This is a genomic window from Salipiger aestuarii (assembly GCF_003259905.1).
GTDB lineage: Bacteria > Pseudomonadota > Alphaproteobacteria > Rhodobacterales > Rhodobacteraceae > Salipiger > Salipiger aestuarii.
On the sequence record NZ_QLMG01000007.1, the window covers coordinates 57,672 to 115,060 of the forward strand.

A 57,389-nucleotide genomic window follows, 5' to 3' on the forward strand; every position below is an offset into this window, starting at 1 on the left:
TGCGCAGTTCCCTGTCGAATCCCAGGACGGCGCCCGCGATCAACGCGAACGCCAATCGCAGAAACCAATCTGTTTGCGTGATACCAAAATTGAAATTGTCAAACCACTCGGCCATGAATTTACAGTCCCTGCGTGGGTCGGGTATGGCCCAGCCGGACCAGACTCGTTGGTGAATGCGGCTTGTCATTCACCGTCTCGGCGCGCCGGAAATCACGACGCCGCAATCCCGCGCCCCACTTGGAATTTTTCCACATTCGTTTCACGATTGCCACGACAATCGGGCCCGCGCACCGATGCGATCTGCCCGAACCGGGCGATCGGTTCGCCTGAAACCCTGTTTCCGCCTTGCGTTTGACATCCCTGCCGGACCCCGCGACTGACACCTGAGGTGCGATGTCGGACAGGTTGGGCACAGGAAAGAAACCCTGGCCCGATCAACGTGCCTACCTGTCTGACGGATGCGAGATGCGCGGAAAACGGAAAATACCAAAGACCCGTTCTGGGTCGTTCTTGAGTGTTGACGGTCTCTTTGCCGCGCCGGTGGCGCCAGAAACCCGCATTGCGACCCGGTCCCGATCCGGAGGCGCGACATTGCCGACAGCGATGTTTATGCGCTGCATGGCCCGATGGGCGACGACTGCCGGGGAAGCCGGGGTCGCCGGCGACCCAAACGACAGTGGGCGATGTCGAAGATATCGTCCGTGAACTCGACGAGGACGTGACAAGACCTATGTGACCGTAACCCGCAAGACCGAAGAGCAATTCGAAGAAATGGAAATCGGCCGCTGAGGATTGGTGAAACTGATAGGCTCGCATCGTGACATATTCGGCGGAGGGACCTGCGCGAGCCCTTCTGACAGTTCCGCGCAGGCCGCACGCGTTTGCAGTCATCAGTGGCGAGAAAACAGGTAGCAATCCGACATGAACCAGGAAACCACCCCCGCAAAGCTGCAAAGCCAGCCAAAGCTCATGATAGGTCTGGGGTGGTATTCCATCATCGCCTGCGTGGTTTCCGCAGTGACGGTCCTGATTGCCGATTTTGTCGTGCCCGACCACGACTGGATCGCCGACACGATCAGCGATCTTGCGGCAGGCGACTACGAATTCATCGTGGATATAGGGATTTACGCGCTTTCATCGGCGCTCATTGCGACTGCTCTGCTGGCCGCGCATGTTCACATGGATGGCTGGCGCTGGAGCATCGCTATCGTCGGGCTGGCGATACTTGGCCTTATTGTCTTCCTTATCGGCGCGCGCAATGAATATGGCGACAACGACAGCGAGGGTGTCGTGATCCATGTCTATCTTGTCTATGTGCTCGGTTTCCTCATGGCGGCCGTTCCGGCCCTGATGGCCCAGGGCGCGGGCCGTGCCGGGCGCGGGTATCAACGCATGCTCATCGCGATAGCTGTCGTATGGGTATTTTCCGCGCCGGTTTTCTTTTTTCTGCCAACGGGCTTTGACGGCATCTATGAGCGCTATCTCGCGCTCATTACCTTTGCCATGATCCTCACGCTCGCCCGGTTGTTCATCAAGCGGGGGCAAGCGCTTGACGGTCGTTAGGGTCGGCCCGGTTGGGCGGGTCCGTCGGGAAACTTTCCCCCCGCGGCCGCGGCGCATGCCGCCGCAACGACCGACGGACCGGCAGCATTCACACACACTGCCCGCGCAAGGTAAGTCATGACCCCCGCGACCGAGACTGACCCGCCCCCCGAGGCGATGTCACGGCTTGACGGCATTCAGGATCAGTTGCGCAAATCAGCGCCCCGCTGGGCGGTGAACGGGTTGTTCATCCTGGCTTTCATTTTCACGCTGAGCTATGCGCGCACCTTCCTGGTTCCCGTCGTGCTGGGCCTGCTGCTGGCGCTGGTTTTCGGTCCGATCCGGCGTTTCTTCGACCGGCGTGGCGTACCGGAGGGGCTGACCGCGCTGGCGATTGTCCTGTCGCTGCTGTTCGGCCTCATCGCGCTTACCGGCGCGCTGGCGATGCCTGTCGCCGGTTGGATCGAGCGCGCACCGCAGATCACCGCCGACGTGCGTACGCAACTGAGTGAGCTTTCGGCGCCGCTGAGCGGCATCTTCGAGGCGGAGGCCCGTCTGAACGAGTTGACCGGCTCCGACGCGCCGGGCGTTCAAAAGGTCGAGCTTCAGGGATCAAGCTACGCCGCCAGTATCGCGGCAGCTGCGCCCGGCATCGTCACGCAGCTTGTTTTCACATTGGTGCTGCTGTTCTTTCTGCTCGCCTCGGGCGACATGTTCTATGAAAAAATCGTCCATGTCATGCCGACGTTCAAAGACAAGCGGCGCGCAATCCAGGCCGCCCACGACATCGAGCGGCGGCTGTCGCGCTATCTGCTGACCATCAGCGTCATCAACGCCGGCCTTGGCGTGATCGTGGGCGCGGCCATGTGGGCCTTTGGCATGCCAAGCCCGGCAATTTTCGGGCTCATCGCCTTCATCTTCAATTTCGTCCCGTTTCTGGGTGCGATCGTCGGCGTGGTCATCGCCGCCGCCGTGGCGCTGGTGACGTTTGACTGGCTCTGGTGGGCGCCGATCGTCGGGCTCACATATTTTGCCTGCACCTCGCTGGAGGGGCAGTTCGTAACGCCGCACATCGTCGGGCGCAGCCTGCGGCTCAACACCGTGGTGGTGTTCCTTGCCGTGTCGTTCTGGGCCTGGCTCTGGTCGGCCGTGGGTATGATCGTCGCCGTTCCCCTTCTCGTGGCGATCCGCACGATCTGCGAATATGTCGACGGACTCGACGGGTTTGGCGACTTCCTCGGTGAACGCGGATCCGAGGCGGAGGCGGAGACTGGTAAAAGCAGGGCCGAGGATTGAGGAACCTTTCGGGTCTGCCGTCGGTTCTCTGTCGGATAGGTCATGTTTTTCGAAGCGTAAGATAGATCGGTACCCATTAGGCTCGCCCTGATCGGCGTTGCAAAACTTGAGGGGTTGGGAGAGACGATGTTTCTGGAACAAGAAGCTGTCGATGTTGTTCTGCGGGGCGTGCTCCTGTCGTCGGTTGCGTTGTGCTGGGTCATCCTGATGGTGCGTCTGGTGGGGCTGCGCGCGTTTTCGAAAATGACCGCATTCGATTTCGTCGTCACGCTCGCGATAGGATCGCTGTTGGCGGGCGCCAGCCAGGCCGACGCCTGGCCCCCGTTCTTTCAGACGATCATCGCGATGGGGGCATTGCTGGGCGTTCAATACACCATCGCGCGTCTGCGCAACGGATCCGACCGGTTCGAGGCGGTGGTTCAGAATTCCCCTGTGCTGCTGATGCATGACGGGCGCATCATTACCGAAGCTCTGAACGCGACCCGTGTGGCCGAAGACGATCTGATTGCAAAATTGCGCGAAGCCAACGCGCTGGATTTTTCCAAGGTCCGTGCGGTCGTGCTGGAAACCACCGGCGACATTTCGGTTCTGCACGGCGACAGCGTGCAGGATCGGCTTTTGGAGGGCGTCCGCCGCGTTGACAACAGCGCGTGAATGGCCGGCGGACCGGCGTTCGGCACCATGACGAAACCACCTGCGGAGCATGACGTGACATCAAATCGCACCGACACCAGATCAGGGTCATCGGCGGCAGAAACCCCGAAGTCAAACAGCAGCGGCACGCTGTTTCAGCCCGAAGACACCTGCTGGCGTGTGGCGCGCGCCGACAGGGTATCGCTGATCGTCGATGCCGCGGATTACTTTCGCGTCCTGCGCAAAGTGTTCATCGCCGCGCAGAAGGAACTGCTGCTCATCGGCTGGGATTTCGATTTCGAGCTAGAGATGCTGCCCGGCGAAAGCGACGAAGACGGGCGCGCCCCGGATGGATTTCCCAACAAGATGGGCGCCTTCATCGAAGCCGTTCTGGAAAACGCCCCCGATCTGCACGCCTATCTGCTGAAATGGAACGGCGCGGTCCTGGCAGCGCCAGGGCGCATCCTGCCGTCGCTTGCGCTGGATATGTTCGGCAACGACCGCATTCATTTCGCACTCGACGGGCACCATCCGTTCGGCGCGTGCCACCACCAGAAAATCGTCGTGGCCGATGACAGCATCGCGTTTTGCGGCGGTATCGACGTGACCGAGGACCGCTGGGACACATCGGACCACCTGCCGGACGATCCGCGCCGTGAGCGTAAGGACGGAACCCTGGCCGGCCCGTGGCACGACGCGACCTCGGCCATGACCGGCCCGGCGGCCAAAGCGCTGGCCGAATTGTCGCGCATACGCTGGCATCGCGCCACCGAAGAGACGTTGGAGCGGCCGCGTGACTGCGATGCGCTTCAATGGCCCGAAACGCTTGATACAAACGCCAGGAACGTCGACGTCGCCATCGCGCGCACGGAACCGCCCTATGACGGCGAGCCGCTGATAAACGAGATCGAAAAACTGTATCTGCGCAGCATCGAGGCGGCGACAAAAAGCATCTACATCGAATCCCAGTATTTCGCGGCCGAGAAAATCTGCGCGGCGCTGGAAACGCGGCTGAGGGAACCCGACGGCCCCGAAATCGTCGTGATCAACCCCCTTGAGGCCGAGTCGCAGCTTGAGGACGAGGCGATGCACGTTTTGCGCGGGCGGATGATCGACCGGCTGACGGCCGCCGACGCGCACCAGGGCCGTTTCCGCATTTACCATCCCGCCAACAGCGCTGGCGAGGCGATCTATGTTCACGCGAAGATCATGATCGTCGATGACCGTATCCTGCGGCTCGGGTCCAGCAATCTCAACGATCGTTCCATGGGTTTCGACACCGAATGCGACGTCGCGGTTGAGGGACCGGCGGAACTGGTCACCGGATTTCGCACGCGTCTGCTGTCCGAGCATCTGGATGTCACCCCCGATGTTTTTGCCGAGACGCTGCAAGAGCAGGGGACGCTGATCGCCGCCATCGAGCGGCTGAATTCGGCAGAGGGGCGCGGCCTTCGCCGGATCGTGCCCGATGACGAGACTTCGCTGGGCAATTTCCTTGCCGATTCCCGCCTGCTTGATCCGCGCTATCTGCCGGGGCAGACGACCTCGGCGGGTGAGGGGTTGCGTCCGCGGCATCTGGCCATATTCGCCGGGGTCGCCTTGGTGGGGTATCTCGGCTGGAAAGCATGGAGCAAGCGCAGGCACCATCGCTAGACGCGCTTGTCTGTCCACCCGAAGGAACAGTCCGCCGCGATCCCGATCCCGACCGTCAGACCGCCCGCCGGGGACGACAGCGCCCCGGATATCGCTCCGATCAATACTCGGCCCGACCCGTCAAAACCTGTCATAAATTAGGAGAACGGGCGGAACGTGAATGGCTTCGGCGGGTTAGGTCAGCACTGCTTCAAGGGTTGATGTTCCTGTCGACCCGGGCACCCGGCAACGCTTCCTGAATTGCGCCTGCAACGCATGGAACAGGGCGGTCGGACTGACAATCGAGACGGAAGAACACCACTGACCTGCGCTTGTTCCAAAGGCGCGGGGCGTGTTCGGTTCGCCAAAAACAAAGGGAAGCCACCATGCCGACACCTATGAAAACGCTTTTGAACACCGCAGCAATCAGCGCGTTCGCTGCATCCGGCGCGTTTGCTCAAACGGCCACCACGGAAACCGATATTCAGGGCGGCCAGGTGGTTGTCGAACAGGAAGACGCAACCGTAAACGTGTCCGTTCCCGACCCCGATATTGATGTGACGCAAGGCCAGCCCGTCGTCACCGTTGAGCAGCCGCAGCCGGAAATCACCGTTGTCGTGCCCGAGCCCACGGTAAAGGTCCGTCAGCAGGCCCCGATCATCACCGTCGAGCAAGCGCAGCCCCAGATCACCGTCGTTATCCCCGAACCTGTCGTGACCGTCATGGTGCCGAAGCCGAAGGTCGACGTTGAAACCGGCGAACCGATCATCGATCTCGATCAGCCCGAACCCGTCGTGCGCTTTGTCCGGCCCGAGCCGAAAATCACGATTCAGGAAGCACAGCCGCGCGTCCAGTTCGAGCAAGGCGAAGCTCAGGTCGACGTTGCCGAAGCGCAAGAGGCGGATGTCAACGTGACTCAGAAAGACGCTCAGGTGAATGTGGAGCAAGGCGAGGGCGCCAACGTTTCGGTTTCGAGTGAAGAGCCCGAGGTCAATGTCGTAGACGGGGCTGAAGCTGACGTCGAAATCGAACAGATGCAGGCCCGCGTTGTCATGGAAGATTTCAACGCCGATGAACAGGGGAACATGGCCGACGAAGACCGCGCCCGCTACCAGGACACGGTCAAGGCGCTTCCGATCTTTGACCGCAATGTCGAAGACCTTATGGGTCACAGCGTGGCAACCGAGTCCGGCGAAGATGTCGGCGAGGTCGATTTCATCGGTGTTCGCGGTCAGACAATCGTCGCGATCGTGGGTGTCGGCGGTTTCCTCGGCATGGGGGAAAACGAAGTCGCCGTGCCGGTTGAAAAGCTGATCCTTCGCGGGGACGAGTTGATCCTGCCCGAGTATACGCAGTCGCAACTGGAAAATATGCCGGAATACAATGAAAGCGAAGTCCGCATTCTGGAACCCGGCGTTCGTCTTGCCGAAGAGCTTGGCCTCGACTGACAAGCAAGCAGTTCAAAAAACCGGAAAAGGGAGGGCCATTCTTCCTTTTCCAAAGCAATACAAAGCCACGCTGCCGCCGTTCACCCGGGAGCAGCGTGGTTTATTCGTCCATTTATCTGCCAGAGCGTCGCTGACCTGCTGTTTGCGGGTCAATTCAATTCGGGTTGTAACGCGCAATTGCCCAGGCGTCTGACGCTGAAATCCTGGATCAGGCCGCACGGGCGATGCACATGGGCGGCAGAGGAAACGACCACCGCATTGCCGCAGCCCATTTCGACCGGCGACCAGGAGCTTTTGCCGAGATGAACGCGCAGACGCTGCACCGGCGGCGGCGTGACGACCGCCAGCCCGAACAGAACCAGGGCCGAAACCGACCTGTCCGCATATTCGATCGGGCGCTGCCCGGACAGATCCACGGGGCGGATGCAATCGCGATTGATCGGCGGATCATCCGGCGGTGGCAGGCGATAACAGGGAAAACCGTCACGCCAGATCGGGCGCGCCCCGATCGTTGATTGACGCGTCGGCACCAAGCCCGGCGCGCAGGAGTCGCCCCGCACCCGCGGAATGATGTGATTGCTGCGGGCGGATTGTCATGCGGCCGTGGTCTTGGGTAATTCGCCGGTCGGCGCGGCCCGAACAGCATCGTATCGAGATAGATGTCCCGCGAACCCGGCCCGGCATGACATTTCCAGATAGCGACCTGCGTATATGATAATTGACTTAGGCTCAGCGCAATGCGTTCCTTGGGTCACAGGGCATCTGAAACCATCTGAATATCCGCCCGACCAAAACGACCAATGGTCGCCCACAGCGCACCCCTGCCGGACATCGCGCCAACAAAAGACAAACGACAAATGCCCAACAGACAACCCGGAGGTTGAATCAATGACACGCACACGCATGGCAACGCTGACTCTCTCGACGGTGCTGGGAATGGCGATGGCTCTGCCATCCTTTGCCGGCGGGGTTTTGCGATACGGAATGGCCGCGCAGGATCTGGGCACGATGGATCCGCACCGCGCCACGACAACGCCCGACAAGCCGATCACCGGCTGGCTGTTCAACGGCCTTGTGCGGTTCAAGCCCGGATCGGACGACATCGGCGCGTTGGAACCGGACCTTGCCGAAAGCTGGGAACGCAACAAGGACGGCACGGTCTGGACCTTCAGACTGCGCGAAGGCGTAAAGTTCCATGGCGACTACGGCGAGGTCACCGCCGAGGACGTGGTCTATTCGCTCAACCGCAGCGCGGACCCGGAGACGTCGGCCTTTGCGTCGGACTATCGCGCCATCGACACGATCGAGGCGGTCGATCCCGCGACCGTGCGCATCACCCTCAAGCACCCGGTTCCCTCGTTGTTGGGACTGGTCGCAAACTATCACGGCGGCAACATCGTATCGAAAAAAGCGGCCGAGGAACGCGGGGCGGATTTCGGGACGCAACCCATCGGAACCGGCCCCTTCATGATCAAGGATTACATCCCGCAGGAACGTGTCGTCTTTGACGCCAACCCCGACTATTTTCGCGGCGTCCCCAAGCTGGACGGAATCGAATACCGCTATATCCCGTCGGATTCATCGCGCGATCTGGCGTTGAAGGCGGGCGAACTTGACGTCTCGTACGGGCGCCAGGATCAGGAATGGATCGACAAGACCGAATCCACCGAAGGCCTCGTCGTCGACATCATGCGCCCTGCGGAATTGCAGCAATTCCACCTGAACACATCCTCGCCGCCGCTGGACAACATCGAGGTGCGCCGCGCCGTCGCCACCGCTTTGAACCGCGGCGAATTCATCCAGTTCATTGGCAGCAGCCTGGCCCAGCCCGCCGGTTCGGTTGTCCCGAACGGCAACCTTGGGTGGGACGGATCGACCCCGATCCATGGCGAGGGCGACGCCGAGGCCGCGCGCGGGATGCTGACCGAAGCGGGGTTCCCGGACGGGATTGAACTGTCCATGGTGCAGACCTCGCTGCCCACCATGCTGGGCGTGGCGCAGGTGGCACAAGCACAGCTGGCGCTGGCCGGGATCGACCTGCAGCTGAATGTCGTGGATCACCAGACATTCCACTCGCAAATCCGCGACGACCGCAGCCAGGTCATCTATTATTCGGCGGCGCGTTTCCCGGTGGCGGATGTCTTTCTCAGTCAGTTCTTCCATTCGGATTCGATTGTCGCGACGCCCACTGCCGCCACCAACTTTTCGCATTGCGACGCGGCAGACGAGGAAATCGTCAACGCGCGGATCGAACCGGATTCAGACAAGCAGAACGCGCTGTGGGCCACGGCCCAGAAGAAGATCATCGAAAACATCTGTGCGGTGCCGCTTTATGAACAGCTGATCGCCTATGGGCGGCGCGAAAATGTCGATTGGGGATATGATCTTGAGGCGGAGATGCACCTTGGCCCCGTAGTCACCGAACAGACCGACATCGACTGACGCTTCGGGAAGGCGGGACCATGCTGCGCTATTTCGGACGACGCGTGCTGACATTGATACCGACGCTGTTCGCGGTGCTGACGCTGGCCTTCGTATTGGTGCGTATCGTGCCGGGCGATCCGGCGCTGATCATCCTGGGTGATCAGGCCACCCCCGAGGCGATTGCGCGGTTCCACAGCGAAACCGGTCTGGATCTGCCGATCTGGCAGCAATACCTCGGCTTCCTCTCTGAACTGCTGCGGGGCGATCTGGGCGTGTCGATGATATCGAACCGGCCCGTACTTACCTCGATCATGGAGGTTTTGCCCTATACTCTGGAACTGTCGCTGGCCGGGGTCGCCGTCGGTGTGTCCTTCGGCGTGCCGCTGGGTGTGATCGCGGCGCGTTCGAACGGCGGCTGGGCCGATTGGGCGGTGCGCATCTTAACGCTGGGCGGGCTGTCTTTTCCGGCCTTTGTGTCGGCGGTGATGCTGCTGTTGGTGTTTTCCGTCTGGCTGGGCTGGTTTCCGGTGATCTCGACCGGGAAACCGATCACCGATCCCGTGGGAAGGCTGATGTCGCTGGCGCTGCCTGCTTTCAGTCTGGGACTGGTGATGATGGCCTATGTGGCACGGGTCACGCGGGGCGGCATGATGAACGTCATGCGCTCGGATTTCATCCGCACGGCACGGGCCAAGGGGGTCCCGGCACGACGCATCGTCTGGAAACACGCGCTGCGCAACGTGCTTTTGGGGGTGGTGACCTTTACCGGCCTCTATTTCAGCGTGCTGATCGGCAATTCGGTCCTGACCGAGATCGTCTTCAACCGGCCCGGTCTGGGCAAGCTGGTGGTCGGTGCGCTGGAGCGGCGGGACTATACCCTGCTGCAAGGCCTGGTCGTGGCCTATGCGATCCTTGTGGTGCTGGTCAACGCGCTGACGGATCTGTGTTACGGGGCCGTTGATCCAAGGGTGAAAACAGAATGAACGATGCACCCGAAACCGGCCCGCCCCCGCGCAAGGTCCGCAGCCCCGGCTGGCATGCCATTGTCATCGGCGCCTCGATCATGGTGGTCGTCATCCTCGCGGCCCTGTTCGCGCCGTTGATCGCTCCGCATGACCCCTACGCGCAATCCATGCTGGCGCGGTTTCGCCCGCCTTCGGCCGAATACTGGCTGGGCTCGGACCGGTTCGGGCGGGACACCTTCTCGCGCATCCTCTACGGGTTGCGGATCACGCTGTGGACCGCCTTGGCCTCGACGGTGATGGCCATGGTCACGGGAACGGCAGCGGGAATCCTGTCGGGTTACCACGGCGGGCGGGTGGATCGCTGGATCTCCGCGGCCAACGACGTGCTGATGAGCTTTCCGCAGATGGTGGCGGGGATCATCATCGTCGCGCTGCTGGGTCCGGGTGTCACCAACCTGATCATCGCCATCGCGATCACCACCTTTCCCGCCTTTTACCGCATGGCACGCTCCGCGGCACTGGCCTTGCGCGAACGTGACTACATCGACGCCTGCCGGGTGCTTGGCTATTCGGACCTGCGTATCGTGTCGCGACACATCCTGCCGGAAACGATGGACGACATGATCGTCATCGCGACACTCTGGCTGGCCACCGCTGTCAGAACCGAAAGCTCGCTGGCCTTTATCGGTCTGGGCGCGCCACCGCCGGCGGCCACGCTGGGCGGGCTGGTGCGCGAGGGGTTCGACAACCTGCTGGATTTTCCCGGCCTTGCCATCTGGCCGTCGCTGGCGATCCTGGTGGTAATGATCGGCCTCAACCTGATGGGCGACGGGTTGCGCGACGCCAATGATCCAAGGACCTCGGCATGAGCGTTCTGGATGTGGACAACCTGCGCACCACGCTGAACCTGAACGGGCGCGCCTGCCACGTCCTGCGCGATGTGTCCTTCCGCGTGGCCGAGGGCGAAACCCTGGCCATCGTCGGCGAAAGCGGCTGCGGCAAAAGTATGCTGGCCATGTCCATCATGGGTTTGCTGCCGTCTGTCGCCAGGATCACCCAAGGGCACGTCGTTCTGGACGGGCACGCCCTGGAGAAAGAACCCGAGCGCGCCATGGAAAAGATCCGCGGCGCCAGGATCGGCATGGTCTTTCAGGAGCCGATGACCGCATTGAACCCGGTGTTCACCGTCGGTGCCCAGATATCCGAACCGCTGCGCGATCATCTGGGGCTGTCCCGGCGCGACGCCCGCGAGGCCGCCATCGAGTTGATGGAAAAGGTCCGCATCCCCTCTGCCGCAAGCCGCTATACGTCATACCCGCACGAATTTTCCGGCGGCATGCGGCAGCGTGTGGTGATCGCCCTTGCGATCGCCTGTGGACCGCGCCTGTTGATCGCGGACGAGCCGACCACGGCGCTGGACGTGACCGTGCAGCGCCAGTTGCTGGATCTGCTGGACCACCTGCAGGACGAGGGGCGGATGGGGATGCTGCTGATCACCCACAACCTGGCCATTGTGGCGGGGCACGCCGACCGTGTTGTCGTCATGTATGGCGGTGATGTGGTGGAATCCGCCACCGTCCGCGATCTGTTCCGCAATCCCGCACATCCTTATGCACGCGCCCTGCTGGCCAGCCTGCCACGGGTTGACCGCGACCTGTCCGAACTGGCCTCCATTCCCGGGCGCGTGCCACCGCTGGCCGGGCTGCCCGATGGCTGTCGCTTCAAGGATCGCTGCCCGCATGCGATGGACATATGCGAGCAGATGCCGCCCCCCACCGAAATGCCGGGCGAGGCCGGCCATAACGTGCGTTGCTGGCTGCACGTCGAAGGAGGCGAACATGCTGCTGACGGTTGACGCGCTCAGGGTGATCTATCCGATCAAACGTGGCTGGCCGGTGCCCGGAACCCACCGGTTGACGGCTGTGGACGGGGTCGGCTTTTCGGTCGATACAGGCGAGGCATTGGGCATCGTCGGCGAAAGCGGCTGCGGAAAATCCACCGTCGCCCGCGCGATCCTGCGTCTGGTCGAGCCGAGCGCAGGCAAGGTTGTGTTCGCGGGAGTCGACATCGCCCGCCTGCCGCTGCGCCGGATGCGGCACCTGCGCCCGAAGCTGCAAATGATCTTTCAGGATCCTGCCGCGTCGTTGTCGCCCCGGATGCGCATTGGCGCGGCGCTGGCAGAGGCGATCCGCGTGCATGACATCGCCAAAGGCAATGCCATCAACGATCTGGTGCGCAACGCTCTTGACGAGGTCGGCCTGCCGCCGAACTCTGTCGACAGGTACCCGCATGAATTCTCGGGCGGGCAGAAACAGCGTATCGGCATCGCGCGCGCCCTGGTCCTGTCACCCGATCTGATCATCGCGGACGAGCCCGTCTCGGCGCTGGACGTGTCGGTGCAGGCGCAAATCCTGAACCTGATGGCGCGGCTCAAGGCGGAACGCGGGATCGCCTTTGTCTTTATCTCGCATGATCTGGGCGTGGTGCGCCATTTCTGTGAACGCACCTCGGTGATGTATCTGGGGCAGGTGATCGAAAGCGGGGCCACCCGCGCCATTTTCGACGCCCCCGCCCATCCCTATACCCGCCTGCTGCGCAGCGTGTCGCCCGTGCCCGACCCCGAACGCACCGCCGCGCCGCTGGTCTTCGAGGGTGAGCCGCCTTCGCCGCTGGACCCGCCCGGCGGTTGCCGGTTTCATCCCCGTTGTCCCTTTGTCACCGGGGTGTGCCGCACCACCATGCCGGATCTGCGCCCGGTCGCTGCGCGTCAGGTGGCCTGCCATCACGCCGAATCCCTGCCTGCGAACGAGGACGCGCCATGACACGCAAGGTCATCCATTCCAGCCACTGGGGCGCCTATTACGCGCGCCAGGGCAAGGACGGGCTGGACATCACCCCGCATGAAGGGGATCGCGCGCCCAGCGAGATCCTGCAAAACATGCGCGGTGCGCTGGACCATCCCGCGCGCGTGTTGCGCCCCGCCGTGCGCCAAAGCTGGCTGCGTCGCGGTCCCGGACCGCGCGACCGCGCGATCGGAGATCCCTTCGTCGAGGTCAGCTGGGACACCGCCGCATCCCTGTTGGCGGATGAGGTGCGCCGCGTGCGCAGCGCGCACGGGCCCGAAGCGGTCTATGGCGGCTCCTACGGATGGGCCAGCGCGGGGCGGTTTCATCATGCGCAAAGCCAGGTCCACCGCTTTCTCAACACGGCTTTCGGCGGCTATGTCTCCGGCGTTGCCAGCTACAGCGCCGGGGCCTCGGCGCCGCTTTTGCCACGGCTGATCGGCAATTATACCGAAATCTCGCGCAACACGGTATCGTGGAAACACATCGAGGCCGAGACCGAATTATTCCTCAGTTTCGGTGGGTTGCCACCGCGTAATTCCGCGATCGGCAATGGCGGCGTCAGCGATCACATCGAACATGACATGATGCGCCGGATCGCCGCGAGGGGCGGGGTCTTTCATCTGGTATCGCCCATCCGCGACGACATTCCCGACGACATCGGCGCCACCTGGCACGCGATCCGCCCCGGAACGGACACCGCGCTTATGCTGGCGATGGCCTATGTCCTGCAGGATGAAGGGCTGGCCGATACCGCGTTCCTCAAGGACTACTGTGTCGGATACGAGCGGTTCCGCAGTTCGCTTCTGGGCAACGCCGACGGTGGCCCCAGGACGCCCGTCTGGGCCGAGACCATCACCGGCATCCCCGCCGATACCATCGCCACGCTGGCGCGCGATCTGGTGCGCAAACGCACGCTGATTTCGGTGGCTCATGCGTTGCAGCGCGCGGAGTTCGGCGAACAGCCCGTCTGGGCGGCCCTGGCGCTGGCCGCGATGGTGGGCCAGATCGGTCTCAAGGGGCGCGGGTTCACCTATGCGCTTGGATCTCTGGCGCATACCGGACGCCAAAGGGTATCCGTGCCCATCCCCGTACTGTCGCAGGGCATCAACCGATGCGCCGCCTTTATTCCGGTGGCGGCGATATCCGAGATGCTGCTGAACCCCGGCGCGCCGTTCCGGTTCATGGGACAGAAACAGACCTATCCCGACATCCGTCTGCTGTGGTGGGCGGGTGGCAATCCCTTTCACCATCATCAGGAACTGCATCGCCTGTCGCGGGCGATCGGGCGGGTCGATACCTTCGTGGTGCAGGAGCAGGTCTGGACCGCTACGGCGAAATCGGCCGACATCGTCCTGCCGATTTCCTTTTCGCTGGAACGGGACGATTTCGGCGCGACGCGCAACGATCCCCGCCTGTTCGCCATGCAGCGACTCTGCGCACCAAGCGGTGAGGCGCGATCGGACTATGACGCCCTGTCGGCTGTGGCGGCGGCGCTGGGGCCGGACGAACATGCCGCTTTTACAGAAGGGCGCAGCGCCGCGGACTGGCTGCGTCACCTTTACGAGCCGACGCGCGTTGCGCTGGAAGCCATGGGGCTGGACGCGCCCGATTTCGACAGATTCTGGCAGGACGGATGGATCGACCTGCCCTGCCACCCCGACAGCGGCGGATTTCTGGAGGCGTTTCGCAATGACCCGCAGGAACATCCCCTTGGCACGCCGTCCGGCAAGATCGAGATCCATTCCCGTGAAATCGCCGGCTATGGCCTTGACGATGTTCCGGGGCTGCCGGTGTGGCGTCCACACCGGCGCCCGCCCAACGCCGACTATCCGCTGTTTCTGATCGCCAACGCGCCGGAATCAAAGCTGCACAGCCAGCTGGATTTCGGGCCGACCTCGACCGCGGCCAAGGTGGCGGGACGCGAGCGGTTGCGGCTGAACTCGGTCGATGCCGCCCGCTTGGGCCTGCGTGATGGTGACATGGCGAGGGTGGAGAACGAGTGCGGCGCCTGTCTGGCGGGGGTGCAGATCACCGATCTTGTGCGCGACGGCGTCGTGCATCTGCAAACCGGAGCCTGGTTCGATCCGCAGCCCGACCCCGAGGGCGCCGCGCGCGTGTTCTGTGCCCATGGCAATGCCAACGTCCTGACCCACGACAAGGGCACGTCTCAACTGACCCACGGCTGTTCGGGGCAGATCGGGCGGGTCAATGTCCGCAAATGGACCGGCCCGATACCGCGCCTGCGCGCATTCGATCCGCCACCTTTCGTTTCGGATTCCCCCGAAGGGTCAGCGTCATGATGGCGGACTCGACGCGCTATCAGGAAGCCGCTGCCGTGTGCCGGCCAGCGCCGGATGCAGGATGACTTGGACATGACCACGGCACTGTCTGTTGCGCCCTTTGGTGGCGATGACACCGCCCCCACCGGCTCCGATGTCGTGATCGTCGGCGGCGGCATCGTCGGCGTGCTGAGCGCGCTGGAACTGGCCGAGGCCGGGATATCGGTGACCCTGTGTGAAAAGGGCGTGATCGCGGGCGAGCAATCGTCGCGCAACTGGGGCTGGGTGCGTCAGATGGGGCGCGCCGAAGCGGAATTGCCACTTGCCGCGATCGCGCTGAACCTGTGGCGCGGAATGGATGCGCGGATCAACGGCGCAACCGGATTTCGCCAGACCGGCATCGCCTATGCCGCCTTCACCGAACGTGATTCAGACCACTGGCATCGCTGGCACGAGATCGGAACCCGCCACGGGATCGAGACAAGGTTGCTGAGCGGCGATCAGGTCAGGGCGATGGCGCCCGCCATTCAGGGGCAGGTGCGCATGGCGCTGTGGTCGCCCGGCGACGGTTGCGCGGAACCCTGGCAAAGCGTTCCGGCCATGGCGCGGGCCGCCCGCAGTGCAGGGGCGCGGATTCTGACGCACTGCGCGGTGCGTGCGCTGGACGTCGAGGGTGGGCGCGTTGCGGGCGTCATCACCGAACGGGGCCGCATCCGTGCCCGGCGCGTGATCGTTGCCGGCGGCGTCTGGAGCCGCGCACTGATGGGCAATCACGATATCGACTTTCCCCAACTGCGCGTCGTCGGAACCGTGGCGCGGGTGACCGGCGCGCAAGGCTTGCCCGATCATCCCTTCGGCACCGAGAATTTTTCCTTTCGCCCGCGTCTGGACGGCGGGCACACGCTGACCCTGCGCAACGCCAATGTCGCGCCGATCCTGCCTGACAGCTTTCGCCTGTTTCGCCAATATGCGCCCCGGCTGCGGGAAAACTGGCGCGAGTTTCACCTGAGGGTCGGCGCGGATTTTTTCAGGGATCTGACGGCACCACGCCATTGGAGTCCGGACGAGGAAACCGTTTTCGAGGCCTGCCGCGTCATGGATCCCAAGCCCTCGGCTGTGTTCCTGAAACGCGCTCTGCGCAACGCGATCGAATGCTTTCCGGCATTTGCCAACGTGCAAACCACCCACGCCTGGGCCGGGATGATCGACGTGACGCCGGACGCCATTCCCGTCATCGATTGGGTTCCCGGACTTGAAGGCGTCTTCATGGCGTCGGGCTGTTCGGGCCACGGGTTCGGATTGGGCCCGGCCGTTGCGCGGCTGACCGCCGACTTGCTGCTGGACCGCGGCCCGGTTTCGGATCCGGCGCCCTACCGGTGGAACCGCTTTCGTCCCGCCTGACCCGGCCGGTCTCTTCGAGGGCGCGTCGCTGGCGCCGAAATCGAAAGATGCGCCATGACCGTCCCCAGATCCCCGCGTTGAAACAGCGTTCCATCGTCGACGACCTGGTCCGGCTGCAACGCTGCGCTCAGGAAGCGCGGGTCGCCGTTGATCTGGCCGGACAACAAGACGACCTGGATCGCGCCGCATGAAGGCCACACCGGGCGCCAGAATACCCAAAAACCAACCTGCGGCCTCTGGGGGTGAATGAGGCGCCGGCAGGCGGCAGGTTGTAGCGCAGCCCCTTTCCGGGGGGGTGCGATAAACCTTCGCGCGATGCTGTAGAGCGGTTGTCGCGACGATGAAATTCTGCGAATAATGTGGTCGAATGGTTTTGACAGTTCCGCTTGGTACGCACGGATAGACTACCCCCCGGAGAAAGGATTTCGGGGGCCCCGGGACGACGGAGAGTTAAGGGATCAGCGAGCAGACAGCTTTTTGCAAACTCTGCTCCGCCTCGCATGACGTTGAAAACAGGCCCCGTGGCCCAACTGAATTGAGCAATCCCCCCTTAGCCAAGGTTCTGGGGCAGAAGAAGACAGAGAGACAATAGGTCAACGGCCAGAAGCCGTGTACCGTTACGGCCCCGTAGCTCAGCTGGATAGAGCGGCGGTTTCCTAAACCGTAGGCCGCGTGTTCGAATCACGCCGGGGTCACCAATTTACTTGGCGTTTGTCACCGAAGGTGCGTTGTTGCACAACGCGGCCTGCCCAGGATTCACATCGTGAAACCAATCGGTTAGACGGGCGCATGAGCAAACCGATACCGGCCCGCTCGCGCACGACGAACTGGCCCAGCGACGCAGCGTCGCTGCGCAAGCGCGGGTCAGCACCGGCATCAAGTTTTTGGGCGATCGAGAATGGCAGGCGCGCAAACACGCAATCCAATGCCGACGCCCAATGGCGCAAGGCCCATCTGGCCATGCACACCGCCACGTCTGACATCCGGGCGGTAAAATTCACAGCCAGCAGCCAGGGTGACCGCCCGGTGCGACCGGAACTGCCCGACCAGATCCCCGATGACGAGGAGGTCGCCCCCTCTCGGCAGATTGCTTCGCGATCGCCTGCCGGGCAGCGGACGGAGCCTGTGACACGCGCCGCTGCCACACCGCCACCGTCGAACGCAAGGCTACGGCGATCATTCCGATCCGGAAGAACGATCGGCCTTGGAAAGACGACTGCCCGGCAGCAATCGCCCGCAATGAAACCCTGCGCGCTACACCGCACTATCGCCGGGCGGTCCGGAAACGATGGACAGGATACCATGTCCGAAGCCGGATCGAGGCGAAACCTCTCGTGACACGCTACGCAATGCACTGCCGGTCAGTGGATGCGGTGCCTCAAGGCTTTCGGTGAACGCATCGCTGCAAGAGACCGGGCCGTCAGACCGCCGAAATCCACATCCGCATCGCCCTCACGAACCGCTGCTCGGCCCTCGGTACCGCCGAGATCATTCGCCTGGCCTGACGCCAGCGGGGAAAGGGGCTCTCTCGCCCTCAGGCCGCAATGCTGCAACAATGCCCTTCAGATGACGCTTTGCGTTTCGAAAGGACTTCTTCTCGCGCTCGTAGGCGTCGAGCATTTGCTGGGTTACAAAATTCATTGGTACGATACCGCCACACGCGTCACGCGTTGCGAGACCTCGGTAAATCAGATCCTCCGCATTGCGCTTGGCGAACCCCTTCAGCGAAACCAACTTCTGTGGGTTAGAAGAAGCCGTTCCCTCCGATGGCACGCCCAGCACCAGCACCCCCTTTTCTGATGGAAAAATTGTCGAAGACGTGCCGCCGCACAGCGTCACGCAAGGGCTCGAATTCATCGCCGAGGCTCCGGCTCTTCAGCCACGCCATCCAGGGGCCAAAGAGTCGCTGCCGTCCGCGCCGCCCTCATGAGCCATGGCGGCAAGACAGTCGGTAAGGGCTGCAGGACCATCTTTCAGTATATCGTAGCCCAACGCACCATAGTTCATCCAGTCTTGCTCACTGTGCCCCGCAAGCGCAGCATCTGGCCCCTTTGCAATACGCAGGCCCAGCACTTCACATGCCCGTGACGCCACGTTGAGCTCGAGACGATCCATCCATCGGTCGCCTCGCCCGCTCAGGATGCGGTGCGTGAGATATGCCTCGAAGGGCCTGGAATTTGCCTGGACCAGCGGCTGATCCAAAACCCAATCGTGGTGTTTTTGCAGCTGCGCCGCGAAGTCTCTGGCATCTTTGTGAAATCTCTCAGCTGGAAGGCATACGAGCAAGCACCCATGCTCCGCGCAGCTCCTGATCGACGAGAACTCCCACTGGAGGCGACGCGGTACACGCCACGACTCTGCTGCCGACGGCATCTCGGACCTTATGCATTCCGGACAGACACGGATGCGGCTGCGCTGAAAGCTCTGAAGGGAGGCGAATTCATCCCGCAGTCGGAAATGGCCCTTGCCGAGATGGCGGATAGAAACCCGCTCCACCGCGCACACATCACACCCTGCAAGCTGGGCCAATTGTTCTATGGCCACCTTCTCACCCCGAAAGAGCGGGTCGATCGGAAAGGCAATGTCGCCGCAGAACCTCTGCATCGATATTGCGCCGTTCCTGGCCGCAGGCCGCGACAGCAAGGAAGGGGCCGGCTCGCACGCGGCATGTGCCACCGTCAGCGGCAACTGCGGGAGGTTCGTTCCGGGAGTGGCAGGTAGGCTTTTAACCAAGCGAGGCTTCTGAGATCAGACAAAAGCTGGATTGGCCGGAACTTACGATCACCAGCTCAACTGAGCAACGCTGCTATGATTTCCAGTAGTACCGCCGCCTGGGTCAGTTACCTGTAACAAAAGTCAGTTTTGGTTGGCAACTGACAAGAGGTAAGTGGCGGACCGAGGAGGATTCGAACCCCCGACCCCTTGATTCGTAGTCAAGTACTCTATCCAGCTGAGCTATCGGTCCGTGAGGGCGGTGTGTAACGGCGGTTCCGCAGATCCGCAAGTAGCTTTTTCGAGAAATTTGCATGACGTGAACGTCACTCCGATTTGCGCCGGGCGTCAGGGTTGACCGCGTTGCTGATGTTTTGCTCTGCGGCGTTGCGATCACCGCTGTGGGTGATCTTGTCGTGTGAAAAGCAGGCGTCGGTGCCCGCGCGCCAGTCTTTCGGTTCAGCGTTGAACGTGCCAGCGCGTGTCGCAGGTCCATGCGTCCCTGCGGATGGCGTCATGACGACCCGTTGGACACTGCGACACGGTCAGGCGATGGACGTCATCGGGCGCAAGCAGCCTGCGCCTGCTGCTGTTTCCGACTGCAACGCCCCCGTGCGCGCCGGGCGGGGGCCTTAGCCCCGATCGTGAAAGAACGCGTAGATCCGTTCGGCGAGCGCCGCGCTGACCCCGTCCACCGCCTTGAGATCGGCGAGGTTGGCGCGAGAGACGGCCTTGGCCGAGCCGAAATGGGCCAGCAGGGCGCGTTTGCGGGATGCCCCCACGCCGGGCACCTCGTCCAGCGGATTGGCCATCTGCGATTTGGCCCGCTTGGCGCGGTGGGTGCCGATGGCAAAGCGGTGCGCCTCATCGCGCAGGCGCTGGATGAAATACAGCACCGGATCGTTGTGGCGCAGGGCAAAGGGGCGCTGTCCGATGCGGTGGAATTCTTCCTTGCCCGCGTCGCGGTCGACCCCCTTGGCCACGCCGACCATGGGCACGTCCTCGACGTTATATTCGCGCATGATTTCCGCCACGGCCGAAACCTGGCCCGCGCCGCCGTCGATCAGCAGAAGGTCGGGCCATAGACCCTTGGTCCGGTCGGGATCGTCCCTGAGCAGGCGGGTAAAACGGCGGGTCAGCACCTCTTTCATCATGCCGAAGTCATCGCCGGGCACCAGATCTTCGCCCTTGATATTGTACTTGCGGTACTGGTTTTTCATGAACCCTTCGGGGCCCGCGACGATCATGCCGCCCACCGCGTTGGTGCCCATGATGTGACTGTTGTCATAGACTTCGATCCGCCGTGGCGGGCTGTCCAGCCCGAAGGCTTCGGCCACGCCGCGCAGCAACTTGGCTTGCGTCGCGGTTTCCGACATGCGCCGGGCCAGGCTTTCACGCGCGTTGCGCGCCGCGCCTTCGACCAGCTCGGCCTTTTCGCCACGCAGCGGCACGGCGATTTCAACCTTGCGGCCGGCCTTGCCGGACAGGGCGTCGATCATCAGGTCTTCGTTGTCGATGGCATTGCTCAGCAGCAGCAGGCGGGGCGGTTCCTTGGTGTCGTAGAACTGGCCGATGAACGCTTCGAGCACTTCGGCCGCGTCCACGTCTTCGCCGACGCGGGGGTAGAAATCCTTGTTGCCCCAATTCTGGTTGGCGCGGATGAAAAACACCTGCACACAGGCCTGCCCGTGATCCATGTGCAGCGCGATGACGTCGGCCTCGGCCACCCCCTGGGGGTTGATGCCCTGCACCGTCTGTACCTGCGTCAGCGCCCGGATGCGGTCGCGCAGGGCGGCGGCGCGCTCGAACTCCATCGCTTCGGAGGCTTGTGCCATTTGCGCCGCGAGCGTTTCCTGCACACTGGTCGATTTGCCGGACAGGAACCGCTGCGCATCGGACACGCTGGCGCGGTAATCGTCTTCGGCGATCAGCCCCACGCATGGCCCGGAACATCGCTTGATCTGGTACAGCAGGCAGGGCCGCGTGCGCCCGGTGAACTGCGAATCCGAGCAGTTGCGCAGCAGAAACGCCTTTTGCAGCTGATTCAGCGTGCGGTTCACCGCCCCGGCGCTGGCAAAGGGGCCGTAATAGGCGGCCTTTTCGGTCTTGGCGCCGCGATGTTTGCGGATCTGGGGAAAGGCATGCTCGGTCGTCACCTGGATCTGCGGAAAGCTCTTGTCATCGCGCAGCAGCACGTTGAACTTGGGCTTGAGCTGCTTGATCAGGTTCTGTTCCAGCAGCAGCGCCTCGGTTTCGGTGCGCGTGGTCAGAAACATCATCGACGCGGTGTCCGCAATCATCCGCGTGATGCGACGCGAATGGCCGGTGGGGCGCGCATAGCTGGACACGCGCGCGCGCAGGTTGCGCGCCTTGCCGACGTACAGCACCCGGCTCTGGTCATCGAGCATGCGATAGACGCCCGGACTGGTTTCAAGTGTCCTGAGGTAGGACTGGATCACCTCATGCCCGCGGGGGGCGGCATTTTCGGGCTCGGTCATTCCTTGTTCCGTCATCCTGGCGGCGGCTCGATTCGCCCCGCTTTGCTGCAACCCGGAGCACCCGAGTTCAAGTGGATTTCAATCCACCACTTCTGTGGAAAACTCTGAGGGCAAAACCGCGTCAGCGCCGAGTTTCCCTTGGATTCAAGGCTGTTCGTCAGGGTGCCTGAAAAAGCGGCAAAATCGCAAGACGTTGTTATCGCGGAGAATATTTTTTCATACCCCCTTAACACCTTGAGTCCGCTTTGTTTTTGTAAACGTTTTTTAACACCGGGATGGCCGGTGCAAAACTTTCCCAAGGGTCACATCATTCCACGCCCAGCACGTCCGGCGTGCGCCACGCCAGATGCTGGCCACCATCCATGCACAGGAGCTGTCCGGTAAAGCCCGGCGCGTCCAGGATAAGCCCCAGCGCGGCAAGGATGTCGGCGGGGTTCGATCCGCGTTGCAGGATGGTGGCCGCGCGCTGCCCGGCGAAATGCGCATCGCTCTGGCGCGCCCCTCTCAGGGTCGGACCGGGGCCGATGGCGTTGACCCGCACGCGCGGTGCAAGCGCCATCGCCGCTGTCTGCGTCAGGGTCCACAGCGCCGATTTCGCCAGGGTATAGGTCATGAACTCGGGCGTAAGCTTGCGCACCCGCTGGTCGATCATGTTGACGATCACGCCCTGCGCGACCGGCTCACCGGCGGCGTCGGGCGCCGGGTCGGGCACCTGCGCCGCCAGCGCCTGCGTCAGGATGAACGGCGCGCGCAGGTTCGACCCGATGTGCCGGGTCCAGCTGTCCAGCGTGGCCGAACCGATGCTGTCGTATTCAAAGATCGACGCGTTGTTGACCAGTACCGTGATCGGCCCGCCCAGGGCTTGCGCCGCGCGCGGCAGCAACGCCTGCGTCGCTGTCTCGTCCAGCAGGTCGGCTTGCAGGGCGACGGCGTTGCGGCCGGCGTCGCGGATCAGCGCGACGACCTCTTTGGCGGCGTCGGCCGAACTTGCATAATGCACCGCAACGTCATGGCCGCGCCGCGCCAGATCCAGCGCGATCGCCCGCCCCAGCCGTTGTGCGCCCCCCGTGACCAAGGCCCGTCTATGCATGTGTCAAACCTTTGCTGTCAGATCAGGACCGCGACGATATACCCGACATAAAGCGCGGTCAGGATCGCGCCCCAGACCCTCCCCAGGTCCTGTTTCAGGAACACGAACGGGATCAGCAGCAGCGACGACGCCAGCATCACCCACAGATCGAAGGACAGGAATTCGGGCGCCACCGGCATCGGCTTGATCAGCGATGCCACCCCGATGATCGCCAGAAGGTTGAACATGTTCGACCCGATCACATTGCCCAGCGCCACGTCCGCCTGGCGGCGGATCGCGGCCATCACCGTGGTCGCGAGCTCTGGCAGCGAGGTGCCGAGTGCGACCAGAGTAAGGCCGATCACCGTGTCCGACACGCCGAACATCCCGGCGATTTCGGTGGCGCTTTCGACCAGAAGATTGGCACCCAGGGGCAGGCCGATCAGGCCAAGCACCAGGAACAGCACGATCTTCCACCAAGGCATGTCCGGATCGGCGCCTTCGGGGTCTTCGGCGTCGCAGACCGCGGTGCGGGCGCCACGCCGGTGGTACAGCGCCTCGCGAACGGAATCGCCCAGCGCCAGCGCCAGTGCCGCCAGCAGCGCCAGCCCGGCCCAGAGATCGAAAATCCCGCGAAAGGCCAAGGCGATGAAGAACAGCGTCGCGGCGATCATGATGACATAGCTTTTGCGGGTATCGTGACCCGAGGTGTGCATCACCGCGATCAGCGCCGGAATCCCCATGACCAGCAGCGCGTTTGCCGTGTTCGACCCGACCACATTGCCCAGTGCGATTCCCGGCACGCCCCGCATCGCCGCCTGGATCGAGATCAGCAACTCGGGGGCCGAGGTGCCGAAGGCCACGATGGTCAGGCTGACCATCAGCGCCGGAATGCCCACCCGCAGCGACAGGTTCACCGCGCCCTTGACAAGGGCATCCCCGGCCAGAAGCAGGATCACCAGCCCGACAGCCGCGTAGACGAAAACCATGGTCAGCCTTTCCCGTTCCCACAGCCGCAGGGGCCGCTACCGATCCTGTAGCGGCCGCAACGTGGGCATTTCCTGTTCGCAATCCGCGCGGCACCCGGCATCCGGAGTTTTCCGAACATGCCAAGCACGGCAATCACCACGAGGAATATCGCGACGATCTTTGCCAGCATTCAGAGACCAAAGCGCGCCCAGGCGGCGCGCTCCTCGATGGCGCCAAGCGCGTCCTGCGTCAGAGCGATGCCAAGACGCGGGATCAGCCGCCGCCTTTGCTCGACCCGGCGAAACCGCACCTTGTCGCCGAATTTCCGTTTCATGACGGGAACAAGGTGGCCCACCCCGTCGGCCAGGCCAACATCGACCGCCGCCTTGCCGATCCACACCTCGCCGGTGAACAGCGACGGATCGTCGGCCAGCCTGTCGCCGCGTCGCCTGCGCACCTGGTCGATAAAGGTCCCGTGCAACTGGGTCAGCAGGCGGTCCAGCCGCGCCACGTCTTCGTCGCTCTCGGGGCGGAACGGGTCCAGCATCGACTTTGAGTCCCCGGCCGTGTGCACCCGGCGTTCGATCCCCTGGCGGTGCAGGAACACATGCGCGCCGAAGCTCGCCGAAATCACCCCGATCGAGCCGAGAATGGAACTGGGGTCGGCGTGGATTTCATCGGCGGCGCAGGCGATCCAGTACCCGCCCGAGGCGGCGACATCTTCGGTAAAGGCATAGACCGGCACGCCGGTTTCTTCCGACAGGCGCCGGATGCGGGCCCCGATCAGCGAGCTTTGCACTGGCGAGCCGCCGGGCGAGTTGATCTCAAGCGCGACGGCCACGGGCTTGCCCTTGCGAAAGGCGCGTTCCAGCGTGGTGCGCAATCCCGTGTCGGAAAGGCTGCGCCCCGACGTCCCGATCGACCCTTGCAGGCGCAGGACGCAGACGAGGGGCTTCTTGTTTCGAAACGGGTTCCAGCGTGTCATGCGGGATGATGTAGAGACGCCGCCACAGACAAACAAGGCACCCGCGCAAAGATGGGCGCGTCATGTGTCTTTCCCTGGTTTCGGCCCTTGAGAGAGGTGCGAAAATAGCGCATTCTGCCCGCCGGGCAGGCGATGGCGTCGCCGGCACCTGTTCAGGTGCTCCCCCCACCCATCCTGAACGCCGGGATCTTGCTTTGCCACCGCGGCGGGGTCGGGTCCGACCCTCCGCGACGCTGAAGGAGGGCCAGCGATGGACCGACCCGCATTTTACCGTTTTCATCAGGGCGACCGTGCGTTGCCGTTTTCCGCCTCTGAATATGAGGCCCGTCTTGCCGGGCTGCGTGCCGCGATGGCCGAAGCCGGGCTGGAGGCCTGCGTGCTCAGCTCGATGCACAACATCGCCTATTACTCGGGTTTCCTGTATTGCAGCTTTGGGCGCCCCTATGCGCTGGTGGTGACCGCGACCGACAGCGTGACGGTTTCGGCGGGGATCGACGCGGCGCAGCCCTGGCGGCGCTGCCACGGCGACAACATCACCTACACCGACTGGGCGCGGAACAATTACTGGCGCGCGATCGGCTCGGTCACCGGCACGGGCCGCGTCATCGGGTATGAAGCCGACCACATGACGCTGACACAAAAGGCGCTGCTGGATCACATGCTGGCGCCGTCGCGCTCGGCGGACATCGCGCCCGCCACCATGCGCCAGCGGATGCGCAAGTCGGATGCCGAGATCGCATTGATCCGCCATGGTGCGCAGGTCGCTGACATCGGCGGCTATGCCATCCGTGACGCCATCCGGCCCGGCGCGCGGGAAATCGACATCGCCATGGCGGGGCGCGACGCGATGGAGGTGGAAATCGCGAAACGCTTTCCCGATGCCGAATACCGCGACACCTGGGTCTGGTTCCAGTCGGGCATCAACACCGATGGGGCGCATAACCCGGTTACGGCGCGCGTGCTGCAACGCGGGGACATCCTGTCGCTGAACTGCTTCCCGATGATCTCGGGCTATTATACCGCGCTGGAACGCACGCTGTTCGTGGGCGAGGTGGATGACGCCTCGCTGAAAATCTGGGAGGCGAACGTGGCCACCCATGAATACGGCATGTCGCTGCTGAGGCCGGGCGCGCATTGCGCTGCGGTGACCGAGCAGATCAATGCGTTCCTTGCCGAACGCGACCTGCTGCAATACCGCACCTTTGGCTACGGCCACAGCTTTGGCATACTGTCGCATTATTATGGGCGCGAAGCCGGGCTGGAGCTGCGCGAAGACATCGACACCGTGCTGGACCCCGGCATGGTGATTTCGATGGAGCCGATGCTGACCCTGCCCGACGGCGCCCCCGGCGCGGGGGGCTACCGCGAGCACGATATTCTGGTGATGACCGATGAGGGCCACGAGAATATCACCGGCTATCCCTTTGGGCCGGCGTTCAACGTGGTCGGATAGCGCGGAGGGGCGCTGCCCCCGCCCTTCGGGCCCCCCGGAGTTTGCCTGGCAAGATGAAGCAGAAGCGTCGCGCCCCGGCTTCGTCTTGCCGGAAAGGCCGCTGCCGGAGGCCTCTTGCGGTCAGGGGCGGGGCGCTGTGCCCGAGGACTGGACCTTGGGCGGCGTCGCGCCTACCGTGGCGCCGCAAACATCGGAGGATGCATCATGGCCGCAGGTTCGAGGATCCGTACCTATTTCGAGGGCACCTGGCACGAGGGTGACGTGGCCGTCATGAAGGCGGCCGATCATGGCATGTGGCAGGGCAGCAGCATCTTTGACGGGGCGCGTTTCGTTAACGGCCTGGCGCCGGATCTCTATGCCCATTGCGCCCGTGCGAACCGGTCGGCAGAAGCGCTGATGTTGCACCCGACCGTCACGCCTTTGGATATGGTTCAGATCGTCTGGGAAGGTCTGTCGGCCTTTGCCAGGGATGCCGCGGTTTACATCCGTCCGATGTATTGGGCGATAAACGGGGATGAGACGGTGCTGGTGCCATCGAAAGGGGCCACCGGATTTGCGATCTCGCTTGAGGAGATTCCGATGGCCGCGCCCGATGCCGCGCAAACGCTGGGCAAGACCAGTTTTCGCCGCCCTGTGCTCGCGGATTCGGTGTGCAACGCCAAGGCGGGCTGCCTTTACCCCAACAACGGTCGGATGCTGGTGGAAACCCGCGCGCGCGGGTTTTCCAACGCTTTGGTGACCGACGCGACGGGCAATGTGGCCGAAAGCGCCACGGCCAACGTGTTTATCGCCAGGGATGGCGAGTTGTTCACCCCGATTGCCAACGGCACGTTTCTGGCGGGGATCACCCGTGCGCGCCATATTGCGAATTTCCGCGCCGATGGTGTGACGGTGCATGAGACCGTGCTGACCTATGCCGATTTCGAGGCGGCGGACGAGGTGTTCCTGTCGGGCAATCTCAACAAGGTGACACCGGTCACCGGGTTCGAGGATAAGAGCTATGCCATCGGCCCGCTGACCCGGCGGGCGCGCGCGCTGTACTGGGACTGGGCGCACAGCGCGGGTTGAGCGCCCATTGCGCCCGCGTGCCCGCTGCGACATGATCCCACGGGAAGGGAGACCCAGATGCGCAAGTTCCTTGTGATCCTCGATGACAGCCGGGAATGCCTCAATGCCATGCGGTTCGCCGCGATGCGGGCGCAGCACACCAGCGGCGGCGTCACTATCCTGTCGATCATCCCCCCCGACGAATTCAATCACTGGATCGGGGTGAGCGACATCATGCGCGAGGAAGCGCGCGAGCGGATTCAGGCCCACTACCAGGTTTTCGCCAAGTGGATGCGCGACCGCCACGGCATCGACCCCGAGCTGGTCATCCGTGAGGGCGATACAGTGGCCGAGATTCTGGCGCAGGTGAAGGCGGATGAAGCTATTGGCGTGCTCGTCCTTGGGGCGGCATCGGGCAAAAAGGGGCCGGGGCCGCTGGTCAGTCAGATGAGCCGCAGTTCCGGCAGTCTTCCGATCCCGGTGACCATCGTGCCGGGGGACATGTCGAAGGAACGGCTTGAATCGGTCACCTGAGGCGCGGGGCAATTTTTAGAATCGTTCCAAACCTTGACCCGCGCGGCCCTGGGGCGCATATAAGAGGCGCCCCTGCGAAAGGTATCGCCCAGATGTTTATTCAGACCGAATCGACCCCGAATCCCGCGACCCTGAAATTTTTGCCCGGCCAGGCTGTGCTTGGCGCAGGCACTGCGGATTTCCCCAGCGCCGATGGTGCCGAGGCGTCGCCGCTGGCGCGGCGCCTGTTTGACGTGACCGGCGTGACCGGTGTCTTTCTGGGGTCCGAGTTTGTCACTGTCACCAAGGACGAAGCCGCTGACTGGGATCATGTGAAGCCGGCCGTTCTGGGCGCGATCATGGAACATTTCCAGTCGGGCGATCCGGTGATGGCGGGCGAGGGTGGCGCCTCTGGCCATGCCGCGTTCGATGGCGAGGATGCCGAAATCGTTAGCCAGATCAAAGAATTGCTTGACACTCGCGTGCGCCCCGGCGTGGCGCAGGATGGCGGCGACATCACGTTCCACGGGTTCGACCGCGGCGTGGTCTACCTGCACATGCAGGGCGCCTGCGCGGGCTGCCCGTCGTCGACGCTGACGCTCAAGATGGGCATCGAGAACCTGTTGCGGCACTACATTCCCGAAGTGTCCGAGGTGCGTCCGGTCGCGGTCTGACGCTTTGAAAGACCGTCTGACACTTGGGTTCGACAGTTCGGCCGCGCATTGCGCGGCCGCTCTGCTGAAGGGCGACACCGTGCTGGCGCGCCGCTCCGAAGATATGTCGCGCGGACAGGCCGAACGCCTGATGCCGCTGCTTGAGCAATTGCTGGCCTCGCAAGGGCTTGCCTGGGCCGATCTGCACCGCATCGGGGTGGGCACCGGGCCGGGCAATTTCACCGGCATCCGCATCGCGGTGGCCGCGGCGCGCGGCCTGTCGCTGTCGCTGGACATCCCGGCGCTGGGCATCACCACGTTCGAGGCGATCCGCATGGATGCCGATGGCGCCGCGGCCGTGCCCGCCCCGCGCGGGCTGTTCCACGTTCAGGGCCGGGTGGGCGCGGTGCGCACCGTCGCCGCCGAGGTGCTGAACGGCGCGACGTTGCCGCCCGAACCCGCGGAACTGGCGGCGCGCATCGCCCGGCTTGCGGCGAGCGGCAAACCCGGCGGGCGCCCGGCCCCGCTCTACCTGCGCCCCGCCGATGCCGCGCCATCGCGTGACACACCGCCCGCAATCCTGACGTGACCGCCGCCGAGCTTGCTGCCCTGTCGGCCCGCGCCTATCGCCACATGCATCCCTGGTCCGAGGCGAATTTCGCCGAGACGCTCGCGCAACCGGCGACGCTGTTGGTCAGCGTCGAAGGCGCCTTTGCCCTTGGGCGGGTGATCTGCGACGAGGCCGAGATCCTTGCGTTGGCCACCGATCCCGCCCGGCAGCGCGCGGGGCGGGGGGCCGGCGTTCTGGCGCGGTTCGAAATTCAGGCCAAGACACGCGGTGCCGCGCGGGTTCTGCTGGAGGTCGCCGCCGCGAACACCCCCGCCCGTGCCTTTTACGCCGCGCGGGGCTATGCCGAGGTCGCCCGGCGCAAAAATTACTACGCAAAACCCGGCGGAGGGCGCGACGACGCGTTGCTCATGACAAAGGCGTTGGCCTGACGACACTGGCGCGGCCAGGGAAACCGCACGTCAGTCGATGAAGAAAGCAGTTGACCCCTTGCATCGCCAAAGCTTTGATCGACAACGATCTGCATGGATCAGAAAATGAGCAGGGCGCGTGATCGTCCGCCACCACCACCTGGGAGCAAGACATGACCCTGATGACCAAATTTCTCGGCACGGGCGCCGCGCTGGCGCTGACCGCAGGCGCTGCGCTGGCCGACCCGGCGCTGATCTACGATCTTGGCGGCAAGTTCGACAAATCCTTCAACGAGGCCGCCTTTATGGGTGCCGAGGAATACGCCGCAGAGACCGGGGGCAGCTACAAGGACATCGAACTTCAGTCCGAGGCGCAGCGCGAACAGGCTCTGCGCCGCTTTGCCGAGGCGGGGTTCAACCCGGTGGTGACGACGGGCTTTTCGATGTCCTCGCCGATCTCGTCGGTCGCGGCCGATTATCCCGACACCAAGTTCGTGACCATCGACGGCTATGTCGACCCGTCCGAACACCCCAACGTGCTGTCCATCCTGTTTTCCGAACACGAAGGGTCCTACCTGACCGGGGTGCTGGCGGCGCTGGCGTCTGACACGGGCACTGTCGGCTTTATCGGCGGCATGGATATTCCGCTGATCCGCAAATTCGCCTGCGGTTATGCGCAGGGCGTTCTGGCGACGAATCCCGATGCCACCGTCATCAGCAACATGACCGGCACCACCCCGGCGGCCTGGAACGATCCGGTCAAGGGCACCGAGCTTGCCAGCGCCCAGATCAGCCAGGGCGCGGATGTGATCTTTGCCGCTGCCGGTGGCACGGGCATCGGTGTGCTGCAGGCGGCTGCCGATGCGGACATCCTGTCCGTTGGCGTCGACAGCAACCAGAACCACCTGCATCCCGGCAAGGTGCTGACCTCCATGCTCAAGCGTGTCGATGTGGCGGTGCGCGAATCGATGGCGCAGGGCGCGGATCTGGAAACCGGCGTGATGATGCTGGGTCTGGCCGAAAACGGCGTGGGATACGCGCTCGATGACAACAACGCCGATCTTATCACCGCCGAGATGAAATCGGCGGTGGATGCCGCGCGCGAACAGATCATCGCGGGCGAAGTCACCGTGCACGATTATTCGTCCGACGACAGCTGCCCGGCGCTCAGCTTCTGATCCGTCCCGAATCCGTCAAAGGAGGCTGCCTTGCGGCCTCCTTCCTCCATTCAGCAGGCCCGCTCCATGACCCAAGCCCCCGCCATCGAGCTGAAAGGCATCTCCAAGGCCTTTGGTCCCGTGCAGGCCAACAAGGACATCAATGTCCGCGTGATGCCCGGCACGATCCACGGCATCATCGGAGAAAACGGCGCCGGAAAATCGACGCTGATGTCGATCCTGTACGGCTTTTACAAGGCCGACGCGGGCGAGATCTTTGTCGCGGGTCGCAAGACCGACATTCCCAACAGTCAGGCCGCCATCGCCGCTGGCATCGGCATGGTGTTCCAGCATTTCAAGCTGGTGCAGAATTTCACTGTACTGGAAAACGTCATCCTTGGCGCCGAAGACGGCCCGATGCTGCGCCCCTCTCTGGCGCGCGCGCGCGGCGTGCTGAAACAACTGTCCGAGGATTACGAGCTGTCGGTCGATCCCGATCAGCTGATTGAAAACCTGTCCGTTGGGCATCAGCAGCGGGTCGAAATCCTCAAGGCGCTGTATCGGCAGGCTGACATCCTGATCCTGGACGAACCCACCGGCGTGCTGACCCCGGCCGAGGCCGACCACCTGTTTCGCATCCTTGACGGGCTGCGCGCGCAGGGCAAGACCATCATCCTGATCACCCACAAACTGCGCGAAATCATGGAGATCACCGACACCGTGTCGGTCATGCGTCGGGGCGGGATGACAGCCACGGTAAAAACCGCCGAAACCTCGCCCGAACAGCTGGCCGAGCTGATGGTGGGCCGCAAGGTGTTGCTTCAGGTCCACAAGACGCCCGCCCGGCCCGGCGCTCCGGTGTTGCAGATCGACGATCTGCGCCACACCGACCGCCACGGGGTCGAGCGGCTCCGGGGGGTCTCGCTGACTGTTCACGCGGGCGAGGTGCTGGGCATCGCCGGCGTCGCGGGCAACGGGCAGTCTGAGCTGCTTGAGGCGATTGGCGGCTGCGTCGATGCCAGCGGCAGCATCCTGCTGAACGGCAAGGCGCTGCCGCTGTCCGGCCCCGGATCGGACGGCGCGGCGCGGCGCGCGGCCGGCATCGCCCATGTTCCCGAGGATCGCCAGACCGAAGGGCTGATCATGCCCTTTACCGCATGGGAAAACACGGTGTTCGGCTATCACCGCGACCCTGCCTGTCAGACCGGCCCGCTGATGAACAACGCCGCCATCAAGCAACAGGCGCAAGACAAGATGACCCGCTACGACGTGCGCCCCCCCAACCCGGCCCTGGCGGCGCGCAATTTTTCGGGCGGCAATCAGCAAAAGATCGTCCTGGCGCGCGAAATCGAACGCGACCCCGACGTGCTGCTGATCGGGCAGCCGACGCGGGGGGTCGATATCGGCGCCATCGAATTCATCCACAAGGAGATCATCCGCCTGCGCGACGCGGGCAAGGCGATCCTGCTTGTGTCGGTCGAACTGGATGAAATCTTTGCGCTGTCCGACCGCATCGCGGTGATGTTCGACGGCAAGATCATGGGCGAACGCGCACCCGAAAGCACCGATCAGACCGAACTGGGATTGCTGATGGCGGGCGTGACCGCGTCGCAGGCGGGCGATCCGATCGCGGCGGTCGATGCGTCGCTGCACCAAAAGGAACGACGCGAGGCCCGTGCCCATGACTGACTGCGCCATCCGTGTCCCCCTGAATGTCCAACACGAGGCCTCCCATGGATAAGATGCCCGCCTGGGCCGACGCGGTGCTTGTGCCCCTGATTTCGATCCTGCTGGCGGCGCTCCTGTCGGCGCTGGTGATCCTTGCCATCGGAGAGTCGCCGCTGGACGCGCTGACCCTGATGATCGAAGGCGCACTTATGCGCAGTTCCGGCTGGGGCTATACGCTGTATTATACGACGAATTTCATTTTTACCGGCCTGTGCGTCGCGGTCGCCTTTCATGCCAGGATGTTCAATATTGGCGGCGAGGGGCAGGCGATGATCGGCGGACTTGGCGTGGCGCTGGTCTGTCTGTTTATCCCGTTTCCGCACTGGTCCGTTGCGCTGCTCGTGGCGACGCTGGCGGCGGCGGTGTTCGGCGCGCTCTGGGCATTGATCCCGGCGTATCTGCAAGCGAAACGCGGCAGTCATATCGTGATCACCACGATCATGTTCAACTTCATCGCGGCGGCGGTGCTGAACTATGTGCTGGTCAATCTGCTGCGCCCCACGGGCGCGATGGATCCGGCGACCGCGACTTTCCCCGCCGCGACCCATCTGCCGACGTTTCAGGACATGTTCGCGACCCCGGACAACCCGCTGTTCCGGGGGGCGCCCGCCAATGTCACCTTTTTCCTTGCGGTGCTGGCCTGCGTCGCCTTCTGGCTGGTGATGTGGCGCACGCGGCTGGGCTATGAAATCCGCGCCTTTGGCCATTCCGAAAGCGCTGCGAAATACGCGGGCATTTCTCCGGTGCGCATCACCGTGGTGGCGATGCTGATGTCGGGGGGGCTGGCCGGAATGATGGCGCTCAACACCACAATGGGCGAAGCCGAACGACTGGTTCTGAACGCGACCGAGGGCGCGGGGTTCATCGGCATCGCCGTGGCGCTGATGGGCCGGTCGCATCCGGTCGGCATCTTTCTGGCGGCGCTGCTGTTCGGCTTCCTGTACCAGGGCGGCGCGGAACTGGCGCTGTGGACATCCATCCCGCGTGAGCTGATCACCGTGATCCAGGCGCTGGTGATCCTGTTCACCGGGGCGCTGGACAATATGGTTCGGATGCCGCTGGAACGCGTCTTCCTTGCGCTGAGAAAGGGTGCCTGATGGATCTTCTGACGTTGCTTCAGGTGCTCGATTCCACCGTGCGCCTTGCCACGCCGTTGCTGCTGGCCTGCCTTGCGGGGCTGTTTTCCGAACGCTCGGGCGTGTTCGACATCGGGCTGGAAGGCAAGATGCTCGCTGCCGCCTTTGCCTCGGCAGCGGTGGCGGCGCTGACCGGATCGGTCTGGATCGGGCTGCTGGCGGGCATCGGGGCGGCGGTGTTCATGAGCCTGATCCACGGGCTGGCCTCGATCACCTTTCGGGGCAATCAGCTGATTTCCGGGGTGGCGATCAACTTTCTGGCCTCGGGGCTGACGGTGCTGATCGCGCAGGATCTGTTCGGGCAGGGCGGGCGCACCCCATCCCTGATCGGCGCGGGGCGGTTCGAACCGATCACCTTGCCGTTTGCCGAGGCGCTGTCGGGCGTGCCGGTGCTTGGCCCGATCTATGCGGACCTGATTTCCGGGCACAGCATTCTTGTCTACGTTGCCTTTGCCATGGTTCCGCTCAGCTGGTGGGTGCTGTTTCGCACCCGCTTTGGCCTGCGCCTGCGGGCGGTGGGCGACTCGCCCGAGGCAGTGGACACGGCAGGCGTCTCCGTCGCCGGTTTGCGATACGGTGCGGTGCTGATTTGCGGCCTGCTGTGCGGGCTGGCGGGGGCGTATCTTGCGACGGGCCTGCAAGCGGGCTTCGTGCGTGAAATGACCGCCGGGCGCGGCTATATCGCGCTTGCGGCGCTGATCTTTGCCAAGTGGCGGCCAGTCCATGCGCTGTGGGCCTGCCTGCTGTTCGGCCTGCTGCAAGCGGTCGCGCTGCGGTATCAGAACATCCATCTCGGCGGCATCACCATCCCGGTGCAGGTGATGGACGCGCTGCCCTATATCCTGACGGTCATCATTCTGGCGGGCTTTGTCGGCAAGGCGATCCCCCCGCGTGCGGGCGGTGAGCCCTATGTCAAAGAACGCTGATCGCTGGCATCCTCGCGTCCAGGCGCCTATCTGCGACGGGAATACGGATGAAAGGGCCTTGCCGATGCGCGTGATCTTTATGGGAACTCCCGATTTCTCGGTGCCGGTGCTGGACGCGCTGGTCGACGCGGGGCACGACATCGCCGCCGTCTATTGCCAGCCGCCCCGCCCCGCCGGACGCGGCAAAAAGGACCGCCCCACGCCGGTGCACGCAAGGGCCGACGCACTGGGACTGAGCGTGCGCCACCCCTCCAGCCTGAAATCCGCCGAGGAACAGGCGCGCTTTGCCGGGTTGAACGCGGAGGTCGCGGTGGTGGTGGCTTACGGGCTGATCCTGCCGCAGGCGATTTTGGATGCCCCGGCAAAGGGCTGCCTGAACATCCACGCCTCTCTGCTGCCCCGCTGGCGCGGCGCGGCGCCGATCCATCGCGCCATCATGGCAGGCGACAGCGAAACCGGCATCTGCATCATGCAGATGGAGGCGGGGCTGGATACGGGCCCGGTGCTGCTGCGCGAGGCCACGCCGATCGGCCCCGAGGAAACAACCGGCACGCTGCACGACCGGCTCGGCGCCATGGGGGCCCGGCTGATCACACGGGCGCTCGCCCGGCTCGACGCGCTGACACCCAGCGCGCAGCCCGAAGAGGGTGTCACCTACGCCCACAAGATCGACAAGGCCGAGGCCGCCATCGACTGGACTCGCCCCTCAACCGAGATCTCGCGCCAGATTCGCGGGCTTGCCCCGTTTCCCGGCGCTTGGACAACCATAGGGGGTGACCGGGTCAAGCTGCTGGGCGCGCGTGTCGCTGCGGGCGAGGGCGCGCCGGGCAAAGCCCTGGATGACGCGCTGACCATCGCTTGCGGGCAGGGCGCGGTACAGATCACCCGGGCACAGCGCGCGGGCAAGGGGGCACAAGTGGCGGACACTTTCCTGCTCGGCCAGCCGGTTCCGCGCGGCACCGTATTAGGGGCGCCCTGATGTTCCCGGTCATGATCGGCACCATCGTCATCGCCGGAGTTGTGGGCTACGCATCCGAGCGCACCGGCTTTACCCGCAACGGGGTGATCCAGAGCATCATCATCTGCATCGGCGGCGCCTTCCTTGCGTATTTCGTGCGACTGATGTTCGGCATCGGCTTTGGCTCGCCGGGGATCAATGCCATTGCGTCATCCATCGGTGCGCTTATCATCGTACCCACCCACTGGCGCCCCCGCCGATGATGTCTCGCCTAAGTGCCATGTCCGCCGCCCCCCCCGGCCGGAGTTTTTCCGGCAGGATGAAGACACGGCGCCGTGCCCCGGCTTCATCTTGCCAAATAAACTCCGGGGGGCCCGCAGGGCGGGGGCAGCGCCCCCTCCGGCGCTCGACATCCGCGCCAGCGGCTGCTACAAATCGCCGATGATCCCGCAAGCACCCTTTATCTACTGCATTTCCTGCTGACATCTGTCGGGTCCGCCCGACGCGTGGCGGGACGGTCCTCTATTCCCTTCGGGCATCGAAATTGATACCCCCGCCGCGATCTTCCCTGCGAAGGAGCGCGCCATGGATATTTTCCTGACCAACACCCGGACGCGGGCAAAAGAACTGTTCACGCCGATCGACCCCGGCAATGTGCGGATTTATGTCTGTGGTCCAACCGTTTATGATCGCGCGCACATGGGCAACGCGCGGGCGGCGATCGTCTTTGACATGCTGGTGCGGGTGATGCGGCAGGTCTACGGTTCCGCTCAGGTCACCTATGTGCGTAACTTCACCGACGTGGATGACAAGATCAACGCCACCGCACAGGCGCGCAAGGTGGCGGGCGATCCGCGCCCGCTCGAAACGCTGATCGCCGAACGCACGGAAGAAACCATCGGCTGGTATCTCGAAGACATGGCAGCGGTCGGCGTGGCCGAACCCGACCACATGCCGCGCGCCACCCGGTACATCCCGCAGATGATCGCGATGATCGCGGGGCTGATCGCCTCGGGTCATGCCTATGCCGCCGAGGGGCATGTGCTTTTCTCGGTCGCCAGCTACCGGAATTACGGCGCGCTGTCGGGCCGGACGGTCGATGACATGATCGCGGGCGCGCGGGTCGAGGTGGCCCCCTACAAGCGCGACCCGATGGATTTTGTGCTGTGGAAGCCGTCCTCTGACGATCTGCCGGGTTGGGACAGCCCCTGGGGCCGTGGGCGTCCGGGTTGGCACATCGAATGCTCGGCCATGAGCTACGAACTGCTGGGCGAGAGTTTTGACATTCACGGGGGCGGCAACGACCTGATGTTTCCGCACCACGAGAACGAGATCGCGCAAAGCTGCTGCGCCCACCCGCAGGGGGATTTCGCAAAGGTCTGGCTGCACAACGAGATGTTGCAGGTCGAGGGCAAGAAGATGTCCAAGAGCCTGGGCAATTTCTTCACCGTGCGCGATCTGCTGGATCAGGGCATCCCGGGCGAGGTGATCCGGTTCGTGTTCCTGTCGACGCATTACCGCAAGCCGATGGACTGGACCGCCGAGAAGGCGACGAGCGCGACTAAGACACTTCGGCATTGGTACGATCAGACCGCGGGTATGCAGGCATCGCCTGACCTCGACCCCGAGCTTCTGGAAGCGGTCTGCAATGACCTGAACACGGCGGGAGCGATCGCGCGATTGCACAGGCTTAGCGCCGAGGGCAAAGCAGGGGATTTGTTGGCCGGGCTGACCTTCCTGGGGCTCTCGCTTGTAAAAGCTCCCGGCTGGGGGCTGCCGAGCGCAGCGGATTCCGGCATTGCCCTGTTGGCAGATAAGCTTGCCGCTGCACGCGCCGAAGCCATGCAGAGCAAGGATTTTTCCGAGGTGGACCGCCTCAAGGCGGCATTCCTCTCGGCCGGGATCGAGGTGCGGATGTCTAAGACCGGGGTCGAGTTGATGCCCGGGCCGGGGTTTGATCCGGCAAGGCTGGCGGGGCTGTGATGCTGCCTGCGTATTTTGTCTTTGGCGGCGGGCGGCGGGCGGCTGTCTGCCCCGCGCTCACCCAAGCCCGGCCCCCCCGAGGGTGTTTTGACCGACTGGAAAGAGGGCGCGGCTGATGGGAACGCGGCTGTATCTTTACGACACCACCCTGCGCGACGGGCAGCAAACGCAGGGCGTGCAGTTTTCCACCGCTGAAAAACTGCGGATCGCCAAGGCGCTGGACGATCTGGGGTTGGATTATATCGAAGGCGGCTGGCCCGGTGCGAACCCCACCGACAGCGCCTTTTTCGATGAGATTCCCCCGACCCGCGCCGTGATGACAGCCTTTGGCATGACCAAGCGGGCCGGGCGCTCTGCCGGGAACGACGATGTGTTGTCGGCGGTGTTGAATGCGGGCACACCGGCGGTCTGTCTGGTCGGCAAGACCCATGATTTCCATGTCACGGCGGCGCTTGGCATCGACCTGTCCGAGAATGTCGACAACATCCGGGCCTCGGTCGCGCATATCGTGGCGCAGGGCCGCGAGGCGCTGTTCGATGCCGAGCATTTCTTTGACGGCTGGAAGGCGAATGCGCCTTATGCGCTGGAATGCCTCAAGGCGGCATATGACGCGGGCGCACGCTGGATCGTGCTGTGCGACACCAATGGCGGGACGCTGCCGCATGAGGTTTACCGGATCGTGCAGAAGGTCATCACCGGCGGCATTCCGGGCGAAAATCTTGGCATCCATACCCACAATGACACGGAAAACGCGGTGGCCTGTTCGCTGGCGGCCGTCGATGCGGGCGTGCGGCAGGTGCAGGGCACGCTGAACGGGCTGGGCGAGCGGTGTGGCAATGCCAACCTGACGTCGCTGATCCCGACCCTGCTGCTGAAAGAACCCTATGCCAGCGCCTGCGACATCGGTGTCGGCAAGGATGCGCTGGAGGGGCTGACCCAGATCAGCCGGATGCTGGACGAGGTGCTGAACCGCGTGCCGATGCGGCAGGCGCCCTATGTCGGCAGTTCGGCCTTTGCGCACAAGGCGGGGCTGCACGCAAGCGCAATCCTAAAGGACCCGACGACCTATGAACATGTCGATCCGGGTACGGTCGGCAATCGCCGCGTGATCCCGATGTCGAACCAGGCGGGGCAGTCGAACCTGCGCCGCCGTCTTGCCGAGGCGGGGCTGGAGGTTGCGCCGGGCGATCCCGCGCTGGCCCGCATCCTGGACGAGATCAAGACGCGCGAGGCGCAGGGCTATACCTATGACACCGCGCAGGCGTCGTTCGAGTTGCTCGCGCGCGGGGGTCTGGGGCGGCTGCCGGACTTCTTCGAGGTCAAGCGGTACCGTGTCACCGTCGAGCGGCGCAGGAACAAATACGATCGCATGGTGTCGCTTTCCGAGGCCGTCGTGGTGGTGAAGGTGGCTGGCGAGAAAAAGCTGTCGGTGTCCGACAGTCTGGACACCGAAGGCCATGACCGGGGGCCGGTCAATGCGCTGTCAAAGGCGCTGTCCAAGGATCTTGGGCCTTATCAGCCGGTGATCGACGACATGCGGCTGGTGGATTTCAAGGTGCGCATCACGCAAGGGGGCACCGAGGCGGTCACGCGTGTCATCATCGACAGCCAGGACGGCAAGGGGCGGCGATGGCAGACCGTGGGCGTCAGCGCGAACATCGTGGATGCCTCGTTCGAGGCGCTGCTGGACGCGGTGCGCTGGAAGCTGATCCGCGATTGCGGCGAGGCGGGGTGACCGGGGCGTCCGCACTCTTTTCTTTTCGGGCCGCTCGCTTAGGTGCAGTACATGGATTTTGACGACGATCTTATCGCCTGCGCGCAACTGGTCGAGCGGGGCGACCCCGACCGTTTCGCGGCCACAATGGCGGCGCCGGCACCCGCACGGGCGGCGCTGTTCGCGATCTATGCCTTTAACGTCGAGGTCGCGCGCGCGCCCTGGCTGACGCAGGAAAGCATGATCGCCGAGATGCGCCTGCAATGGTGGCGCGACGCGCTGGAGGAAATCCGCAAGGGTGGCCTTGTGCGCCGCCACGAGGTGGTCACGCCGCTGGCGCATGTGATCGACGCGGGCAGCGCCGATCTGCTCGACCGTCTGGTCGGGGCGCGGCGCTGGGACATCTACAAGGACCCGTTCGAGGACGCCGCGCATTTCACCCGGTATCTTGAGGAAACCTCGGGGCATCTTGTCGCCGCCGCGGGGCGCGCGCTGGGCGGTCTGCCTCAGACGGTGGCGCTGGATGCGGGTTATGCCTCGGGGCTGGCGCAATTCCTGCGTGCGGTGCCCGAGCTTGAGGCGCAGAACCGCGTGCCGTTGGTCGATGGTCGCCCCGACGCCGTTGCTGCGCTGGCGCGGGGCGGGTTGGACCGGCTGGCACGGGTGCGCCGCGCGGGAGTGACCGGCCCGGCACGGGCGGCGTTGCTGGCCTGCTGGCAGGCAGGGCCGCTGCTGCGGCTGGCGGCGCGCGATCCGGCCCGCGTCGCCCAGGGCCGTTTGCAGGTTTCGGAGTTCCGCAAGCGTTCAGGGCTGATGCGCGCCGCGCTGACGGGCCGGATCTAGGGGCTTGCCCAACCGTCGGGGGACCGGCACAAACGACGCCAAAGGAGAGTGCGATGCTGGAAATCCGCAAGCTGTGCCCGACCGCCGTGCTGCCGCGCCGCGCCACCAAAGGGTCGGCGGGCTACGATCTGTCCGCCTGCCTGCGCGACGAAAACGGCACCCCGCGCTGCGATTTCGCCGCGACGGGCGCGGTGATCTACCCCGGCACACGCGCGATGGTGCCGTTGGGGATCAGCATTGCGCTGCCGCCCGAAACCTACGGGCGTATCGGTCCCCGATCGGGCCTTGCCGTGCGCCATTGCATCGACACGGCGGCGGGGATCGTCGATCTGGACTATCGCGGCGAATTGCACGCCGTGCTGGTGAACCATGGCCCCGCGCCCTATGTGGTCGAACATGGCGCGCGCATCGCGCAGCTGGTCATCGAACGGATCGCACTGCCTGACGTGGTCGAGGTCGAAGCGCTGGGCGATACGGCGCGCGGCGGGGGGGGCTTTGGCTCTTCGGGGGTCTGAGGTGCTGGCACTGATTGGCATCGTGGCGCTGATCTGGGGCGGGGGGCACCTTATGGGGGCCTCGCCCAAGCTGCGCGGGGGGCTGCTGGCGGGGCTGTATCTGGCGCTGCTGCTCGTCCATTTTGTGCTGCCCGACGGTCATCCGATCCGGCAGAACACCGGGGGCAGCGTGGTCCCCTGGCTGATCCTTGGCGGCATTCTGGCGATTGGCGGGGCCTATGCGCTTGTGCTGCGCCGACTGAAGGAGCGCGCGCGGGCGCGGACTGAATCGCCCGCGCGGAATGCGACGTTCAGCGGGGCCGAACTGGAACGATATGCGCGCCACATCGTGCTGCGCGAACTGGGCGGGCCGGGCCAGCGCGCGCTGCGCGATGCCAGGGTGCTGGTGATTGGCGCGGGCGGGCTGGGCGCCCCAGCTTTGCAATATCTTGCGGCGGCGGGCGTGGGCACCGTCGGCGTGATCGACGATGACGTCGTGGAAAACGCCAACCTGCAACGTCAGGTCATCCACACCGATGCGCGCATCGGCCTGCCCAAGGTCGCCTCGGCGCAGGCCGCGATGCTGGCGCAGAACCCCTATGTGACGGTGAAACCCTATCGCCGCCGCCTTGACGCGGACGCGGCGCGGACGCTGTTCGCCGAGTATGATGTCATCCTGGACGGGACCGACAATTTCGAAACCCGTTATCTGGCCAATGCCGCCGCCGTGCGGGCGGGCAAACCGCTGATTTCCGGGGCGCTCAGTCAGTGGGAGGGGCAGATTTCCGTCTTTGCGCCCGCCCTGAACGCACCCTGCTACCAGTGCATCTTTCCCGAGGCGCCCGCGCCCGGACTGGCGCCATCCTGCGCCGAAGCCGGCGTGTTGGGGCCGCTGCCCGGCGTGCTTGGCGCGATGATGGCGGTCGAAACGGTCAAGCTGATCTCGGGGGCGGGCCAACCGCTGCTGGGCGAGATGCTGATCTATGATGCGCTGTGGGGCGAAACCCGCAAGATCGCGCTGAAGCGCCGCCCCGGCTGCCCGGTGTGTGGCGGCTGACCTTGCGCGTGGCGCAGGGCGCGGCATACTCGGCCCGACCCTGACCCCGGAGCCACCGCGATGACCCGTCTTCTTGCCGCTGCCCTGCTGCCCGCCCTGTTGTTGCCTGTTACCTCCGCGATGGCGCGGGATCTGCCCGATCTTTCCGGCCGCGAGGTCGTGGTTGTGACGGAAAACGCCTATCCCCCACTGCAATTCGTCGACCCCGCGAGCGGTGCGGCGATCGGCTGGGAATACGATGCCATGGCCGAGATCGCGTCCCGCCTGAACATGACGGTCAGCTACGAGACCACCAGCTGGGACGCGATGATCCCGGCGGTGTCCGGCGGCCAGTACGACATCGGCATGACCGGCATCACCATCCGCGAAGATCGCGCCGGGATGGTCGATTTCTCGGACGCCTACATGCGCTCGGAAATGGTGATGCTGGTGCGTGGCGACGAGGATCGTATCACCGATGCGGCCAGCTTTGCCGCCGACGAAGACCTGCTGATGGCGGCGCAACCGGGGACAACTCCTTTCTACGTCGGGGTTTACGACGTGCTGGACGGCAACGAGGCGACCCCCCGCATCAAGCTGTTCGAGACCTTTGGTGCCGGGGTGCAGGCGCTCAGGGTCGGAGATGTCGACATGGTGCTGACCGACGGTACCGCGGGCCAGGGCTATGTCGCCGCGTCGGACGGCGGGCTGAAGATCGTCGGCGAAAAGCTGGGCTCCGAGGATTTCGGGTTCATCTTTCCCAAGGGGTCCGACCTTGTGGCGCCGGTGAACGCGGCCCTCGCGTCGATGCGTGCGGACGGGACGCTGGCGGACCTGAACACCCGCTGGTTCCTGGACTACAAGATGGGCGAGTGACCGCTTGACGGCGCGCGACGGCGATTTCCCCTGGTGGCTGGCCGCGGTGTGTCTTGCGGGGCTGGCGGGCTATGGCGCGGTGCTGGCCGACGACGTTCAGGCGCAAGTGCTGCGGACGTTGTCGCGGGGCGTCAAGGTCACGGTCTTTGTCACGCTGGTCAGCTTTGCGCTGGCGTCGCTGCTGGGCATGGGGCTGGCGCTGATGTCGCTGAGCGGCGCGCGCGCTTTGCGCCAGCTGGCGCGGTTCTATACGGAAATCGTGCGCGGCGTGCCCATGCTGGTGCTGTTGTTGTATGTGGCCTTCGTCGCGGCGCCGGCGCTGGTTGCGGGCTGGAACGCGGCGACGGGCTGGCTGGGCTGGGACCCGGCGCGCACGCGGGATTTTCCGCTGATCTGGCGGGCGATCCTGGCGCTGACCATTGGCTATTCGGCCTTTGTCGCCGAGGTGTTCCGCGCCGGGCTGATGTCGGTCGACGCCGGGCAGGTCGAGGCGGCGCAGGCGCTGGGCCTGACCGGCTGGCAGCGGTTTCGCCTTGTGGTTCTGCCACAGGCGGTGCGGATCATTTTGCCGCCCTGGGGCAATGATTTCGTGGCGCTGGTGAAGGATTCCAGCCTTGTATCGGTGTTGGGGGTGCTGGACGTGACGCAGCTGGGCAAGGTCACGGCGGCGGGAAATTTCCGGTATTTCGAAACCTATAATGTTGTGGCGCTGGTGTATCTGACGATGACGATTACCCTGTCGCTTGGATTGCGGCGTCTTGAGCGCCGACTGCGGGACCGCGCCCGGACCTGACCGCACAAGGTGGCCGGCCCGCGCGCCCCGCGGATGGCGTCGACCGCAAGAACCGCGCGCGCGGGATTGCGGCGCGCGTGCGGCGCGCTTAGCTTGACGCAAAAGGAGTCTTGTCCATGACCAACCCGCTGCTTGCCGACTGGGACACGCCGTTCCAGCTTGCGCCTTTCGACCGGATTTCGGATTCCGATTTTGCCCCCGCCTTCGATGAGGCGCTCGCCGCGCATCTGGCCGAGGTCGATGCGATCGCCACCAATCCCGAGCCTGCGAATTTTGCCAACACGATCGAGGCGCTGGAAGGCGCGGGCGAGGCGCTGGACAAGGTGCTTTCGGTGTTCTTTACCGTGGCCGGAGCGGACAGCACTCCGGCGCGGCAGGAATTGCAGCGGGCCTTTTCGCCAAGGCTTTCGGCGCATTCCTCGGCGATTTCCGACAACAAGGCGCTGTTCGCGCGCATCGCCGAGCTGTGGGACCGACGCGACACGCTGGGCCTGACCGCAGAGGAAGACCGGGTGCTTTACCTCACCCATCGCGGTTTCGTGCGCTCAGGCGCGGCGTTGGAGGGTGCGTCGGCGGAGCGGATGAAAGCGGTCAAATCCCGTCTGGCGGTCCTGGGCACGTCGTTTACCCAGAACCTGCTGAGCGACGAGGCGGCGTGGTTCATGCCCCTGTCCGAGGCCGATCTGCAAGGGCTGCCGGAGTTCGTTGTAGATGGCGCGCGCTCGGCGGGCGAGGCGTTGGGCCAGGATGGCCCGGTTGTGACGTTGTCACGCTCGCTGATCGTGCCGTTCCTGCAATTCTCGCCGCGCCGGGACCTGCGGCAAAAGGCATTCTGCGCCTGGGCGGCACGCGGTGCCAACGGCGGCGACAGCGACAACCGGGGCATTGCCGCCGAGGTGCTGGCCCTGCGTGAAGAACGGGCCAAGCTGCTGGGCTACGCGGATTTTGCCTCGTTCAAGCTGGAAACCGAAATGGCGGGCACGCCGGGGCGTGTGCGTGACCTGCTGATGGCGGTGTGGGAACCGGCGAAGGCGCAGGCACTGCGCGACGCCACCGAGATGGAGCACATGCTGCGCGCCGATGGCATCAACGATGCGCTTCAGCCATGGGATTGGCGCTACTACGCCGACAAGCGCCGCCGGGTGCTGCACGATCTGGATGAGGCCGAACTGAAGCCCTATCTGCAACTGGACAAGATGATCCAGGCAGCGTTCACCTGTTCGAACCGCCTGTTCGGACTGGAATTCCGCCCGCTGGATCTGCCGCTGTATCACGCCGATTGCCGGGCGTGGGAGGTGACGCGCGACGGAAAGCATCTGGCGGTGTTCATCGGGGATTATTTTGCGCGGGCCTCGAAACGCTCGGGCGCGTGGTGTTCGGCCATGCGCAGCCAGGCCCGGCGACCCAAGCCGCTGGCGCCCGTCGTCATCAACGTATGCAACTTCGCCAAGCCCCCAAAGGGCAAGCCCGCGCTGTTGTCCTATGACGATGCGCGCACGCTGTTTCATGAATTCGGCCATGCGCTGCATCAGATGCTGTCGGATGTGGATTTCGGGTCCGTCTCGGGCACATCGGTGGCGCGCGATTTCGTGGAACTGCCCAGCCAGCTGTACGAACACTGGCTGGAGGTGCCCGAGGTGCTGGCCGAATTCGCCACCCATGCGGACACGGGCGAGGCGATGCCACAGGCGCTGCTGGACAAGGTGCTGGCGGCGTCCACCTTCGACATGGGGTTCCAGACGGTGGAATATGTCGCCTCGGCCATGGTGGATCTGGAATTTCACAACGGCCCCGCGCCCGCCGACCCGATGGCGCGGCAGGCCGAAATTCTGTCGGGAATGGGCATGCCCGCACCGATCACCATGCGCCATGCCACACCGCATTTCGCCCATGTTTTCGCGGGCGACGGGTACAGCTCGGGCTATTACAGCTACATGTGGTCCGAGGTGATGGACGCGGACGCCTTCGCCGCGTTCGAGGAAGCAGGCGGCGCGTTTGATCCCGCCACCGCGGCCAGGTTGGAACAGTTCATCCTGTCCAAGGGCGGTTCGGTCGATGCCCAAGAGCTTTATATCGCGTTTCGGGGCCGGATGCCGGGTGTCGAGGCGCTGCTCAAGGGGCGCGGGCTCGCCGCCTGATCAGAACGGTTCGCGGGTGAGGGTCCAACCGTCATCCGCGAGCAATTGCAGGATGCCTTCGGTGCCGGGCAGGTGCGCCGCGCCGAAGGCCGCCACGATGGGGGCCTCGTGCCGGGCCGCCGTGTCCAGGATGACCGGAATCCAGGCACGGTTGCGCGTGCTCAGCAGCGCCTCGGTGGACTGGGCCATCAGATCGGCGGCCTCATCCTCTGTGTACATGTCGCTGCGCGCCACCAGGATTTCCGACAGCCGCCACATTTCGCCGGCCTTTTCGTCGAAATAGGCCGCGATGGTGGTCGACATGCCGTTTTCGCCATCCTCCTGTTCGGCGAGCGAGGCGGCGATCATCTCGATCTGGCCCTCAAGCGGTTCGGCGTTGAAGATCTCGAAGGTGGTGTCGAAGGGTTCCAGCGCGAGGGTCGGCACGCCGTACTCCGTTGCCAGCGCCTCAAGCCGGGCATCCAGCCCATCCTGTTCCTGCAACTGGGCCTGGGCGCAGGCGGGCACGGACAACAGCATCGACAGGTACCAGGGGCGCATCTTGGCGGCCATTGCGGCGGGCAGCCCGCGGTCGCGCGCGGCGCTGGCGAGGGTTTGCCAGGCGCGGTCGGGCATCAGATCGGGCAGCGAGCTGTCGGTCAGCAGGATCAGGCCGGGGTCTTCGGTCAGCGCGGTCATCAGCCGCGCCTGTTCGTCCGCCGGCATTTCCAGCAACAGGGCGCCCGCATCCTTCAGCACCGGGCGCAGGCGGTCGGCGGGCCGGTCAAGCCGGGGGTCGGACAGGTGCATCGTGCCCACGAGGCGGATAATCTCGCCGTCCTTTTCGGCGCGCCAGCGGTTGCCTTCGGCATAGGGGGTGGCATCGACCAGCCGTTGCAGCGTCGCGGATTCGTCATCGGACAGCGTCTTGCGCAGGTCATCGCCTGCGCATTGCGCCTGCGCGGCGCCGCCAAGGGCGGCAAGAGCAACAAGCAGGGGGCGAAGCATGCACGCGACCTTTCCAAAGCGTTTCGCACGCAGGCTATGGCAAGGGATGGACAGCGGCAATGGGTGCTGCCTAAGGTCCCCGAGATGAAACGGGAATCCGAGCTTTACGCGCCGGTCAAGGCGCTGCTGGTCACGCAGGGCTATGCGGTCAAGGGCGAGGTCGGCGCGGCCGATCTGGTGGCGCTGCGCGGCGATGAGCCACCCGTCATCGTCGAACTGAAGCTGCGGATTTCACTGGCGCTGTTCCATCAGGCGGTGGCGCGGCTGTCGCTGAGCGATACGGTCTATATCGCCGTGCCCAAACCTGCGGGGCGGATGGCGCGGCGCGGGTTGAAGGACAATCTTGCGCTGTGCCGCCGACTTGGGCTGGGCTTTATCACCGTCAAGGACGGGCGGGCCGAGGTGCAGTGCGACCCCGGCCCTTATGCGCCGCGCCACAACAAGGCCAGGGCGGCGCGGCTGCTGCGGGAGTTCCAGCGCATCAGCGGCGATCCCAACGATGGCGGCGCCACGCGCCACGGCATTGTCACGGGGTATCGGCAGGACGCGCTGCGCTGCGCCGCGTGGCTGGCCGAACACGGGCCCAGCCGGGGGCGCGACGTGGCGGTGGGGGCGGGGGTGAAGCCGGCCACCACCTTGATGCGCGACAATCACTACGGCTGGTTCGAAAAGGTGGCCACGGGGGTCTATGCGCTGACCGAAGCGGGACGCGCGGGTCTGATCCACTGGGCGGACAGCTGGTAGGTCAGATCTCCTCGGCGCGGGCGGCGGCTTCGGCTTCGTTCGCGGCCTCGGCCCGGGCGCGGCGCTTTTGCTGGCGGGCCACGACCCGCTCGCGGTTCAGCGTATACAGCCCCGAGGCGACGATGATCGCGCAGCCCAGCAGGGTGAACCCGTCGGGCAGATCGGCAAACAGCAGGAATCCGTAAAGGGTGCTCCACAGGATCATGCTGTATTGCAGCGGCGCCAGCACCACCGCCTGCGCCACATCGAGGGCACGGATGATAAAGATCTCTCCGCAGGCGGCGCACAGCGCCATAAGCGCCGCCACCAGCCAGACCCAGCCATGGTCCGGGGTTTGCCAGACGAACGGCACCGGCAGGGTCAGGATCAGCGTTGAGGTGATCGAGGTGTAGGCCACGGTCGTCGCGATGCTGTCCTCGCCGCTCAGCAGGCGTGACAACACCTGCCGCGTGGCGAATGCGGTGGCAGCGCCGACGGTGATGAAGATCGCCGGGTGGAACACACCCGCGCCGGGGCGGATGACGACCAGCATCCCGGCAAAACCGACCGCGACCGCCGCCCAGCGGCGCGGGCCAACGGGTTCGCCCAGAAACAGCGCGCCAAGCGCGGTGACGATAAACGGCGCGACAAAGGTGACCGCCGTGGCATCGGCCAGCGGCACGTTGCGGATCGCAAGGATAAACAAGGTCGCCGAGCACGTGGCGAGCACGCCGCGCATGATCTGCACGACCGGGTGGCGGGTGCGCAGAATATGCGCGCCCCTGAGCCCAAGCATCGCCGCCACCCCGGCAAACAGCCCCAGTTGGCGCAGCCAGACCACCTCAAGCGCGGGCAGTTCGGTGGTCAGCAGCTTGGCCAGGGCATCGGTGGCGCCGAAAAAAACGAACCCCAGCGTGATGAGGGCAATGCCCCTGAGGTTTTCGGGCGCCTTGCGGGGCGGGCCGTTCGGCACGGGCACGGAAGCGGCATGGTGGGTCGGCATGAAGGTGGCTCACGGGTTGGCGGGAGGGGATTTGGTATACCAATCACGGATCGCGCGCCGTGGCCATGGGGGATGCGCGTGTTCCGGCGGCGGCATCCGGCGCCGCCTGGCCGGGCAGGGGGGCAGGATCGGCAGATGGTGCAGAGCCGTCGGTGACCGCGGCGGGCGCGCATTATTTTAGCTGACGGACCTGTTGACACGACTCGTCGCCATGTCTAGCTATGCGTCGTTAGCACTCGGCCCGGCTGAGTGCTAACGGTCCCGCAAGGGGCCGTTACAGACATAACTTTGAGCGAATGGAGACTCGAAGATGACATTCAAACCGCTCCACGACCGCGTGCTGGTCCGCCGCACCGAAAGCGACGAAAAGACCAAGGGTGGTCTGATCATCCCCGACAGCGCCAAGGAAAAGCCCGCCGAGGGCGTTGTGGTCGCATGTGGCGACGGCGCACGCAAGGACAGCGGCGAGCTGATCGAAATGGCCGTTTCGGCCGGAGATCGCGTCCTGTTCGGCAAATGGTCGGGCACCGAAGTCACGATCGACGGCGAAGAGCTGCTGATCATGAAGGAATCGGACATCCTTGGGGTGACCGAGGCCGCCTGAGCGCGCCTCGTTTCCTTCTAAACGTAATTCCAATCAGGAGAGCTATCTATGTCTGCCAAAGACGTGAAGTTCGATACCGATGCCCGCACCCGTATGCTGCGCGGCGTCAACATCCTTGCCGACGCTGTCAAGGTGACCCTGGGCCCCAAAGGCCGCAACGTGGTTCTGGACAAGTCGTTCGGTGCCCCGCGCATCACCAAGGACGGTGTGTCGGTTGCCAAAGAGATCGAGCTGGAAGACAAGTTCGAGAACATGGGCGCCCAGATGGTGAAGGAAGTCGCTTCCCGCACCAATGACGAAGCGGGCGACGGCACCACCACCGCCACCGTTCTGGCCCAGGCCATCGTCAAGGAAGGCCTGAAGTCGGTCGCAGCGGGCATGAACCCGATGGACCTCAAGCGTGGCATCGACCTTGCGACCGCCAAGGTTGTCGAGTCCATCAAGGCCGCCGCGCGCCCGGTGAACGATTCCTCCGAAGTCGCCCAGGTCGGCACCATTTCGGCGAACGGCGAGTCGGAAATCGGCCGTCAGATCGCCGATGCGATGCAGAAGGTCGGCAACGAGGGTGTCATCACCGTCGAAGAAAACAAAGGTCTCGAAACCGAGACCGATGTTGTCGAAGGCATGCAGTTCGACCGCGGCTACCTGTCGCCCTACTTCGTGACCAACGCCGACAAGATGATCGCGGAGCTTGATGACTGCATCATCCTGCTGCACGAAAAGAAGCTGTCGTCGCTTCAGCCGCTCGTGCCGCTGCTTGAGCAGGTGATCCAGTCGCAAAAGCCGCTGCTCATCATTGCCGAAGACGTCGAAGGCGAAGCCCTGGCGACCCTCGTGGTCAACAAGCTGCGCGGCGGTCTCAAGATCGCAGCCGTCAAGGCGCCTGGCTTTGGCGATCGCCGCAAGGCCATGCTGCAGGACATCGCGATCCTGACCGGCGGCCAGGTGATCTCGGAAGATCTGGGCATGAAGCTTGAGAATGTCACCATGGACATGCTCGGCACCGCCAAGACCGTCAACATCACCAAAGACGCGACGACCATCGTCGACGGTCACGGTGAAAAGGCCGAAATCGAAGCGCGCGTTTCCCAGATCCGGACCCAGATCGAAGAAACCACGTCCGATTACGACCGTGAAAAGCTGCAGGAACGTGTTGCCAAGCTGGCGGGCGGTGTTGCCGTCATCCGCGTCGGCGGCATGACCGAAGTCGAAGTGAAAGAGCGTAAGGACCGCGTCGATGACGCCCTGAACGCAACCCGCGCTGCCGTTCAAGAAGGCATCGTGGTCGGCGGCGGCGTTGCCCTGGTGCAGGGTGCCAAGGCGCTTGACGGCCTGACGGGCGCAAACAGCGACCAGAACGCCGGTATCGTCATCGTGCGCAAGGCTCTGGAAGCACCGCTGCGTCAGATCGCCCAGAACGCGGGTGTCGACGGGTCCGTCGTTGCTGGCAAGGTGCGTGAATCGACCGATCTCAAGTTCGGCTACAACGCTCAGACCGACGAATATGGCGACATGTTCGCGTTCGGCGTCATCGACCCCGCAAAGGTCGTGCGTACCGCGCTGGAAGACGCGGCATCGATCGCCGGCCTGCTGATCACCACCGAAGCGATGGTGGCCGACAAGCCGCAAAAAGACGCGCCTGCCGGCGGCATGCCCGACATGGGCGGCATGGGCGGCATGGGCGGCATGATGTAATCACCCTGCCTTGCAGGTGTGATGTATCACCCAACCCATCGACAGGGGGGCCTTCGGGCTCCCCTGTTTGCGTATCGGGATCACGTCTCGCGTGAGGCCGGAACAGCGGACGGGAGGTGCCCGTTGGTTTGCAAGCGACTGCAAAACAACGCAAAAGGATCATTTCATGCAACGCTTCACCGGAAAAACCGTTGTCATCACCGGCGCGTCCTCGGGCATTGGCGCCGCCGCAGCCCGCCGCTTTGGCCGCGAGGGCGCGAACGTGGTGCTGGTCTCGCGCACGCAAGAAAAGCTGGAAAAGGTGGCGCGCGATATTGCCTCGGCCAGGGTCGTTGCCGCTGATCTGTCGACAAGGGAAGGCGTGGCAAAGGCGTCGGAAGAGGCGCGCGTCGCCTTTGGACGGGTCGACGTGCTGGTGAACAACGCGGGCACCGCCGTCACGGGGTCGATCGAGGTCGTCGACGAGGCTGGTTTCGACAAGGTGATGGAAACCGATGTCACCGCCGTCTGGCGGCTGACCAAGGCGCTGTGGCCGTCGCTGAAGGCGGCGCAGGGCAACGTGGTGATGACATCGTCGGTTTCCGGCATCGGCGGCGACTGGGGCATGCACGCCTACAATACCGCCAAGGGCGCGATCACCAACCTGACACGCGCGCTCGCACTGGATGCGCGCGACAGCGGGGTCCGGGTGAACGCAGTGAACCCCAGCTTCACCAAATCCGAACTGACCGCCGACATGCTGGACAACAAGCAACTGGTGGACAAGTTCATCGAGCGCATTCCGTTGGGCCGTCCGGCCGAACCCGAGGACATTGGCGACGTCATCGCGTTTCTTGCCAGCGATGACGCGCGGTTCGTCAACGGGGTGAACCTTCCGGTGGACGGGGGCCTGTCGGCATCGAACGGACAGCCACCGCAGGCGTAACGGGGCTGCCAAGGCTTGTCTCCGGCCCGTGTTTGGGCAATCCCTCGGGGATGGAGTGGCCGGACGATTCTTTCGAAGCGCCCTTGTGGGCACGGGGTCTGCGGGTGGCCGGGGTCGACGAGGTTGGCCGCGGCCCGCTTGCCGGGCCGGTCGTGGCGGCGGCGGTGGTGTTGCATCCCGACTGCGTCCCGCCGGGGCTGAACGATTCAAAGAAGATGAGCATCAAGCGTCGTCGGCAGCGCGCCGCCTGGCTGACCGAATGCGCCGAGGTCGGCATCGGGTCGGCCACGGTCGAGGAAATCGACCGGCTGAACATCCTTCAGGCCAGCCTGCTGGCGATGCATCGGGCGCTGACAAATCTGCCGCATCGCCCCGATCACGCGCTGATCGACGGGCGGTTTCTGCCCCCGCAAATGCCCTGCGCGGCGACGCCTCTGGTCAAGGGCGACGCCCGGTCGATCAGCATCGCGGCGGCGTCGATCGTTGCGAAAACCTGGCGGGATCGGCACATGCGGGCATTGGCGCAACAGCATCCGGGATATGGTTGGGAAACGAACGCGGGCTACGGGTCGAAAAGACACAAGGCGGCGCTCGCAGATCTTGGCGTGACCCCACATCATAGGCGGTCGTTCAAACCGATACACAATATCTTGTGGCAAGGCGAAACCGCAAGTGACTGATTCAAAAAAGAAATTGACCGCGATTCGCGTTTGACTCAAAATCGAAGCCAACCAACGAGTGCGAAAACGCACCAAAGGGCAGAGGCAGAGATGAACGCGATGACCAAGACACCGGGCACGAAAGTGCTTCCTCTTAACACGATCCTGGACGGGGACTGTATCGAGCGGATGAACAGTTTGCCCGCGGAATCGGTCGATCTGATCTTTGCGGATCCGCCCTATAACCTTCAGCTGAGGGGCGATCTGCACCGCCCGGACAATTCCCGTGTCGATGCGGTCGATGACCACTGGGACCAGTTTTCCAGCTTTGCGGTCTATGACAAGTTCACCCGCGAATGGCTGGCGGCGGCCAAGCGCCTGCTCAAGCCCAATGGGGCGCTGTGGGTGATCGGATCCTATCACAACATCTTTCGGGTCGGCGCCGCGCTTCAGGACGCGGGCTACTGGATTCTGAACGATGTGGTGTGGCGCAAATCCAACCCGATGCCGAATTTTCGCGGCAAGCGGTTCACCAACGCGCATGAAACGATGATCTGGGCATCGAAATCCGAAGGCGCCAGGTACACGTTCAACTACGAGGCCCTGAAGGCGCTGAACGAGGGCATTCAGATGCGCTCTGACTGGGTTCTGCCGATCTGCAACGGCGGTGAGCGGCTCAAGGATGCCAACGGCGACAAGGCGCATCCGACGCAAAAACCGATGGGCTTGCTGCATCGCGTGCTCGTGGGGTCCACCAACCCCGGAGATGTGGTGCTGGACCCGTTCTTTGGCACAGGCACCACAGGCGCGGTGGCCAAGATGCTTGGCCGGGATTTCATCGGCATCGAACGCGAGGCGGCCTATCGCGAAGTGGCCGAGCGCCGCATTGCCGACATCCGCCCCTATGACCGCTCGGCGCTGGAAGTGACCCGCGCCAAGCGCGCCGAACCTCGCGTGCCCTTTGGCCAGCTTGTGGAACGGGGCATGCTGCGCCCAGGCGAGATGCTGGTGTCGCCCTCGGGCAAGGTCGCCAAGGTGCGCGCCGACGGCACGCTGATCGGCGACGACGTGCGCGGGTCGATCCACCAGGTCGGTGCCCATCTGGAAGGCGCACCGTCCTGCAACGGCTGGACCTATTGGCATTTCCGCAAGGACGGCAAGACCGTTCCCATCGACGTCCTGCGCCAGCAGATCCGCGCGGAAATGGGCGACCGCCCGCACTGAGCCAACCGCAGTTCGAAAGAGACACCGCCAGCGCCCGCACCAGCGGGCGCAGACTGGCCCCGTCTGCGCCCGCTGGTGCGGGCGGGGCATTTTTCTTTTGCGGCCAAGGCAGGGTGGTAGCCCTTGACCATCGCGGTGCGACGCGGTCATTGGTGCACATACGGGGAGACGGACATGGACCTGCGCGCGATCTTGATGGGGCTGGCCTTTGCGGTCATGTGGTCCTCGGCCTTCACCTCGGCGCGGATCATCGTCCTGGCGGCGCCGCCGCTAGGGACGCTGGCGCTGCGGTTCCTGTGCTCGGGGCTTCTGGCTATCGGGATCGCGCTGGCGCTGGGGCAAAGCTGGCGGCTGAGCCGGGCGCAATGGCGCGCCACGATCATCTTTGGCGTCTGTCAGAACGCCCTGTACCTGGGGCTGAACTTCATCGCCATGCAGACGATTCAGGCGTCGCTGGCGTCGATCATCGCCTCGGCCATGCCGCTGGTGGTGGCGCTGGCAAGCTGGCTGTGGCTGGGCGAGCGCATGAAACCCCTCGGCTACGCGGGCCTTGCGGCGGGGGTGATCGGTGTCGCGATCATCATGGGCGCGCGTCTGTCCAGCGGGGCCGATCCGATCGGCATCGCGCTGTGCGTCGGCGGTGTGCTGTCGCTTGCGGTCGCGACATTGTCGGTGCGCGGCGCCGTAGGGGGGGGCAACATCATGATGATCGTGGGGCTGCAAATGCTGGTGGGCAGCGCGGTGCTGTGGCCGCTTGCGCTGGGGTTCGAAACCTTTCAGGTGGATCTGTCCTGGCAGCTTGTGGTGGCCTTTTGCTATACGGTGATCGTACCTGGCGTGATGGCGACTTTTGTCTGGGTTCTGCTGGTGAACCGCATCGGGGCCACCCGCGCCGCGACGTTCCATTTCCTGAATCCGGTTTTCGGTGTCGGAATCGCGGCCTTGCTGCTTTCCGAGCCGATGGGGGTCTGGGACGCGATCGGCGTCGGCATCGTGACCGCGGGCATTCTTGCGGTGCAGAGGGCGCGAATATCGGCGTGAATCGCCAGAAAACGCGAAGGGATTGTTTACGGATCTCTGCTAGCTCAGATGTCGAATGGCACGGCTGAACCAGATCGAGAGACGTAGAAAATGAAAAAATTTCCGATTCGACTCCAGGTCATGGCGCTGGGCCTGGCCTTCGCATTACTGCTTTTCGTGAGTGGCGCCCTGTCTTGGGTCGTTCAGGGGCATGTGGTGAAAGAGGTGGATTTCACCTTCGATGCGATCCTCCAGAACGAAACCATCGGGCTGATCCGCGAGGATATGGAACAGGCGCGGGTCAACGTGCTTGAATTCGCGAACGGCGATCAGGCGGGAATCGACAGCATGCTCGGAAATTTTGCCGAGGTGACCGAGGTGATTTCTGAAAATTCCGACTATTTCACTGCCCCCAGCACCGATCGCGCGGTCAACCTTGATTATGCCGAACGGCTTGCCAGGGTTTCCGCGGGGATCGACGCGCTGGTGGCGCGCGCGCCAGAGCTGAACTGGAACGCCGAAGGCGCTTTTGCCCCGAGGTTGCGGGCCGGCGCGATGTCTGTACTGGCGGAAATCAGCGCCCTCATCGAAGAGGTTGATCTGATCCAGGAAGCAACCCGGCTCATGGCGGTCGAAACCCAGTATGCCACTGCGGACAGTGTCGAACGCTCCAAGGTTACCATGTTGATCTCGCTGACCGCGTCGACGGGTCTGGCCCTGGTGATGGCGTTCTTTTTCGGCAAGATCATCTCTCGCCCGCTCGTAAGCGCCGCCGACAGCGTGCAAACCCTCGCCGAGGGCAACTTCGACGTCGAAATCGGCCACACGGATCGCGGCGACGAGGTCGGTACGATCGCGCGCAACCTTGAACAGCTGCGTCACTCCCTGGCATCCGCGGATGCCGCGACCGCCAAGGAACGCGTCGCGAACGAGCGCCGCATCGCCCTTTTCGATTCCCTGAGCGCGTCTATGGGCGAGCTATCCATGGGCAAGGTCGGTGGGTCGCTCGACTCTGAAGAATGGCGTGATCTGGGAGAGGGTTACGTCAAGATCTGTTCGGATTTCAACAAGCTGGCCGAACGGATCGGAGATCTGATCACCTCGCTGCGCGAGTCCGTGGACATGGTGCATCGCAATTCGCGCGAGCTTTCCGGCATGTCTTCGGAAATGTCCCGCCGGTCCGAACTGCAAGCCGCCACGCTTGAGGAATCGGCCGCTGCGCTTGAAGAAATGTCGAGCAGTGTCAAGGCTGCGGCGCAGCGGGCTGTCGAAGCCGACAAGCGGGCCCGGGACGGCCGCCGCCGCGCCGAAGAGGGCGGCGAGGTCATGCAGCGCGCGCTTGCTGCGATGAGTTCGATTTCCGCCTCGTCGGACCAGATCACCCAGATCATCGGTGTGATCGACGACATCGGGTATCAGACCAACCTTCTTGCGCTGAACGCCGGGGTCGAAGCGGCGCGGGCCGGTGAAGCCGGAAAAGGCTTCTCTGTTGTGGCGTCCGAAGTGCGCTCGCTTGCCCAGCGGGTATCGGAATCGGCCCTGGAAATCAGGAGTCTGGTGCAAAACAGTTCGCAGCAGGTCAAAGACGGGGGGCAGCTTGTGGAACAGACGGGCGAAACGCTTGCCGACATCGTCCGCTATGTCACCGAGGTTTCCGCCATGGTCGGAGAAATCGCCTCCGGCGCCAAGGAACAGGCCTCTGGTCTGCAAGAGATCAACATCGGCGTCGCTGAGTTGGACAAGGTGACCCAGCAGAACGCCGCGATGGTGGGCGAAACCAGCTCGGCCAGCCAGCAGCTCAGCTCTGAAGCGGATCGCTTGACAGAGCAGCTTAACCGCTTTGGGTCGTCAGCCGACGTCGATACCCGCACCGATACCCTTGGTGAGGTCGTGCCCGTCGCTGCCCCTGTCGTCGACCTGCCGATCTCGGAACGTGAAACCGGGTCCCGCGCGCCAGCGCCGACTCCGATGAAAAAGGCCGTGGGATCGGATGCGGACATGTGGGAAGACTTCTGAACACCTGAATCGCCATGGCGGCAACGGCCATGGGATCCTCCTACCGGGATCCGCCGATCTGGCCGCGGTTTTCGCCCACCTGCCCGCGGTGCAGAAGAAAATGGTCCAGCAGAACACAGGCCATCATGGCCTCGCCTACCGGAACAGCCCGGATCCCGACGCAGGGGTCGTGACGACCCTTCGTAACGATTTCTGTCTCTTCGCCGGCTTTGGTGATCGTCTTGCGGGACGTCAGGATTGACGAGGTCGGCTTGACCGCAAACCGCACCACGACGTCCTGCCCGGTCGAGATTCCGCCAAGGATACCGCCCGCGTGGTTCGAGCTATAGACCGGTCCATCCGGTCCCATGGCAATTTCATCGGCATTGTCGGAGCCGCGCAACAGCGCGGCGGCCATGCCGTCTCCGATCTCGACCGCCTTCACTGCGTTGATCGACATCATCGCAGACGCAAGGTCGGTGTCCAGCTTGCGATATACCGGCGCGCCCAGGCCGACGGGGACACCGCTCGCCGAGATCTCGATGACCGCACCAATGCTGTCGCCGGACTTGCGCAGCGCGTCCAGGTCTGTTGCCCAGTGCTCTGCCGTGACGGGGTCGGGGCTCCAGAACGGGTTCTGTCCGACAGCCGCAAGATCGAACCGCGTCCGGTCGATGGCGCGGGGTCCCATTTGCACCATGTAGCCGGTGATGTTGATCCCCGGAGCAAGCCTTGCCAGCGCCGCCCGCGCCAGCCCGCCTGCCGCGACACGCGCGGCCGTCTCGCGGGCCGAAGACCGCCCGCCGCCGCGATAGTCACGGATGCCGTATTTCTGCCAATAGGTGATGTCCGCGTGGCCCGGTCGAAATTTCTCGATGATGTCGCCGTAGTCTTTGGACCGCTGGTCGGTGTTTTCGATCATCAGTTGCACCGGGGTCCCGGTGGTCTGACCTTCGAACACACCCGACAGAATGCGTACGGAATCGGGCTCGCGCCGCTGCGTTGTATACTTGTTCTGCCCCGGCTTGCGCCGGTCGAGCCAGTGCTGAAGCATGGCTTCGCCCACAGTCACCCCCGGAGGGCAGCCATCCACCGTCGCGCCAAGCGCCGGGCCATGGCTTTCGCCCCAGGTGGTGACGCGGAACAGATGGCCGAAAGTGTTCATGCTCATGGGGCGGGCTCCTTTGCTGTCGGGATCTGTTAGGCCAGCGCGGCGCGTGTCTCAAGGGGATTCACCTTGCATGGGGCAGCGCTCAGGGCTACCACTTAGCCCACCTCGGGGCGTCCGAAAGGGCTGAGATGCACGATGCGAACCCGTTGAACCTGACCCGGTTAACACCGGCGGAGGGAAGGTGACGGCATCAGGCCCAGTCCGACATGCCCAGTCTTGCCCTCTCGCCGCAAGTCTGGAGGATGCCATGAAAACGGC

At 64.2% G+C, this 57,389-nt stretch carries 54 protein-coding genes, 2 tRNA genes, 1 pseudogene and 1 riboswitch (2 of these 58 cut by a window edge); of the genes and pseudogenes, 44 read left to right on the forward strand and 13 right to left on the reverse strand.

Annotated features, from left to right (window positions below; all coding sequences use genetic code 11):
- Nucleotides 1–115 carry the start of an MgtC/SapB family protein gene (locus tag ATI53_RS05750; RefSeq protein ID WP_009504061.1) on the reverse strand. It extends 365 nt beyond the left edge of the window, so 115 of the gene's 480 nt are visible here — the first part of the coding sequence; its start codon is at nt 113–115; the stop codon falls past the left edge of the window.
- A gap of 806 nt (nt 116–921) precedes the next feature.
- Between ATI53_RS05750 and ATI53_RS05755 the strand changes: the two genes are divergently transcribed.
- The 5 genes from ATI53_RS05755 to ATI53_RS05775 all read left to right on the forward strand — a co-directional run bounded on the left by ATI53_RS05755 (nt 922) and on the right by ATI53_RS05775 (nt 6,551).
- Nucleotides 922–1,563 carry a DUF998 domain-containing protein gene (locus ATI53_RS05755; protein ID WP_009504062.1) on the forward strand — a complete coding sequence of 214 codons (642 nt, stop codon included), beginning with the start codon at nt 922–924 and terminating at the stop codon, nt 1,561–1,563.
- A gap of 156 nt (nt 1,564–1,719) precedes the next feature.
- A complete protein-coding gene (locus ATI53_RS05760; RefSeq protein ID WP_276613119.1) occupies nt 1,720–2,838 on the forward strand; it encodes an AI-2E family transporter in 1,119 nt (372 codons plus the stop codon).
- A gap of 126 nt (nt 2,839–2,964) precedes the next feature.
- A complete protein-coding gene (locus ATI53_RS05765; protein ID WP_009504064.1) occupies nt 2,965–3,492 on the forward strand; it encodes a DUF421 domain-containing protein in 528 nt (175 codons plus the stop codon).
- Nucleotides 3,493–3,519: 27 nt separating this feature from the next.
- Nucleotides 3,520–5,124 (forward strand): phospholipase D-like domain-containing protein, encoded by a 1,605-nt coding sequence (locus ATI53_RS05770; RefSeq protein WP_223870706.1) that lies wholly within the window; start codon nt 3,520–3,522, stop codon nt 5,122–5,124.
- A 365-nt stretch (nt 5,125–5,489) separates the two neighbouring features.
- Nucleotides 5,490–6,551: a PRC-barrel domain-containing protein gene (locus ATI53_RS05775; RefSeq protein WP_223865916.1), complete on the forward strand. Its 1,062-nt coding sequence runs from the start codon at nt 5,490–5,492 to the stop codon at nt 6,549–6,551.
- 149 nt (nt 6,552–6,700) lie between these two features.
- Here the strand turns inward: ATI53_RS05775 and ATI53_RS22925 are convergent, their stop codons facing one another.
- Entirely contained in the window at nt 6,701–6,967 is a 267-nt protein-coding gene (locus tag ATI53_RS22925; RefSeq protein ID WP_146609889.1) for a hypothetical protein, read from the reverse strand.
- Between the two features lie 472 nt (nt 6,968–7,439).
- Between ATI53_RS22925 and ATI53_RS05785 the strand changes: the two genes are divergently transcribed.
- From ATI53_RS05785 to ATI53_RS05825, 10 genes and pseudogenes are all read left to right on the forward strand, one after another.
- On the forward strand, nt 7,440–8,993 hold the full coding sequence (locus ATI53_RS05785) for an ABC transporter substrate-binding protein (protein ID WP_223865915.1): 1,554 nt from the start codon (nt 7,440–7,442) through the stop codon (nt 8,991–8,993).
- A gap of 20 nt (nt 8,994–9,013) precedes the next feature.
- Nucleotides 9,014–9,958: an ABC transporter permease gene (locus ATI53_RS05790; RefSeq protein ID WP_111549935.1), complete on the forward strand. Its 945-nt coding sequence runs from the start codon at nt 9,014–9,016 to the stop codon at nt 9,956–9,958.
- Nucleotides 9,955–10,809, forward strand: a complete 855-nt coding sequence (locus tag ATI53_RS05795) for an ABC transporter permease (protein ID WP_009504070.1) — start codon at nt 9,955–9,957, stop codon at nt 10,807–10,809. Before ATI53_RS05790 ends, ATI53_RS05795 begins: the two co-directional genes overlap by 4 nt.
- Nucleotides 10,806–11,795 (forward strand): ABC transporter ATP-binding protein, encoded by a 990-nt coding sequence (locus tag ATI53_RS05800; protein ID WP_111549936.1) that lies wholly within the window; start codon nt 10,806–10,808, stop codon nt 11,793–11,795. Before ATI53_RS05795 ends, ATI53_RS05800 begins: the two co-directional genes overlap by 4 nt.
- Nucleotides 11,779–12,762 (forward strand): ABC transporter ATP-binding protein, encoded by a 984-nt coding sequence (locus ATI53_RS05805; protein WP_111549937.1) that lies wholly within the window; start codon nt 11,779–11,781, stop codon nt 12,760–12,762. Before ATI53_RS05800 ends, ATI53_RS05805 begins: the two co-directional genes overlap by 17 nt.
- The gene (locus tag ATI53_RS05810; RefSeq protein WP_111549938.1) at nt 12,759–15,086 is read left to right on the forward strand and encodes a molybdopterin-dependent oxidoreductase; all 2,328 of its coding nucleotides are present in this window, start codon (nt 12,759–12,761) and stop codon (nt 15,084–15,086) included. Before ATI53_RS05805 ends, ATI53_RS05810 begins: the two co-directional genes overlap by 4 nt.
- A gap of 72 nt (nt 15,087–15,158) precedes the next feature.
- A complete protein-coding gene (locus ATI53_RS05815) occupies nt 15,159–16,466 on the forward strand; it encodes an NAD(P)/FAD-dependent oxidoreductase (protein ID WP_111549957.1) in 1,308 nt (435 codons plus the stop codon).
- Between the two features lie 47 nt (nt 16,467–16,513).
- Entirely contained in the window at nt 16,514–16,657 is a 144-nt protein-coding gene (locus ATI53_RS23210) for a hypothetical protein (RefSeq protein ID WP_009504075.1), read from the forward strand.
- A 430-nt stretch (nt 16,658–17,087) separates the two neighbouring features.
- A tRNA-Arg gene (locus ATI53_RS05820) sits at nt 17,088–17,164 on the forward strand.
- Nucleotides 17,165–17,332: 168 nt separating this feature from the next.
- Nucleotides 17,333–17,971, forward strand: a pseudogene (locus ATI53_RS05825) (IS5 family transposase); the annotation flags it as partial.
- On the opposite strand, the gene ATI53_RS23830 reads toward ATI53_RS05825, so the two are convergent.
- From ATI53_RS23830 to ATI53_RS05860, 8 genes are all read right to left on the reverse strand, one after another.
- Nucleotides 17,955–18,323: a hypothetical protein gene (locus ATI53_RS23830; protein WP_240778594.1), complete on the reverse strand. Its 369-nt coding sequence runs from the start codon at nt 18,321–18,323 to the stop codon at nt 17,955–17,957. The pseudogene ATI53_RS05825 and the gene ATI53_RS23830 overlap by 17 nt on opposite strands.
- 18 nt (nt 18,324–18,341) lie before the next feature.
- Entirely contained in the window at nt 18,342–19,142 is an 801-nt protein-coding gene (locus ATI53_RS05830; protein WP_240778596.1) for a TniQ family protein, read from the reverse strand.
- A gap of 212 nt (nt 19,143–19,354) precedes the next feature.
- Nucleotides 19,355–19,431, reverse strand: a tRNA-Arg gene (locus ATI53_RS05835).
- 379 nt (nt 19,432–19,810) lie between these two features.
- Nucleotides 19,811–21,676 (reverse strand): excinuclease ABC subunit UvrC, encoded by a 1,866-nt coding sequence (gene uvrC, locus ATI53_RS05845; RefSeq protein WP_009504079.1) that lies wholly within the window; start codon nt 21,674–21,676, stop codon nt 19,811–19,813.
- 11 nt (nt 21,677–21,687) lie between these two features.
- Complete coding sequence (locus ATI53_RS22930; RefSeq protein WP_146609890.1) at nt 21,688–21,975, reverse strand: hypothetical protein; 288 nt, start codon at nt 21,973–21,975, stop codon at nt 21,688–21,690.
- 8 nt (nt 21,976–21,983) lie between these two features.
- A complete protein-coding gene (locus ATI53_RS05850; RefSeq protein WP_111549940.1) occupies nt 21,984–22,766 on the reverse strand; it encodes an SDR family oxidoreductase in 783 nt (260 codons plus the stop codon).
- 17 nt (nt 22,767–22,783) lie between these two features.
- On the reverse strand, nt 22,784–23,734 hold the full coding sequence (locus tag ATI53_RS05855; protein ID WP_009504081.1) for a calcium/sodium antiporter: 951 nt from the start codon (nt 23,732–23,734) through the stop codon (nt 22,784–22,786).
- A gap of 170 nt (nt 23,735–23,904) precedes the next feature.
- Complete coding sequence (locus ATI53_RS05860) at nt 23,905–24,699, reverse strand: S49 family peptidase (protein WP_111549941.1); 795 nt, start codon at nt 24,697–24,699, stop codon at nt 23,905–23,907.
- A 250-nt stretch (nt 24,700–24,949) separates the two neighbouring features.
- Between ATI53_RS05860 and ATI53_RS05865 the strand changes: the two genes are divergently transcribed.
- The 20 genes from ATI53_RS05865 to ATI53_RS05960 all read left to right on the forward strand — a co-directional run bounded on the left by ATI53_RS05865 (nt 24,950) and on the right by ATI53_RS05960 (nt 45,125).
- A complete protein-coding gene (locus tag ATI53_RS05865; RefSeq protein ID WP_009504083.1) occupies nt 24,950–26,152 on the forward strand; it encodes an aminopeptidase P family protein in 1,203 nt (400 codons plus the stop codon).
- A 204-nt stretch (nt 26,153–26,356) separates the two neighbouring features.
- Nucleotides 26,357–27,220, forward strand: coding sequence for a branched-chain amino acid aminotransferase (locus ATI53_RS05870; protein WP_009504084.1), 864 nt, complete (start codon nt 26,357–26,359; stop codon nt 27,218–27,220).
- Between the two features lie 57 nt (nt 27,221–27,277).
- Nucleotides 27,278–27,733 (forward strand): universal stress protein, encoded by a 456-nt coding sequence (locus tag ATI53_RS05875; protein ID WP_009504085.1) that lies wholly within the window; start codon nt 27,278–27,280, stop codon nt 27,731–27,733.
- 92 nt (nt 27,734–27,825) lie between these two features.
- On the forward strand, nt 27,826–28,386 hold the full coding sequence (locus ATI53_RS05880) for a NifU family protein (RefSeq protein ID WP_009504086.1): 561 nt from the start codon (nt 27,826–27,828) through the stop codon (nt 28,384–28,386).
- Between the two features lie 4 nt (nt 28,387–28,390).
- The gene (tsaB, locus tag ATI53_RS05885) at nt 28,391–28,954 is read left to right on the forward strand and encodes a tRNA (adenosine(37)-N6)-threonylcarbamoyltransferase complex dimerization subunit type 1 TsaB (protein ID WP_009504087.1); all 564 of its coding nucleotides are present in this window, start codon (nt 28,391–28,393) and stop codon (nt 28,952–28,954) included.
- Nucleotides 28,951–29,364 (forward strand): GNAT family N-acetyltransferase, encoded by a 414-nt coding sequence (locus ATI53_RS05890; RefSeq protein ID WP_009504088.1) that lies wholly within the window; start codon nt 28,951–28,953, stop codon nt 29,362–29,364. The genes tsaB and ATI53_RS05890 overlap by 4 nt, the downstream gene beginning before the upstream one ends.
- A gap of 152 nt (nt 29,365–29,516) precedes the next feature.
- Nucleotides 29,517–30,521, forward strand: a complete 1,005-nt coding sequence (locus ATI53_RS05895) for a BMP family lipoprotein (protein ID WP_009504089.1) — start codon at nt 29,517–29,519, stop codon at nt 30,519–30,521.
- Between the two features lie 66 nt (nt 30,522–30,587).
- Nucleotides 30,588–32,189: an ABC transporter ATP-binding protein gene (locus ATI53_RS05900; protein WP_009504090.1), complete on the forward strand. Its 1,602-nt coding sequence runs from the start codon at nt 30,588–30,590 to the stop codon at nt 32,187–32,189.
- Nucleotides 32,190–32,233: 44 nt separating this feature from the next.
- The gene (locus ATI53_RS05905; protein ID WP_009504091.1) at nt 32,234–33,325 is read left to right on the forward strand and encodes an ABC transporter permease; all 1,092 of its coding nucleotides are present in this window, start codon (nt 32,234–32,236) and stop codon (nt 33,323–33,325) included.
- Nucleotides 33,325–34,290: an ABC transporter permease gene (locus ATI53_RS05910; RefSeq protein WP_009504092.1), complete on the forward strand. Its 966-nt coding sequence runs from the start codon at nt 33,325–33,327 to the stop codon at nt 34,288–34,290. The genes ATI53_RS05905 and ATI53_RS05910 overlap by 1 nt, the downstream gene beginning before the upstream one ends.
- A gap of 64 nt (nt 34,291–34,354) precedes the next feature.
- A complete protein-coding gene (fmt, locus tag ATI53_RS05915) occupies nt 34,355–35,269 on the forward strand; it encodes a methionyl-tRNA formyltransferase (protein ID WP_009504093.1) in 915 nt (304 codons plus the stop codon).
- Nucleotides 35,269–35,511: a hypothetical protein gene (locus ATI53_RS05920; RefSeq protein WP_009504094.1), complete on the forward strand. Its 243-nt coding sequence runs from the start codon at nt 35,269–35,271 to the stop codon at nt 35,509–35,511. The genes fmt and ATI53_RS05920 overlap by 1 nt, the downstream gene beginning before the upstream one ends.
- A gap of 322 nt (nt 35,512–35,833) precedes the next feature.
- The gene (gene cysS, locus ATI53_RS05925; protein WP_111549942.1) at nt 35,834–37,231 is read left to right on the forward strand and encodes a cysteine--tRNA ligase; all 1,398 of its coding nucleotides are present in this window, start codon (nt 35,834–35,836) and stop codon (nt 37,229–37,231) included.
- 115 nt (nt 37,232–37,346) lie between these two features.
- Nucleotides 37,347–38,966 (forward strand): citramalate synthase, encoded by a 1,620-nt coding sequence (cimA, locus tag ATI53_RS05930; protein ID WP_111549943.1) that lies wholly within the window; start codon nt 37,347–37,349, stop codon nt 38,964–38,966.
- A 51-nt stretch (nt 38,967–39,017) separates the two neighbouring features.
- Entirely contained in the window at nt 39,018–39,788 is a 771-nt protein-coding gene (locus ATI53_RS05935) for a squalene/phytoene synthase family protein (RefSeq protein ID WP_111549944.1), read from the forward strand.
- A gap of 53 nt (nt 39,789–39,841) precedes the next feature.
- Nucleotides 39,842–40,303 carry a dUTP diphosphatase gene (gene dut, locus ATI53_RS05940; RefSeq protein WP_009503337.1) on the forward strand — a complete coding sequence of 154 codons (462 nt, stop codon included), beginning with the start codon at nt 39,842–39,844 and terminating at the stop codon, nt 40,301–40,303.
- A 1-nt stretch (nt 40,304) separates the two neighbouring features.
- A complete protein-coding gene (locus ATI53_RS05945) occupies nt 40,305–41,339 on the forward strand; it encodes a HesA/MoeB/ThiF family protein (protein ID WP_111549945.1) in 1,035 nt (344 codons plus the stop codon).
- A 60-nt stretch (nt 41,340–41,399) separates the two neighbouring features.
- A complete protein-coding gene (locus tag ATI53_RS05950) occupies nt 41,400–42,194 on the forward strand; it encodes a transporter substrate-binding domain-containing protein (protein ID WP_009503339.1) in 795 nt (264 codons plus the stop codon).
- A 4-nt stretch (nt 42,195–42,198) separates the two neighbouring features.
- The gene (locus ATI53_RS05955; RefSeq protein ID WP_009503340.1) at nt 42,199–42,987 is read left to right on the forward strand and encodes an amino acid ABC transporter permease; all 789 of its coding nucleotides are present in this window, start codon (nt 42,199–42,201) and stop codon (nt 42,985–42,987) included.
- 116 nt (nt 42,988–43,103) lie between these two features.
- The gene (locus tag ATI53_RS05960; RefSeq protein WP_009503341.1) at nt 43,104–45,125 is read left to right on the forward strand and encodes a M3 family metallopeptidase; all 2,022 of its coding nucleotides are present in this window, start codon (nt 43,104–43,106) and stop codon (nt 45,123–45,125) included.
- Here the strand turns inward: ATI53_RS05960 and ATI53_RS05965 are convergent, their stop codons facing one another.
- A complete protein-coding gene (locus ATI53_RS05965; protein ID WP_009503342.1) occupies nt 45,126–46,112 on the reverse strand; it encodes a TraB/GumN family protein in 987 nt (328 codons plus the stop codon). It lies immediately after the preceding gene.
- Between the two features lie 84 nt (nt 46,113–46,196).
- Here ATI53_RS05965 and ATI53_RS05970 point away from each other — a divergent pair, with 84 nt between their 5' ends.
- Nucleotides 46,197–46,856 carry a DUF2161 domain-containing phosphodiesterase gene (locus ATI53_RS05970; protein WP_111549946.1) on the forward strand — a complete coding sequence of 220 codons (660 nt, stop codon included), beginning with the start codon at nt 46,197–46,199 and terminating at the stop codon, nt 46,854–46,856.
- 1 nt (nt 46,857) lies between these two features.
- On the opposite strand, the gene ATI53_RS05975 is transcribed toward ATI53_RS05970, so the two are convergent.
- Nucleotides 46,858–47,838 (reverse strand): DMT family transporter, encoded by a 981-nt coding sequence (locus tag ATI53_RS05975; RefSeq protein ID WP_009503344.1) that lies wholly within the window; start codon nt 47,836–47,838, stop codon nt 46,858–46,860.
- A 310-nt stretch (nt 47,839–48,148) separates the two neighbouring features.
- Here ATI53_RS05975 and ATI53_RS05980 point away from each other — a divergent pair, with 310 nt between their 5' ends.
- From ATI53_RS05980 to ATI53_RS06010, 7 genes are all read left to right on the forward strand, one after another.
- Complete coding sequence (locus ATI53_RS05980) at nt 48,149–48,442, forward strand: co-chaperone GroES (protein WP_009503345.1); 294 nt, start codon at nt 48,149–48,151, stop codon at nt 48,440–48,442.
- A 48-nt stretch (nt 48,443–48,490) separates the two neighbouring features.
- Entirely contained in the window at nt 48,491–50,137 is a 1,647-nt protein-coding gene (groL, locus tag ATI53_RS05985; protein WP_009503346.1) for a chaperonin GroEL, read from the forward strand.
- Nucleotides 50,138–50,303: 166 nt separating this feature from the next.
- Nucleotides 50,304–51,062 (forward strand): meso-2,3-butanediol dehydrogenase, encoded by a 759-nt coding sequence (gene budC / locus ATI53_RS05990; protein ID WP_009503347.1) that lies wholly within the window; start codon nt 50,304–50,306, stop codon nt 51,060–51,062.
- A gap of 50 nt (nt 51,063–51,112) precedes the next feature.
- On the forward strand, nt 51,113–51,742 hold the full coding sequence (gene rnhB / locus ATI53_RS05995) for a ribonuclease HII (protein WP_009503348.1): 630 nt from the start codon (nt 51,113–51,115) through the stop codon (nt 51,740–51,742).
- A 90-nt stretch (nt 51,743–51,832) separates the two neighbouring features.
- A complete protein-coding gene (locus ATI53_RS06000) occupies nt 51,833–52,945 on the forward strand; it encodes a site-specific DNA-methyltransferase (RefSeq protein ID WP_111549947.1) in 1,113 nt (370 codons plus the stop codon).
- 174 nt (nt 52,946–53,119) lie between these two features.
- Nucleotides 53,120–53,986: a DMT family transporter gene (locus ATI53_RS06005; RefSeq protein WP_009503350.1), complete on the forward strand. Its 867-nt coding sequence runs from the start codon at nt 53,120–53,122 to the stop codon at nt 53,984–53,986.
- 90 nt (nt 53,987–54,076) lie between these two features.
- A complete protein-coding gene (locus tag ATI53_RS06010) occupies nt 54,077–55,981 on the forward strand; it encodes a methyl-accepting chemotaxis protein (RefSeq protein WP_240778595.1) in 1,905 nt (634 codons plus the stop codon).
- 40 nt (nt 55,982–56,021) lie between these two features.
- Here the strand turns inward: ATI53_RS06010 and aroC are convergent, their stop codons facing one another.
- Complete coding sequence (aroC, locus tag ATI53_RS06015; RefSeq protein ID WP_009503352.1) at nt 56,022–57,131, reverse strand: chorismate synthase; 1,110 nt, start codon at nt 57,129–57,131, stop codon at nt 56,022–56,024.
- Between the two features lie 96 nt (nt 57,132–57,227).
- A riboswitch (TPP riboswitch) is annotated at nt 57,228–57,327 on the forward strand.
- A gap of 51 nt (nt 57,328–57,378) precedes the next feature.
- On the opposite strand from aroC, the gene ATI53_RS06020 reads away from it, so the two are divergent.
- Nucleotides 57,379–57,389: the 5' end (the start) of a thiamine ABC transporter substrate-binding protein gene (locus ATI53_RS06020; RefSeq protein WP_111549949.1), read on the forward strand. 973 nt of this gene lie beyond the right edge of the window; the window shows 11 of its 984 coding nt (coding positions 1–11); its start codon is at nt 57,379–57,381; the stop codon falls past the right edge of the window.

Coding starts and splice junctions, on each gene's coding strand:
- aroC (WP_009503352.1), bottom strand. CDS start 57,131: ATGAGCATGAACACTTTCGGCCATCTGTTCCGCGTCACCACCTGGGGC.
- ATI53_RS05910 (WP_009504092.1), top strand. CDS start 33,325: ATGGATCTTCTGACGTTGCTTCAGGTGCTCGATTCCACCGTGCGCCTT.
- ATI53_RS05895 (WP_009504089.1), top strand. CDS start 29,517: ATGACCCTGATGACCAAATTTCTCGGCACGGGCGCCGCGCTGGCGCTG.
- ATI53_RS05965 (WP_009503342.1), bottom strand. CDS start 46,112: ATGCTTCGCCCCCTGCTTGTTGCTCTTGCCGCCCTTGGCGGCGCCGCG.
- ATI53_RS05775 (WP_223865916.1), top strand. CDS start 5,490: ATGCCGACACCTATGAAAACGCTTTTGAACACCGCAGCAATCAGCGCG.
- ATI53_RS05905 (WP_009504091.1), top strand. CDS start 32,234: ATGGATAAGATGCCCGCCTGGGCCGACGCGGTGCTTGTGCCCCTGATT.
- ATI53_RS05855 (WP_009504081.1), bottom strand. CDS start 23,734: ATGGTTTTCGTCTACGCGGCTGTCGGGCTGGTGATCCTGCTTCTGGCC.
- ATI53_RS05785 (WP_223865915.1), top strand. CDS start 7,440: ATGACACGCACACGCATGGCAACGCTGACTCTCTCGACGGTGCTGGGA.
- ATI53_RS23210 (WP_009504075.1), top strand. CDS start 16,514: ATGCGCCATGACCGTCCCCAGATCCCCGCGTTGAAACAGCGTTCCATC.
- ATI53_RS05810 (WP_111549938.1), top strand. CDS start 12,759: ATGACACGCAAGGTCATCCATTCCAGCCACTGGGGCGCCTATTACGCG.
- ATI53_RS05790 (WP_111549935.1), top strand. CDS start 9,014: ATGCTGCGCTATTTCGGACGACGCGTGCTGACATTGATACCGACGCTG.
- ATI53_RS05900 (WP_009504090.1), top strand. CDS start 30,588: ATGACCCAAGCCCCCGCCATCGAGCTGAAAGGCATCTCCAAGGCCTTT.
- ATI53_RS06005 (WP_009503350.1), top strand. CDS start 53,120: ATGGACCTGCGCGCGATCTTGATGGGGCTGGCCTTTGCGGTCATGTGG.
- ATI53_RS05765 (WP_009504064.1), top strand. CDS start 2,965: ATGTTTCTGGAACAAGAAGCTGTCGATGTTGTTCTGCGGGGCGTGCTC.
- ATI53_RS05815 (WP_111549957.1), top strand. CDS start 15,159: ATGACCACGGCACTGTCTGTTGCGCCCTTTGGTGGCGATGACACCGCC.
- ATI53_RS05755 (WP_009504062.1), top strand. CDS start 922: ATGAACCAGGAAACCACCCCCGCAAAGCTGCAAAGCCAGCCAAAGCTC.
- ATI53_RS05770 (WP_223870706.1), top strand. CDS start 3,520: ATGACGAAACCACCTGCGGAGCATGACGTGACATCAAATCGCACCGAC.
- ATI53_RS05865 (WP_009504083.1), top strand. CDS start 24,950: ATGGACCGACCCGCATTTTACCGTTTTCATCAGGGCGACCGTGCGTTG.
- ATI53_RS06000 (WP_111549947.1), top strand. CDS start 51,833: ATGAACGCGATGACCAAGACACCGGGCACGAAAGTGCTTCCTCTTAAC.
- ATI53_RS05920 (WP_009504094.1), top strand. CDS start 35,269: ATGTTCCCGGTCATGATCGGCACCATCGTCATCGCCGGAGTTGTGGGC.
- ATI53_RS05970 (WP_111549946.1), top strand. CDS start 46,197: ATGAAACGGGAATCCGAGCTTTACGCGCCGGTCAAGGCGCTGCTGGTC.
- ATI53_RS05800 (WP_111549936.1), top strand. CDS start 10,806: ATGAGCGTTCTGGATGTGGACAACCTGCGCACCACGCTGAACCTGAAC.
- cysS (WP_111549942.1), top strand. CDS start 35,834: ATGGATATTTTCCTGACCAACACCCGGACGCGGGCAAAAGAACTGTTC.
- ATI53_RS05975 (WP_009503344.1), bottom strand. CDS start 47,838: ATGCCGACCCACCATGCCGCTTCCGTGCCCGTGCCGAACGGCCCGCCC.
- ATI53_RS05880 (WP_009504086.1), top strand. CDS start 27,826: ATGTTTATTCAGACCGAATCGACCCCGAATCCCGCGACCCTGAAATTT.
- ATI53_RS06010 (WP_240778595.1), top strand. CDS start 54,077: ATGAAAAAATTTCCGATTCGACTCCAGGTCATGGCGCTGGGCCTGGCC.
- ATI53_RS05795 (WP_009504070.1), top strand. CDS start 9,955: ATGAACGATGCACCCGAAACCGGCCCGCCCCCGCGCAAGGTCCGCAGC.
- ATI53_RS05760 (WP_276613119.1), top strand. CDS start 1,720: ATGTCACGGCTTGACGGCATTCAGGATCAGTTGCGCAAATCAGCGCCC.
- budC (WP_009503347.1), top strand. CDS start 50,304: ATGCAACGCTTCACCGGAAAAACCGTTGTCATCACCGGCGCGTCCTCG.
- ATI53_RS05875 (WP_009504085.1), top strand. CDS start 27,278: ATGCGCAAGTTCCTTGTGATCCTCGATGACAGCCGGGAATGCCTCAAT.
- ATI53_RS05950 (WP_009503339.1), top strand. CDS start 41,400: ATGACCCGTCTTCTTGCCGCTGCCCTGCTGCCCGCCCTGTTGTTGCCT.
- ATI53_RS05935 (WP_111549944.1), top strand. CDS start 39,018: ATGGATTTTGACGACGATCTTATCGCCTGCGCGCAACTGGTCGAGCGG.
- groL (WP_009503346.1), top strand. CDS start 48,491: ATGTCTGCCAAAGACGTGAAGTTCGATACCGATGCCCGCACCCGTATG.
- ATI53_RS05980 (WP_009503345.1), top strand. CDS start 48,149: ATGACATTCAAACCGCTCCACGACCGCGTGCTGGTCCGCCGCACCGAA.
- rnhB (WP_009503348.1), top strand. CDS start 51,113: ATGGAGTGGCCGGACGATTCTTTCGAAGCGCCCTTGTGGGCACGGGGT.
- ATI53_RS23830 (WP_240778594.1), bottom strand. CDS start 18,323: ATGAATTCGAGCCCTTGCGTGACGCTGTGCGGCGGCACGTCTTCGACA.
- ATI53_RS05860 (WP_111549941.1), bottom strand. CDS start 24,699: ATGACACGCTGGAACCCGTTTCGAAACAAGAAGCCCCTCGTCTGCGTC.
- dut (WP_009503337.1), top strand. CDS start 39,842: ATGCTGGAAATCCGCAAGCTGTGCCCGACCGCCGTGCTGCCGCGCCGC.
- ATI53_RS05870 (WP_009504084.1), top strand. CDS start 26,357: ATGGCCGCAGGTTCGAGGATCCGTACCTATTTCGAGGGCACCTGGCAC.
- cimA (WP_111549943.1), top strand. CDS start 37,347: ATGGGAACGCGGCTGTATCTTTACGACACCACCCTGCGCGACGGGCAG.
- fmt (WP_009504093.1), top strand. CDS start 34,355: ATGCGCGTGATCTTTATGGGAACTCCCGATTTCTCGGTGCCGGTGCTG.
- uvrC (WP_009504079.1), bottom strand. CDS start 21,676: ATGACCGAGCCCGAAAATGCCGCCCCCCGCGGGCATGAGGTGATCCAG.
- ATI53_RS05850 (WP_111549940.1), bottom strand. CDS start 22,766: ATGCATAGACGGGCCTTGGTCACGGGGGGCGCACAACGGCTGGGGCGG.
- ATI53_RS05805 (WP_111549937.1), top strand. CDS start 11,779: ATGCTGCTGACGGTTGACGCGCTCAGGGTGATCTATCCGATCAAACGT.
- ATI53_RS05960 (WP_009503341.1), top strand. CDS start 43,104: ATGACCAACCCGCTGCTTGCCGACTGGGACACGCCGTTCCAGCTTGCG.